This window comes from Thioclava sp. F28-4 (genome assembly GCF_002020045.1).
In the GTDB taxonomy this organism is placed as follows: Bacteria; Pseudomonadota; Alphaproteobacteria; order Rhodobacterales; family Rhodobacteraceae; genus Thioclava; species Thioclava sediminum.
The window spans coordinates 561625-614211 of record NZ_MPZQ01000002.1 but is presented as its reverse complement, the minus strand read 5'-3'; the positions used below and the strand labels follow the sequence as shown (position 1 = coordinate 614211).

Genomic DNA, 52587 nt, shown 5'->3' with positions numbered 1-52587 from the left:
GGCACCGGGCCGATGCTGGGTTGGCTGGTCGAGCGCAAGATCGCGCCGCACATCCCCGTCTTGGACAAGTCGGGCCGCAACGATGGCACCTGGACCCGGGCCGACTTCGAGTGGGACGCCGAAAACAATCAATACATCTGCCCTGAGGACCAGACGCTGAAGCAGTTCCGCCGGAATTATTCCGACCCGAACAGAGGACCGACCGGCAAGGGCGTCGCCAAATACCGCGGCTTGAAGCACATCTGTCAGGCCTGCCCTTCGAAGCAGCACTGCTGCCCGAACATGGACTTCCGGTCCATCACCCGCGAGGAACACGAAGACGCCCGCCAGGTCGCCAGAGACATCGCAAAGACCAGGCAATACGAGGTCTCGATGAAGCTCCGGAAGAAGAACGAGATGCTCTTCGCGCACCTCAAACGCATCCTTGGCCTCGGACGCCTCCGACTACGTGGCCCGTGCGGCGCAAATGACGAATTTCTCCTCGCCGCAACCGCCCAGAACCTCAGGAAGCTGGCAAAGATCCTTCCCGCACCGCAGCAACCGCGAAAAGCCTTATAGGAAAGGCAGTCGCACATCACGAAAGCTTCCAATTTCTGCAATCGCGAACGAGTGTTTTTCCACAGAATCGGCGGAGAGCGGTCGTTCGCTGCGGCATGGGCGAAGGGCCGAGATTTGCGCATAGCGGACCTAACGCGCTGAGTATCTTCTCATGGGCAATCAACGCGCCCGGCCCATTGCGGACTGCCATCATAGGATTCAACGATGCACCGCGCATTCTCCAACCGGACCTTTAAACTTCACGAAGTGGTTGTTGGTTCCTCATACACCACCATCCGGTAGCTCTCCGGAAACTTTCACGACTTGATAGCTAGTTGAAAGTGCCTCGCCAAAGTGCTTTCGACCACAAATAATCTTTCTCCTCTCGTCGGGTCGCAGATCATCCAAGTCCAGCGAGCCTTTAGTTTCTCGAACCAAATAGAGCCTCTCTTCATCGTTTTCCGGGTCGTCCATGACGATTGCCCAATCTGGATTGTAGCGCCCAATAGGCGTTACGATGGTGAACCAGTCTGGAAGCTTGATGTAGAGTTTGACGTTCGCCATTTTCTCAAGGCTTTCGGCAAACGGTTTCTCGATGGTCGGCGAGTCCCACTTAACCCCATCGTATAGGTGTGTTCCGCCCACACCTGCGATCTCTTCGCTGGGTACGAGATAGTCTTCCCAAGTCTCAATTTCGTCAGCGAACTGGGTCTGCTCGTACCAAGTGCCATCTTTCTCGTACTTGATACCGTTGACCATTTGGTCCGCAAGTTTGGCTTTAAGGATATTGACGGCGGTGATCGCAAATTCGTGTGGGTTCTCGATGGCTTCGCCGCGCTTGGAAGTTTTCTGGAAAACTTCTAGCAGGGTGCGCCGCGACAATCGCATCGGCGGGGTAGTGTTCTCCATCAGATTTTCCATCACCTCAATCAGGTTCGGAAGAGGATAGCGACCAGCGAGGTCAACAGCGGTCTTTGCGCCGCTTAAGGCGATTGGTTCAAAGAAGTCTTCGGCCTCATCGATCCGAATGTTGGCTTTTGAAATCGTGATGCGGGGCTTTCTAATGGTCGCTTCGTCAAGCTCCGCAACCGTGTCGGCCACCAGTGTCGCGGTGTCGATCTGCACGGAATATCGGGTCTTGTGTTTGATCTTTTCCCAAAGCTCTTTGAACTCCGGCTTGAATAGGAACTGTTTACGCAGCTTAATCGTCTTGCGCTTGCGCCGGTCGGGCGGTGGCGGCGGAACGCCTTCTTTCCCGTACTCCCGTTCGATTTCGCTTTGTAGGCCAGCGACAAACCGTTCGTAGGTTTCGCTGGCGATGACCGTCAGGACGTTGATCTGTTCGTCTTGGATGCGATCACCATCCTGATTGACGGGGAGGCGCACACCGCGCCCGACCTGCTGACGGCGTTCGGTATCGCTGCCGACCTCGCGCATGGTACAGATTTGGAAGACGTTCGGATTGTCCCAGCCTTCACGAAGCGCGGAGTGCGAGAAGATGAACGCAACAGGTTCTTCAAAGGAAAGCAGGCGCTCCTTTTCGCGCATGATGAGGTTGAAGGCCTCGTTGTCCTGCTCGGTCTTGCCTGTGCTGTCCAAGACTTCCGTCTCGCCCGTCTTCTTGGTCTTGGTGGCGAAATAGGCCTTCTGCACATCACCAGCTTTGACGTCTTTCCATTCGTCGTAGCGCTGCTTGATCTCGTCAAATGCCTTGACGAACATCAGCTTCAATTTGCCATCGTCGGGGGCGTAGTTGTCCACCTTGTCGATGAAGAACAGGGACAAAACCTTGATGCCGTGTTCCTTCAAGCGCCGCTGACGGCGAAAGTGCTCTTCGACGGTGAAGGCGATCTGGGCTTCGAAGATCGCATCGCGGTCAGAGCCTTGTTCGCCGCCAAGGGCCAGCTCCTGATTGTTGGCAAAGCGGATGAAACCCGATCCGGGGTTGATCTCGTCCACGACGAAACCTTCGTATTCGGCCCGGCCCGTCTTCTCGACCAGACTATCGCCGCTTCGAACCGTGATGGGTTTTTCTTGGATCTTCCCGGTCGCCATCAGCTTGTGAACGCTCAGCTTGGCGCTGACGGTTCGCTTGGAGGCGTTCAGCTCTTCGACGCGCACAAAGGGGAGGTTCTCGTTATCCTGCTGAACCACCGATGCGACCTCGATCCGCTTCACCAGACCTTGGCGGTAGGCATCGAACGGAGTCAGCCGATAGACCACGTTGTAGGCGTTGCGGTGAGTCGCGCTATAGCGCAGGGCGCAGATCGGATTGAGCGAGGCCAGAGCGGAAACCGAAAGGTCACTTTCCATGTTCTGCGGTTCATCCAAGATCAACACAGGCCGTGTTTCTTGAAGCTGGTAGATCGGCGGGTCCAGCCCCTCGCGCGACTGGCGAATGACGTTTTCGGCGCGTTTGAAAGCGTCGATGGTCATCACCATGATCTCGATCCCGTCAGAGAGGGCGAAACTGGATACCTGGCTCTTGCGGGCGGAGTCGTAGAGGGAGAAGTGATACGGTGGCTTGCCGAAGAGCTTGTCGAAGTGGGTCTTGGTCACTTCCAGCGTCTTTTTCACGCCTTCGCGCACGGCGACCGAGGGCACGACGATGATGAACTTGCGCAACCCATAGGTCTCATAAAGGCGCAGTGCCGTGCGGATGTAGACATAGGTCTTACCGGTGCCCGTCTCCATCTCAACGGAAAAGTTGGGGAAGGTGATGTCTTCTTCGCCGCGCAAGGTCTCGACCTTGGCGGTCAGCGTTTCCAGCTTGGCGTCTTGGTCCAGCCCCCGGTCGTCCTGCACCTTCTGCAGGTTGGCGAGGAGCTGGTCCGGCGTCAGGTCCAGCCGGTTGGGGACAACCTGAAAGGTCGCGCCGGTTGGCACAGTAAGCTGATTGCGCACGAAGGCCTGACCGTCGAAAAGGCCAATGACGCTTTCGACGGCATCAACCTGATATTCCTGATCGCTGTCGAACTTGAACTTCATGGCCTCAGATCACCTTCAACCGGCATTGCAGGGCGAGGTTGGCGGCGAGCGTGTCGTGCAGCGCCGTGTCGCGGCAGACGAACATGTCGTCCTTGGTCAGGCCCAAGGGGGCGACGGCATCGAGCGTCAGCGCCTCGTCCAGACAGATGGTGAAGCTGCGATCCTCGTCCGACACGCGGCAGAAGGTCGGGCCGGTGCTGATGTCCAGCTCTTCGACCGTGGCGGTCAGGCTGTAGCCCTCGCGCAACGCGACCTCCCAGATCACGTCTTGCGGCTGCCAGCCGGGGGCGAGGCTGTCGGTGAAGGCCTCTAGCTGTGCGGCATAGGCGTTGGGGTCTTTGGAGTCGACGCCGGACCAGCGCATCAAATTTGTTTCTTTCAGACTGAACGCCCGAAGCCCAAGGACTTCATCCTTGTGTTCATCGCTATTGTAGACCCGCCGGATGCGTTCTCTGGCGATATCTGCAATCGTCTTGAAACCCATTTTGAGAGCGTTGTTTGCTGCTTCCTTGCCGGGCTTGATCGGCTCGGGCATTTGGACCGAAATCATCTTGCGAGGCAGTGTAGTTTCGCGGTTGGCCCGCAGAAGCCCATGAAAGGACGTTGCCGTGCCTGCAAAGAAGTCCAACACGGTGTCGCCGGGTTCGGACAAGTAGGAGACCAACCGTTCAAGGTCCGTGAAGCTCTTGGGGTTTTCAAAGACCTTTACGTCATCGAAGATCGCGTCGAATTGCTGACTGGCGGTTTGAGCGTAACTAAACGTAACGCTGTGCATGACCTGATTGTCTTTCTCGAAAAGGTTCATGCGAACGCCCGGTGTCGTACTTTCATCCACACCGAAACAGATCATATCATTGTCGATCTCTATCTGCATTCTCTCGCGCGTCGGCCAAACCCAACCACGACTTGGAACCTTCACCGGTTTTTTCGTTTCTGGATGAAGAACGTCATAGCGAGGACCGCCTGAGCCGGGCCAACTTGGGTTTCCGTCACTGCGATAAGGGCCGCGCTCGTCTACCTTACGATAGCGGGCGAGAGGTTTTCTTGGATCATCTTCCTCGAAGGTCTTGTAAAACTCTAAGATACCCTCGCGAACTTTTCCCCAATCGTCCTTGTGCTGTTTTCGAAGGCGGTCAAACTCGGCGCGAACTTCCTCAACACCTTCTTTAGGTGCGCGAAGCTGAGTTTGAAGCTCTTTCAGAAATGAACGGTTTCTCGCATAGACCACCATGTATTCGTGGCCGACTGAGAACAGCTTGGCGTCGTTCTTTCGGTTCCGGTCATAAACGAGAACCGCGACCCGGTTTTCTTCGCCGTATAGCTCATCCATGAGGCGCGTGAGGTTTGGTAACTCGTCATCGTCGATGCTGATAACAATGAAACCGTCTTCCCTCAGTAGCTGACGGGCAAGGGATAGCCTCGGATACATCATTGAAAGCCAGCCGGAATGCAGACGCCCAGCGGTTTCGGTATTGCTGGTGGTGTCGTCTCCATCTTGTGTCCGCTGGCCGGTCAGTTTCAGGTAGTAATCTAGCGGGTCAGCGAAGTTGTCGGGATAGATGAAATGGTTGCCCGTGTTGTAGGGCGGGTCGATGTAGATGAGCTTCACCCTGCCAAAGTAGGACCGGTAGAGCACCTTGAGCACTTCAAGGTTCTCGCCCTCGATGAAGACATGTTGCGCCTCATCGAAGTTGATGCTGTTGTCAGGGTCGGGGGCCAGCGTGGCAGAAGATGGCGCTTGCAGCATCGCCATCGCGTCCCGCTTGCCTGCCCAAGTGAAGGTGAACCGCTCAGGCCCATCCTCCACCTTGTCGCCCAGCAGGGCTTGTAGGGCCTCGACATCCAGCTTCCCGTCCGAAAACGCCTCGGGCACGGATGTCTTGAGGCGGCTCAACAGCTCGTCGCGCTGGTCCGGGGTTTCATGGTCGATCTGCTCAAGCTCTGGTCTGTCGGTCATCTTTGGCTTTCACGGCTTCGTCGCCGTTTGTCGAATTCGTTGCTAATTTCTCAAGATTGAGAGGGGCTGAGCTCTATATCGCAGGTCGGGACCACTTAGGCTAGTTGCGATAACAAAGGCCTAGCTCAATGTCTGCTTTCCCGCCCCTTGTTGCCGCAGGTTTAGCTCTATGACGCGCCGGCCACGACCGGCAGCTTTCGGGCTGAGCCGGTCATGCGCTGCGTCAGGCACGAAGGTCGGCTCAGGGCCGATCGAGGAGGTCTGATGCAGATGGCATTTCCCGTCGGCTCTTCCTTCCCAACGACGGGCTTCTCCGTCCGTTCTCCCAATGCAGCTGCCCAAAGCGCTCCCTAATCCCACACGCCTTCGCCTAACAGATGCGCAGAGCCATCTACTCACTAGACGGCCCGCGCAATCGCCCTGCGGCCGATCGCGCGTCCCGTGCGTTCGCTGGGGCAAAGCCCCAGACCCGGCGCCGCTGCGCGCCGCATGGGGGAAGCTCCACATCCCCCAAACCCCCAGGGCAGGGATCGTTCGCCACTTTCCCTGCACCCTAAGGCGCCCGTCCGGCGGACCGGGGGAGACTTTCGCCAATCTCCCCGGACCCTCTCGGCGTCCTTCCGACGGATCGAAGAGGCGCTCGCCACCCTCTCCGAACTCTCCCGGCGCCTCCGGCGGGTCGAGAGGGATGTCACCCCTCTCGACGCTCTCCCCGGCATCCGCGCGATCTGCCCGCGGGCGGGCGATCAATGGGTCGCGGGAGGGCAGGCCTCGGCGTATGTCTTGCTTGCGTGCAGCGTCTTTGACGCACGCAATCAAGCCACGCCCCGAGGCCGCGTATCGGGTTCGTTGGTGAGGTTCCGCGCGTCGTTTTCCTTTTCAACGACACGAGGCACTCATGCTCCACGACCGATACCTTCGGCTGCTTCCGGGCGGCCAGCTCAAACCCGGCGATATTTTCCTGATGCGCTTTCCCTACGGCTCGGACCGGAGGCGCGACGGCGAGTTCGACATCCCGCCTGGCACGCGTCCCTGTTTGCTGCTCTCACGCGGGCTGATCGGCGATACACCGATGAACATCGTCGCGCCCGGTGTTAGCCCGGAAGGCCGGTTGCTGCGGGAAGATGACATCGTCATTGCTGATGACGATCAAGCCGCCGCTTGCGGGCTCTATCGCCCCACGATGTTCCGCGCATCGCATCGGCTCTTCATTGCAACCGGGTCCGACTTGTTCGAGCGCAATGCTCGCATCGGGCGCCTCGGCCCGGCGCAGCGCGAACAATTCGAGGCGGTGGAGAAGTTGCTCGCAACCGCACCGCGTGAAGTCCGGTCGCGGCTGAGGCCGCGTGGCGCGATCTACCGCCCGAAACCGCTCATCCAACCTTAAACCGCGCCGCCGATCGGGGCTGCAGCGTCCGTCCGCCTGCTGATTGAGGCGGACGGATCTTGCAGCCCTACTTCGTCTCCTGAACCCTTAATTTCCTCGAAAGATCATACATGACCTACGATAAACACCCCACCGAACTCACCGCTGCCGAGCTCCGCGAAGAACGCAGCGTGCTCGCAAACGTCGTCCATGGAGCGACTGCGTCGCCGTCCCCGAAAGACCTCGAGAATGCGCCGCTTCTCGAAGATTGGATGCTCTTCACTGGCTTCGAGGACATCTCGCTCTTCGGCCGCCTGACCGAAGCCACCGGCCGGACCCGAACGTTGATCACCCGGGCTATCATCGCGCTCGATGACGATCTCGAATGGGCCTACCTCGAAGACGGATACATGCGCCTCGGACCGCGTTTCTCCGTCGAAGAGGCCCCGCCGCATCTCGCGATGCGAGCCGTCGCGACAGATCTGAGAGGGATCCGCACGCAGCTCGAAGGACAAGCATTCTGGGCGCAAAAGGCGCTCGATGCGCTTGGCGAGATGCGCTGCGATGCCTGATTTCGCGATCGCTCAGAGTGATCCTGATGGGATCGGCTGAACCGCCACCGCTGCGGCCCCTCGATGAGGGCCGCAGCGCCCGCAGTTCAGCTTTGAAAGGATGTCCGATGTTTCAGCAACCGAGCCTGATTGATGATGTGAAAGCGATTGCACGCGTGGCGATCGACGCTCTCGATGCGCTGCCGGCTGACGTTCTCCGGGGCGCAGAGTTCGATCGCGATATTTGCGAACGACTTGTGACTAAGGGCGACGTCTTTGGCGAGGACTTCCGGGAGGCGGGCGCGGAGCTCCTGCGTCACCTCGCGCGGATCGAACCCGAAGAACGATTTGCACGCGAACTCGACAGCGCGATGCGTCGACTGCGGGACGCAATCAATGGTTCCTATCGTACGGCCGTTGCTTTCGGTGCGGAGCACGCGAGCAGCATCCAGCGAGCCGCATGATGAAGATATGACGCCGAACGGCGCCGAAGAGATGGCGGTGGTAATCCGCTTGGGCGCGCCAACAAATCCTTTCCGCGAAATGCTCCAAACTAAACCGGAACCGGCGCGCCCACACTCCCTTCAACACGAGCTACGCGCGTTCAAGACTGTTGGTATGTACGATGCTTGGCGCGGGACGGCTTCTAGCGGTCCATTGCGGCCATTCACATGCAGTCTGGCAAATGGCTGGAACTCGCTCAATCTGCCCCTCATGCACGTGCGTGCGCATCAGTTTCTCTTGGGCACGGCGCGGTACAGACACCTTTCAGGCGGACGGCTTGGTCAGCATCAGCCAGATGATCGCGAGCACTGCCGCGAATGCAGGGAAGCCGAAGGCAAACCACCAGCGATAGAGGCGGTGGTAGAGCGCGGGCAGCGGCGCGCCGGCATCACGCGCAGCGATCGCGAGATCGCGCATCCGGATCTGCATCCACATGACCGGAAGCCAGAACAGTCCGACGAAGACATAGAGCGCGAGCGACCAGGCGACCCAGCCCTGCAGGATTGGCCAGCCGGTCTCGCGTGCTAGAAGGTAGCCGGTCATCGGCTGGAAAAGCGCCGCGGTTGCGGTGAAAACGGTGTCGGCAAGCACCACGATCCCAGCGACATGGGCAATCAGCCGCGCATCCTTGCTGCGGTTGGAGATGACCATGAAGAAGGCGATCCCCGCCCCGGTGCCAAGCAGGACCGTCGCGCCGATGACATGCAGGAACCGGAGGACGTCGTAGGTCACCTGTCCTCCATCAGCAGCCAGACCAGCACGGCCAGCGCCATCCCAGGAAAAACCTTGACCATCGGGCCCAGGGGATCGGCCCAGAGATCGGGCGCAACGACAAGGCTGCCGACCAGATAGGCGCCGGAGAGCGCCAGCATCCCAAGTGCGGCCGGTTTCGTCCAGCGCCGCCAGAGGATCGCGAGGCCGAGCGCAAGGTCGGCCAGCGCGCCGCCGTATACCGTGGCGCCCGAGAACCAACCCGAGATCGCGCGCTCCTCAAGGACCGAGATCGCGCGCGACGGCTCAAGAAGCGTGACCAGTCCCGACAGGAACCAGAAGACGGCGAGTGTCCCGATGGCCAGAGGCAACCCGAGATAAGCCCGCGCGAAGAGCCTTTCCTGCCGTGTCGTGGTCAGGTTTGCGAGCGTCTGTTCCAACGATTGGCAGGGCGCGCCTCCCGCCCTCTCCCACGTGGCGGGGTCGCCCCGGATGCCGTCGCCAAGGGCACGCAATGCCGTCGTTCTGAGCGGCGAACGCCATCCCAGATGGCCGAGAAGATCCGCGCCCTTGCCAAGGGCCGAGACCAGGAGCGCAGGAATGGCCGGGTGAAAGACTGCCGGCGCCCACCCCTGCCAGCGCCGAACCTTGGTAAGAAGCTCGGGGAAACTGCGCGCCTCGTGTTCCGTTAGATCCGCGACGGTGCCTGAAGGCACCTCTCCCCTGACTGCGGTCACGACGGCGGAGGCGACATCGCCGACATTCACCGTCTGGACCTGTGCGTCGGGAAGGATCCGGGGCAGGACCAGGGGCAGAGCCGCCGCGGCGCGTAGCAGAGCTGTGCCGCCATAGGCGTCCGGCGACAGCACCAGCGTCGGGCGGAGAATGATCCAGTCCTCTGCACCAGAGGAAAGGATCTCGTCCCCCCGCGCCTTGGTGCGGAAGAAAGCCGTAGAGGCCGATTTTGAGACGCCCGCGGCAGAGATCTGGACGATCCGGACCGGCCGTCCGGCGGCAGCCTCGACAAGACGCGAGATCATGGTCACATGGATGGCCTCGAGGTCATCCCGAGCGCCGTCCTGCAGCGCGCCCGAGGCGTTCACCACGACATCGACGCCAGTGAGTAGCGCGCGCCATTCGTCCGTCGTGATCGTTGGAATGTCCCGGATTACCCAATCGGCAAAGGGGGCTGCTGCCATGGCGGCCTGACGTGATCTTCCGACTCCTACGACCTCGAAACCGGCATTTGCCAAGGCCCGCATGCACGTGGATCCGATGAGACCATAGCCACCAAGAACAACCGCCTTCGGCACACCAATTCACCCTGCATCCATTGTCATTTGAAAAGTATTCCGAATGCTTCCCGGGTGCGACCCCCAATCGGACGTTGCTCAGAACAGGGTAGAAAGCGCCGAGGCAGGTCAGTTCGCATACACATAATTGAGCGAGGGCAGATCACGCCTATAAAAGAAATCACGAACACTCACAACAACGATAGCCCGGAGGGACTCAATTGAAATTTCGACTGACGCTTGGGTTTCTCCTGAATTGGTGCCTCACTGCTTCTGTCTCCTTTGCGGGAACTGTTAGTGAATGCCCACCTCCACGCGTCATCATCGACGCGGCCCCTCTGACCTACCAAGTCAACGATTTCCGGGTGCGAACGTGCTACAATCAATTCAGAAATTTCACCGGGCCTATAGACTCTACCCTGATCTTTGCGAACCCTGAGGCCATCCCTGACCTTGGCGAGGCAGAGATCCCTCTTAGAGGAATGTTTTTTTACGCAGATAGAGGCTTTGAACTGCCCCCGCCGTGGAACCTTGATGGCTTCCTCGGCCCAGTTGTAGGCACGGAGGTAGCAGGAAGTGTCGAGTTTGACATCCGTTTCAAGGGCGCGCCGTCAAAGTCCGTTTACTGGCTGTCGGACGATCCGCCGATGCGTGTGGCCTTCAGTTTCACGACTGCCCCAGATCCTTTGAGGGCAGACTACAACGACGTTTCCTACATCAACATTCAACAGCCTTGGAAAGATGGAGTGATTGCCTTTAAATTCAATTTTCCAGAAAAGAGCTCATATTTTAAAGGCGATGCGTCCCGTCGTGCTCGAGCAATCGGAGCCACTGAGGCTGCGCTAGATATGCGACGGCTGATGAACTGGGCGGATTTGACCGAGACACTGAACGATGAGAAGGATTTCGAACCCGGCTCCACGAAGCCCTAGGGACTGGACCCATTAATTTGGCTGCGATCACCTCGGCTGCATATTTCACGCTCCCGAACTGATGGGGGCATGATGGGCAATCTTTTCTGGCTGACCGACGAACAGGTTGCGCGGTTCCGCCCGTTCTAATCCACAAGTCATGGCAAGCCGAGGGTCGATGACAGCCGCATGGAAAGCGGTACTATTTTCATTAATCGCAATGGGTTGCGATGGCCAGAAGTGCCCAAGGAGTATGGCCCGGTGACCTGCCGCGGGTCTTTCATCCAGCCGCGACCGGAGCCCGGTTTGTGTTGATCTGCCTACGTTTTTTGGACCGCCGGACGTCGGAGTTTCCGGCCCTTTGCCGCCATTCGAGGTCGCTCGAATGCCGCAGCGCGGCTTCCCTGAACCGGTCATTCTATCAGGCATGCCGCATTAAGAAGCTGCCAGGTGTCAGCGTTGTGAAATGACCAAAACTAAGCCGCTGATGCGTGAGGGCCAACTTTTTTGCATGGCCAGACTGAAGTCGGTATGCCAATATTCCGGAATGGCTGAAGAGATTCCAGGGCTGTGGGCGCCCGCTTCCGTTTACGCCCCTTTTGTAGTTCCGATATTTCCGGACGACTGGCTTTCGGACGGCCACCAGAGATCGTGCATAACTTCGGGAGCTATTCAGAAAGTTGGAATGGGTGCTGCTAAAAACGCATAAATCATGGCGCAACTCGGGCCTCGTTTCGATCCTGTCGGTTTTTTTCTTTTATTTAATATGTATATTTCCTACAGGTTCAGCCGACGCAGAAGGCTGGAGCAAGGAAGATTATGTTTGCCCTGATTTAGGGCGCGAGATGACCCGAATAGAAGCTATGAAAGCATTTCGCGCAGGCATGATCGAGCGCGGACTGAATGTGCATCTCGATCTGCCGGAAATAGATGAGCTCTTGGCGCAAGATTTCCGTTGCTGTGGCGCTGCAAGCGCAAGCAATCCGTTCAATGAAACAGAAGTCGACTTTTGGGATCGAATTTTATCGTCGCCTACGATTCTCGTGACGCTAGCCGGGCATTCCAAATCTGGAGTGAGATTTGAAGCACTGGGGTTGATAGGCAGGTGCGGACATCTAATCACAGATGTTGCGTCTTTGAAGATTGTAGAGGATTAAAAGTGACTGAGAGCTTTGGCTCGGGACTTATAACCAGAACAGCACGGTGGCGGCCAACGCGATGGCAAAAAGAAAGGGGGTGTCCGCAAAACGTGTTGGTCAGCTATGCGGGACTTTTCGGTCATTCAGCCATTGGCTAAATGAACACCATCAACAGTTAGTAACAGGCCCAATTTTGGCTACTCTCATTTCGTTCGCAGGCTTGCCGGGGACTGGTAAAAGCACAATTTCACGCGCGCTGTCGGTCGCGACAGGGGCCGTATATCTGCGGATTGACGAGATCGACGCCGCGATCTGGGCGATTGATCCTGATCGGGACATAGGCCCGGAAAGCTACCATATCGCAGCAGCCCTTGCGGCCTCAAATCTTGATCTGGGGCATACGACAATCATCGATTGCGTGAACCCTTGGGAGATCACTCGCGAGATTTTCACGGCTGCAGCAAAGCGGTCCAAGGCGAGTTTTCTTGGCGTTGAAGCCATTTGCTCTGACCCGGTGACGCATCGGGCGAGAGTTGAAGGGCGCGAGATGGATGTGCCCGGCCTCGAAAAGCCTGATTGGCAAAAGGTGCTGTCGCGCGACTACACGCCATGGGCTGCAGCAGATGTGAAGCTCGACATGGCGAGGCTTCCTGTCTCAGACGCTGTGGCAGAAATCGAGCGGCATCTCTAAGGCAGCTTTAGGCTCAATGTTGGCGAACAAAGCACCGACAAAACACAAGCGTTTCAAGCACGTGTTGCAGACGCACCTAAACTTTGCGCTCTAAATGAAGGAAAGAACTTGATACCTTTTGCTTCCAGTTCAGTTTGGAAGGCATCTGAGCCGAGAAGGCTCATGTTGAACCGCTTTTCCCGCCACAAGTTCAACCCCGATTGTCGTGCGGGATCAACGACAACATCACCATCTTGAGGTTCAACGAAAAAGCTATTGAGCCTCTCTGGGTCGCTCTCACTCAAATGCACCCGAGATCGCTCAAGGACTATCGAATCTTGTTCAGCGGTAACATTCATCGCGAACCAAGGCCCGTTGATCGCCACTCCCCGTTTCGTCTTCAAATCGAACGGAAAGAACTGATGAATCCCTGGATCGAGCCGCTCAAGAACTTCGCGCACCGGCTCCCGAACCACCAACAACCCATTTGTGGTAATAAAAATATCTGGCCAGTTCTTTCTCGGCTTATCTGCAATGAGGTTTTTCGGAATCTCTTCCGGAAGCATTTTTCGTCGCCCCTCACGAAACGCTTGGACTATCTCCAGTGTCTTTTTACCTGCTTCGCCCAAGTATGGATAATTTGCTTTCCACTCAGGAGCCTCTGTCGGGATTACGATACCATTCGGTCCTGAGGAATAAATATGGGTCATAGCTATGGCCTAACATTGAGAAGCGGTTCCTGGATCGGAACAGTTTACCCCCTGATGGAGAAAGGTAAATGTGTTGGTGGACTTGTCTGCGCATTTACCATTCGCGCTTGCCATAGTGATTTTGGGCTTGCTCGGGGAGGGAGTGTCGTCATGGCAGCTACCCGTTAGTCCGCATTGGGCTCGGAGCGGGCTCGCGGCGATTCAGAACACCCCTCGATCTTGGTCCGCTCTGAATGTCGGCTTCCATCTTGGCTGGGTGATCCGATCGCCACCGCAGCGAAGGTCCGGAATCCGCCCGATTGAGCGCGTGTCCGCCCGTGAAGCGAGCGCGAAGGTCGGTTGCGTTCGCAACGGACTCGAGCTTCATGCTTACTTTTTCGCATCGCGAAATTCAGTTTTTGCGTGATCGCGTTTCCGCGCTCCGACCGATGAACCCAGCTTCCTTAGTAGGACCACGCTACTAAGGAGCTTTTCATGCCATCCGCCCCCATCACCGCCGCGAACGATACGCTCGATGAAGCGACGATCATGCCGCCAGCCTGCAATGCGATTGCGCGGTTGCTTGCGCGCGCTGTTGTCCGGGATCTTGCGAATGCGATCCCCGCCAACAGCCCCGCCGCGCCTCAGAAGGAGAAAGCACAATGACGAAACGTGTCGCGATCTATGCTCGCTACAGCTCGGGTCTACAGAAGCAGACTTCGATCGACGATCAGGTCGCGATGGCGGAGCGTTTCGCGGCCGAGCGCGGATGGGTGGTGACACATCGTTTCACGGATTACGAGAAATCTGGACGCAATACCCGCCGCGAGGGTCTCCAGGCGCTGTGTGCTGCGGTCAACGCTCGGCAGGTCGATGCGATCGTCATCGAAGCCGTGGACCGTCTGACTCGCAAGATCGCGGACGCTCTCAATCACTACGAGCTGTTCCAGTTCCAGCAGGCCGAGCTTTACTCTGTCGCCGAAGGTCAGCAGGACTTTTTCAAAGTTCTGATCAACGCGCTCGGCGCGCAGCTCTATGCGCAGATGATCGGTGAACACACGCGCCGTGGCATGGTTCAGGGGCTCACCCGGAAACGGCTCCACACGAGCGCATACGGCTACCGCAAGCGTGACGGTGACGATGGGCTCAACCGCGAGATCGACCCCGAGGAAGCCGATGTTGTGCGCCGCATTTTTCGCGAGTTCGCGGACGGGCATTCGACCCAGGCGATCGTCAAGCGGCTGAACGGGGATGGCATTCCGGCCCCGCGCGGTGGCACCTGGGATATCAGCACCATCCGAGGCAACCCGGCGCGGTTCGAAGGCATGCTGCGCAATCGTCTCTACATTGGTATCGCGAGCGTCGCGAAGACCTCACGGCGCTACCATCCGGAAACCGGCAGCAAAGAAGTCTACGAAACCCCGAGCGCGGCCGCGGAGATCGAGATCCCGGCGCTGCGGATCGTCGATCAAGATCTCTGGGATCGCGTGGAGGCCCAGCTTGCAACCCAAGCCGCAAAAGCCAAAGGCAAGGGTAACCCCGTCGGGGCCCGGCGCAGCAAGCATCTGCTGAGCGGTTTGCTGGTCTGCGGCTGCTGCGGCGCGACCTATGTGAAAGTTGGTCGAACCCATTTCGGCTGCCGCGAAGCTCGAAAAGGCGCGTGCAACAACAAGACGACCATCCACCGAGACCGCATCGAGGCGCGCGTCTTCGCGAAGCTTCGGGGCACCTTTCTGACGCCGGAATTGGCCGCGAGCTTCGATGCCGCGCTCAAGGCGGAGTACAAGGCGCTCGCGAGCACCAAAGGCGCCGATACCGCAACTCGGCTCGAGCGTCGTCTCAAGAAAGCGCGTACGAGCCGCCAGCGGATCTTCGATGCGATCGAGCAAGGCGCGCCATACAGCGCTTACAAGGCGCGCGCGGAAGACCTCGAACGCGAGATCGCAGGTCTTGAAGCCGAGCTGGATCAGCATCAAGAGACCCGCTCGGTCCTGCCGCAACTTCCGACTGACAGTGCTGCGCTCTTTGCGCGCGCTGTGCAGGAACTCGAGACACTGCTCGCCGACCCCGAGCTTGTTCACCAAGCCAATGAGCACCTCCGAGAACTGATAAGGCGGGTCGAGTTGAGACCCGACCCAGACGCACCAGGCGCCCTTGCCGCCGAGATCGTTTCTGATCTCGGCGCTTTGCTTTCTGCGGGGGGCGTTACGCCGAGCATCGTCGATATTTTCAGCTCTACGAGGCAACTATCAATTAGGCAGGGGGCGCTGCCCCCATCTCCTCCGGAGATTCCCCCGGGATATTTTGGCCAAGGCGAAGCGGCTGTTTTACTTCTCCTTGATTGAAATATCCCGGGGTGAATTCGGCATAGCCGAAGAGGGGCGGCGCCCCTCAACCTTAAAGGATTTCGAGAACCGTCTCGGGTGGGCGCCCGATGCGGGCGGCCGTGTCCGTGAGCACGAGCGGGCGTTCGATCAACTTCGGATTGGCGCTCAGCGCCGAGATGATTTCATTCTCATCGGCGTCTTTCGTAAGGTCGGTGTCCTTCCAGCGGATCATCGCAGCGGCGGGCTGGCCGAGTTTCATCAGCGCGTCCTGCAGCTCGGCCATGGTCGGCGGCTCTTTCTGGTAGTCGCGCACCTCAGGGGCGATCCCGCGGGTTTCGAGCAGCCTCAAGGTCTCGCGCGATTTCGAGCAGCGCGGATTGTGCCAGATCGTTACAGCCATTTGTCCCTCCCGGTGCCGATTGCCTCGGAAACGCTGGCGAAGCCGTCGCGTTCCAGAAGGGCGTCGAGGCCGCGCGCGATATCTGCCGCGAGCGAGAGGCCCGAGAAGACCATCGCGGTATAGAGCTGCACGGCCGAGGCGCCTGCGCGGATTTTCTCGTAGGCCTGTTCGGCGGAGCCCACGCCGCCCACGCCGATCAGCGGCAGCGCGCCCGCAGTATGCTGCGAGAGCTGCGCCAGAACGCGGGTCGATTTCTCGAACAAAGGCGCGCCCGAAAGGCCGCCCTGATCGGAGGGGTTCGGCGAGGTCAGCCCCTCGCGCGAGAGCGTCGTATTGGTCGCGATGATCCCGTCGATGCCGCTTTCCAGCGCGACCTCGGCGATCTCGGCCAGTTCCTCGGCGCTCAGATCGGGGGCGATTTTCAGAAAGACCGGAATGCGGCGCGCAAGACCGTCGCGGGTCTCGATCACACCCGCCAGCAGTGCCGACAGGGCCGCCTTGCCCTGCAGGTCGCGCAGCTTCTCGGTATTGGGCGAGGAGACGTTGACCGTCGCGAAATCCAGATGCGGACCGGCATGGGCCAGCACGGTCGCGAAATCTTTCGCGCGGTCGGCGGCGTCTTTGTTGGCGCCCAGATTGAGGCCCACCGGAATACCTTCCGGGCGCTTTGCCAGCCGCTCGGTGATCGGTCCCATGCCCTGATTGTTGAAGCCGAAGCGATTGATCGCGGCGCGGTCGGCGGGCAGGCGCCAGAGGCGGGGCGGCAGGTTGCCTTCCTGCGGGCGGGGCGTCGCGGCGCCCACTTCGATGAAGCCGAAACCCGCGCGCATCAGCTGCGGCACGGCTTCGGCATTCTTGTCGAAGCCCGCCGCGAGGCCCACTGGGTTCAGAAGCGACATCCCCGCCAAATCGGTCTTCAGCCGCGGCGAGGTGATCGGGCCGGGCAGGGGCGCGAGCCCCATCCGCAATGCGCGCAGCGACAGGCCATGCGCCTTTTCCGGGTCGATCTTCTGGAAGGCCGCAAGGCCCACGCGCTCGATCAAGGTGGTCACGACATTTCCTTCGGGAAGATATGGCCCGCAGCCCCCAGGGGTAGGGCGTGGTCCCAGACGACTTCGCTGAGATTCAGCGGGCGGTAGAGATGCGGGAAGAGCTGATCGCGGCGCGAGGGCTCCCATTTCAGATCTGCGCCCATCGCCGTGGAATCGAAAGCGACCAGCACCAGATCGGATTCGCCCGCGAAATGTTTCGCAGCCGTTTCGACGACCTGATCGGCGGTGGAGAAATGGATATAGCCGTCCGCGAGGTCGACCGGTGCGCCGAGCGTGTGCCCGGCTTCGCGAAATGCATCCCATTCGGGGCGGCGGAGGATTTTGTAAATCAACATGGCTTTCCCTTGCCCGAAAACGCGCCGTCCGGTCAAGCGTGGGGCTTGTGCCGCGCGCGTGGCGGCATAGCTTTGTGCTATGTGCGGACGTATGGCCAACACTCTTCCCGTCGATGCGATGGCGCGTCTGTTCAAGGCGGTGCCGGGCAATGACGTGCCCGATGGCGAACGGTTCAACATCTGCCCGACCCAGAGCCTGCCGGTCTGTGTCTCCGGCGAGGGGCAGCGGCAGTTGCGGGCGATGCGCTGGGGCTTCATCCCGCATTGGTACAAGACGCCGACGGATGGGCCTTTGCTGATCAATGCGCGGTCCGAGACCGTGGCGGAGAAACCTGCCTTCCGAGAAGCGATCCGGTCGCGGCGCTGCCTGATCCCGGCGGAGGGGTTTTATGAATGGCATCGCGAGGGCGAGGCGAAGCTGCCCTTCTACGTTTCGCGCACGGACGGCGCGCCGATGGTGTTCGGCGGGCTCTGGCAGGACTGGGAGAAGGGGGGCGAGTTGCTGACCACCTGCGCCATCGTGACCTTGCCGGCGGGGCCGACGCTCGCCCCGATCCATCACCGCGAGCCGCTGGTTCTCGAGCAAGCCGATTGGGCGAAATGGCTGGGCGAGGAAGGCCATGGCGCGGCGACCCTGATGCAGCCAAGGCCCGAGGGCATATTACAGGCGTGGCGCGTGGGCCAGGAGGTCAATTCGAACCGCGCCTCCGGGCCGGGTTTGCGCGAACCGCTTGCCGATCCCGCTTGAATGGTGCGGCGTGGCCCGCTAAGGAGAGGCCAGAGCGCGGGTGTAGCTCAATGGTAGAGCCGCAGCCTTCCAAGCTGAAGACGTGGGTTCGATTCCCATCACCCGCTCCATCTACCCCAGATCACTGCGATAGGCGTCTTTGATACAGAAAAACCGCCCGAGGGACGATCGGGCGGTTTCGGACGTTCGGGATCTGTGGGTGGCGCAGTGTTGCGCTCATTTGGTCAGGATCAGCTTGCCTGCCTTGGTGATGCGCAGCGTATAGACCTGACCGTCCAGCACGATATGGGCGAGGTTGCCCTTGCCGGTCAGCACCTCTGCGTCATGGACGGGCAGGGCGTTGGCGAAGCTTTCATTGATGCTCATCTGCGGCCTCCCTCGATCCGGTCGAGCGTCGCTTCGAGCGCGCTCTGGCCCGGGGGGAAACCGCTGCACAGCGCCTCGACGATGTCGCGCAGGCTCAGCGGCGGATCGATATCAACATGCGTGTCGGCCCGGTATCGGGGGCCGGGGGAAGAGGGGCGTTTCATCTCCGGTCTCCATCTCGCGAAAGCGGCTCGTCGGGGATCGACTGGCTGATGGGAATAACCTGAGTGAAATGATCGGAATTGTAAAGGCGATTCTTTTACTAAGGAATTGCACAGGTCACTCTGCGCCCGCGCAGACATAATTCGGGAACCATCCGGGATCAGTTGGAAGGGCGGATCAGAACCACTGGCCGGGTTCGATGAGGCCCAGATCCATGAGTTGCTGGCTCGACCAGTTGAAGCGTTCGGAATTGACCCAGGTGAAACTGTGCACGTCATAGGTCGACCCGGGATTGAACTTCAGCGCTTTCGCGACCCGGAACGAGGCGGTGGCGCAGGTCAGGTTATGGTGCCACGGGCAGGAATAGGTGTTGTATTCCTCGTCGTTGAACGTGTGATCGGGGCGCAGTTTCAGGCCGGATTTGGCGCGAAACAGGGCGATCCGGTCGATCTTGCGGCGCTGGGCGGGGACATGCTCCTCGAAGCGCCAGCGCAGCCCGCCGAAGAAATCCAGCTGCCGCTCTTTCGGGTGGTCGTGGTTCTCGGGATCGAGCCGGGCGAGCGCGTAATAGCCCGCCTTGTCGAACATCGCGTTCTCGGTATCGACGCCGTTCGGATGCGCCTCCAGATCGCCGGTATAGAGGTCGATCACATAGCTCAGCATCGAGGCGCGGCGTTCTTCGGTGTGGAAGGTGAGAACCTCGCCGATCGAGCGGGTCTCGCAGAAGGGGAAGAACAGGTATTCCGCGTTGAAGCAGTAATAGAGCCACGTTCCCGCGGGTACGGCCGCGATGATCGGGTTGATCGCGAGGGGGGCTGCGTCGCGGCGGTTCAGCTCGAAATCGATGCGGTAGATTTTCGTCGGGCTGTCGGCGGCCAGATCGTCCGGCAGGTCCATCGCGGCATGGCCCAGAACCAGCAGCACCGGAAACCCGAGGTCGACATGGTGGCGGATCGTGCTCTCCAGCTCGACCCCGTCCTCCGCGAGGATCACACCAACCGGACCTTTGGACAGCGCCGCGCTCTGGCGGGTGAGGAAATCGGTCAGCGAGGAATATTTCATGCCTGTCGGGACCTTTTACGGGGTCTTCGGGCGCAGGATCGGGGAAGGCCCGCATGAAATCAAGCCTTTACGGCTCGTGCCATGCGCGACCTTGCGGGAAAGGGTGATTTGGCTGTATCAGGCCCGCTGGAAAGACGCGCGAGGATTGGCATGAGCGACGCTCCGAAAAAGCTGCATATCAAAACCTATGGCTGTCAGATGAACGTCTATGACAGCGAGCGCATGGCCGAGGCCATGGGCGCGAAGGGCTATGAGCTGACCGACGATGTGGGCGCGGCGGATATGGTGCTGCTCAACACCTGCCATATCCGCGAGAAGGCGGCCGAGAAGGTCTATTCCGATCTGGGCCGTCTGCGTCCTTTCAAGGAGGCCAAGCCCGACCTGAAGATCGGTGTCGCAGGCTGTGTCGCGCAGGCCGAGGGCGACGAGATTCTGCGGCGCTCGGATCTGGTGGATCTGGTCGTGGGCTCGCAAAGCTATCACAAGCTGCCCGAACTGGTCGCGCGGACCGATAATGGCGCGCGCCCCGTCGAGACCGAGTTTCCGCTGGAAGACAAGTTCGACCATCTGCCCGCGCGCCCCGTGCAGGCGCGTCCGACGGCGTTTCTGACGGTGCAGGAGGGCTGCGACAAGTTCTGCGCCTTCTGCGTGGTGCCCTACACGCGCGGGGCCGAGATCTCGCGCCCGGCTGACAAGATCCTGCGCGAGGCGCAGGCGCTGGTGGAGAAAGGCGTGCGCGAGATCACGCTGCTGGGTCAGAACGTCAACGCCTATCACGGGGAAGGTGAGGGCGGTGATTGGTCGCTCGCACGGCTGGCCCGGTCGCTCGCCAAGATCGACGGGCTGGAGCGTATCCGCTACACCACCTCGCACCCGAACGACATGGAAGACGACCTGATCGCGGCGCATGGCGACGAGCCGAAGCTGATGCCGTATCTGCATCTGCCGGTGCAATCGGGCTCGGACAAGATCCTCAAGGCGATGAACCGCAAGCATACGGCGGAGAGCTATATCCGCCTGATCGAGCGCATTCGCGCCGCGCGCCCCGACATCGTGATCTCGGGCGATTTCATCGTGGGCTTCCCCGGCGAGACCGATCAGGATTTCGAGGACACGATGGCGCTGATCCGCGAGGTCAATTACGGCATGGCCTATTCGTTCAAATACTCGCCGCGCCCGGGCACGCCCGCGGCTGGTGCGAAAGGCGCGGTGCCGGCCGAGGTCGCCGATGCGCGGCTGCAGGAGCTTCAGGCGCTTCTGACCTCGCAACAGCGGGCCTGTCAGGAGAGCATGACCGGGCGCGAAGTGAACGTGCTTTTTGAGAAGCCCGGGCGGCTGGACGGCCAGTGGGTCGGCAAATCCGATTACCTGCAGGCGGTCCATGTCTCGGGCGAGGGGCTGGGCCCCGGCGTTCTGGCGAAGGTGCGGATCACCGGCACGGCGCCGAATTCGCTGGCGGGCGAGTTGATCTGAGCGCTCGTCGCGTTGACGTCTCAAATGAAAAGGGCCGCGTGATCCGCGGCCCTTTTTGATTGGGGAAGCTGGCCGATCAGTTCGGGCCGGGCGGGTCGTTCGCGATCGCTTTCAGAAGCTCTCTACGCAGACCGTCGGGATTGCCCACGAGGCTCTCGTTCTTGCAGATCTGAGTCGCGAGGCCGTTCGCATCGCCGTAATCGTAGCCGAAAGCCACCAGATCATCGACGAAGCTGCCCTGCGGGTGATCCCAGATCGTCTCGCGCCACGGGCCGCGGAAGCAGTCGATATGAATCTGTTGCTTGCGGGTCGGTCCGCAGACGGTCTGGTTGTTAACGTGATCGCGCCCGACCGGGCCGGTGTAGCAGCTCGTACCGGCCTGGGCGGCGCCAGCGAACGCCATACCGGTGAGCAGCGCGGCGGCGGTGATTGCAATGGTCTTCATCTCTCGAGACTCTCCTGATCGGGCAGCGGAATAACATGCGGCGCTCAAGATCTCTCCGCGAGCGCCGTCAGGGTGCAGTTTGCCCTGAATAAACCTAAATTGGCGAGAGATTGTCGATATTTGCCGGGTTTGTGAGAACAATAGCCAAAAAAGATAGCGGGTGTTCCGATTGTTGCGACAGTTCTCGCGCTAGGGTTGTGGAGCGTTTGGCTTTTGCCGCGCGATTCTGAGCCGCGGAGGCCCTTTTTTCACAGCCAGCGATTCGGGGGCCATGATGCGGTGCGGCGAAGAGGTGGCGTCCTCAATCAGCGTATCGCCGCGCATCCCCTTGCGAAACCGGATTCGCCTAATAAATAGGCAATGCCGCCAAGCGGAACCGCGCCTGCGTTTTTTGGTTTCAGTTTGATGAAATTTGCTGCCGCGCCTAGGAGGGCGGGAAACCAGTGCTTGCGTGAATCCCCCGAGGCAGGCACCATATCTTTACCAAACCAGCTAAGGAGACTCTGTATTTGGGCTTCAGCGCGATCACACCCCCGCCTCGCTCTCAGGATGCTCACGAGACGCTTCTTGAGTTCCCCAACAACCGGCTGCTGATCGATCTTTGCGGTGAATTCGACCGCAATCTGGCCCAGATAGAGCACAAGCTGCAGGTTCACATCCTTCGGCGTGGCAACCAACTGGCCGTGGTGGGCGAGCCCGAAGCGCAATCGCAAGCCGCCGCCGTGCTGCATCAGTTGTATCAACGCCTTGAACAGAACAAGCCGATCGACGCCGAAGAGGTCGATGCGGCGCTGCGCATGGCCGATCTGGGCGGCACCGGGACCACGGTCGATGAGCAGCTCGAAATGTTCGAGGCGGGCAAGTTCGAGATCCGCACCCGCAAGAAGCAGGTCGAGCCGCGCACCGAGGCGCAGAAGGCTTATGTGAAGCATCTCTTCGAGCACGAGTTGGCCTTCGGGATCGGGCCTGCGGGCACCGGCAAGACCTATCTCGCAGTGGCTGTGGGTGTGACCATGCTGATCGGTGGTCATGTCGACAAGATCATCCTGTCGCGTCCGGCCGTCGAGGCGGGCGAGCGTCTGGGCTTCCTGCCCGGCGACATGAAGGACAAGGTCGATCCTTACATGCAGCCGCTCTATGACGCGCTGAACGACTTCCTGCCGGCCAAGCAACTTGCGAAGCTGCTGGAGGAGAAGCGGATCGAGATCGCACCGCTCGCCTTCATGCGCGGTCGCACGCTGTCGAACGCCTTCGTGGTGCTGGACGAGGCGCAAAACGCCTCGACCATGCAGATGAAGATGTTCCTGACCCGTCTGGGCCAAGGCTCGCGGATGGTGATCACCGGCGACCGGTCTCAGGTGGACCTGCCGCGCGGGATGCCCTCGGGGCTGCAGGATGCAGAGCGTATCCTCGGCCATGTCGAGGGGATCAGCTTCAACTACTTCACCGCGAAAGACGTGGTGCGCCACCCGATGGTCGCGAAGATCATCGACGCCTACGACCAGGCGGAAGGCACGTAAGGCCGCGAGGCTTTCGACGGAGTTTCAATCTGCCCGCGCCTCGGCGCGGGCATTTTGGTTTGTCGGTGGGGACACGGAAGGGACGCGCCCGAGCCTTGGGTGGGCGCTTTGTAGCGTGGGTGGCTTGGCGGTTTATCTTCGCAAGCCCGAACGACATTCGAGCCCGCTAGGACATCGCCAATGCGCCCTCCCGGGGGGAGGGGTGAGGCGGGACAAAGCGGCCTTCCAGTGGAAGGCCGACCCGACGAACGCGCGAGGTTTTGCCGAGCGCCGGACGGGCGCGGCCCGGGGCTTGTCGCCCCCGAGCGGGTCCCCCATGAAAAACGCCCGGCCATTCGGACCGGGCGTTTTCAAATTCCATCGCGAAGAGTTCAGCTCTCAGACTTGCCTTCGAGCGCCTCGATGCGGGCCTTCAGTGCCTCGTTCTCCTCGCGCGCTTTCTGCGCCATCGCACGAACCGCGTCGAATTCCTCGCGGGTCACGAGGTCGCGGTCGGCCAGCCAGCGGTCCATCCAGCTTTTCATCGCCGTCTCGGCCTCGTCCTTCGCGCCTTGGGCCACGCCCATCGCGTTGGTCATCAGCTTGGACATTTCGTCGAACATCTTGTTGGGCGGCTGCATCGGCATCCCCTTGCGGTCAATTTCTGCTTCTCTGTCTATATGGGCCGCGGCGGCTCCGCTGGCAAGGTTGACTTCCCGGCCCGCGCAGGGCTTTCTCGCGGCGATTTCTGACAGGAGACTGCCTTGCTGCCTCTCGCCATTCCCTTCCCCGATTTCGATCCGGTCGCCATCACGATCCCCGGTCTCGGCCTGCCGATCCGCTGGTATGCGCTGGCCTATATCGCGGGGCTGATCGCGGGCTGGCAGATCATCGTGGCGCTGATGAAGCGCGATACGCTCTGGCCTCAGAACCGCGCGCCGATGAAGCCGGGCAAGGTCGAGGACCTGCTGACGGCGGTGATCATCGGCGTGGTTCTGGGCGGGCGGCTTGGCTTCATCCTGTTCTATGAGCCGGCGTGGTATCTGGCGCATCCGCTCGACATCGTGAAAGTCTGGCAGGGCGGCATGTCCTTCCACGGTGGTTTCTTGGGCACTCTGCTCGCGGGCTGGTGGTTCGCGCGACGGCATGACGTGCCCAAGCTGCAACTGGCCGATGCAATGGCGCTGGTCGCGCCGATCGGGCTGTTCCTCGGGCGGATCGCGAATTTCATCAAGCCGGAGCTTTGGGGGCGTCCCACGGACGTGCCGTGGGGCGTGATCTTCCCCGGTGAGCTGGCGCAGACCTGCCTCGGGATCGCGGGGCAGGTGGATGGCACCTGCGCGCGCCATCCCTCGCAGCTCTATGAGGCGGGGCTGGAGGGGTTGCTCCTTGGCCTGATCCTCTGGAGCATGGTGTGGTTCGGCCGCTCGCTGAAGCGCCCAGGCCTGAGCCTCGGCGTGTTCCTGATGGGCTACGGCGCCGCGCGCGCCTTTGTCGAGCTGTTCCGGCAGGGCGATCCGCAATTCGTGACCCTCGGCAACCCGTATGGCCACGTGATCCGCTTCACCGATGGCTGGGGGCTGACGATGGGGCAGGTGCTGTCGCTGCCGATGATCGCGGTGGGGCTGTATTTCGCGATCCGCGCGCTTCGGGCGCCGAAAGCCTCGTGACTCCGCTGGGCGACATCCTTGCCGCGCAGATCGCGGCGGAGGGGCCGATGCGGCTCGACCGCTACATGAGCGCCTGCCTGCTGCATCCCGAGCATGGCTATTACGCCACCCGTGATCCGTTCGGGCGGGCGGGCGACTTCATCACCGCGCCGGAGATCAGCCAGATGTTCGGCGAGATGCTGGGCCTGTGTCTGGCGCAGGCATGGCTGGATCAGGGCCGGCCCGCGCCCTTCGTGCTGGCCGAGGCCGGGCCGGGGCGTGGCACGCTGATGGCCGATATGCTGCGCGCGATGAAGGCCGTGCCGGGGATGGTGGAGGCCGCGCAGGTCCATCTGATCGAGGCCTCGCCCACGCTGCGCGAGATCCAGCGCGAGACGCTCGCGCCACATCACGTCACTTGGCACGAGACGATCGACGGCCTGCCGGAGATGCCGCTGTTCGTCGTCGCGAACGAGTTTCTCGACGCGCTGCCGATCCGGCAGTTCCAGCGGGACGGCGACGGCTGGGCCGAGCGGCAGGTGGGGCTGTCCGACGACGGCATGCTGACGCCCGGCCTCGCGCCGCCGTCGCGTCTCGAGGCGCTGGAGGCGCGCATGGCCGACACCGTGCCGGGCGACGTGGTCGAGACCTGTGCGGCTGCGGTGAACTTCACCGAGACGCTGGCCGCGCGGATTGCAAACCAAGGCGGCGCGGCGCTGCTGATCGACTATGGCAACTGGCATTCCAAGGGCGACACGTTTCAGGCACTCAGGGCGCATGAGGCCGTCGATCCTTTCGCGGAGCCCGGCGAGGCGGACCTGACCGCCCATGTCGATTTCGAGCCTCTGGCGCAGGCCGCACAAGACGCGGGAGCCGCCGTCTCGGGAATGACCGCGCAGGGCGTTCTGCTGGAGCGGCTCGGCATTACGGCACGGGCGCAGCGCCTCGCGCAGGCGTTATCGGGGGCCGCGCGCGAGACCCATATCGCCGCGCATCGCCGCTTGACCCACCCCGAGGAAATGGGTCACCTGTTCCAAGCTCTGGCCCTCGTCGCACCGAACGCGCCGCTGCCGCCGGGGTTCGATCCGAAGACCGTCTGAGCTATTGAGGAACGCGATGTCGACGATGCTCGAAATTCTGACCTCACCCGCCTTGGGAACCGTGAAGCACGGGTTCTTCACGCGCAAGGGCGGCGCGTCCTCGGGCATTTTTGCGGGGCTCAATTGCGGTCCCGGTTCGTCGGATCAAAGCGAGGCGGTGCGCACCAATCGCGCCCGCGCGGCCGATGCGATGGGTGTGGAGCTGAACGCGCTGCAAGGCGTCAATCAGGTGCATTCGCCCGATGTCGCGGTGATCGAGGAGATCACCGATCCGCCGCCGCGCGCCGACGCGGCCGTGACCAAGGTGCCGGGCATCGCGATCTCGATCCTGACCGCCGATTGCCAGCCGGTGCTGTTCTCCGACCCGAAAGCGGGCGTTATCGGCGCGGCCCATGCGGGATGGCGCGGCGCGATGGAGGGGGTGCTGGAGAATACGCTCGACGCGATGGAGCGTTTGGGCGCGCATCGCGAGAATATCACGGCGGTGATCGGGCCCTGCATCTCGGTCCATTCCTACGAGGTCGGCGAAGACTTCATGGAGCAGTTCCTGATGGAGGACATGGACTACAGCCGGTTCTTCTCGCCCGGGCCCTCGGGAAAGCCGCATTTCGACCTGCCGAGCTTCTCGCTGCACAGGCTGCGCGAGGCAGGCGTCGGCGAGGCGGAATGGATGCGCCGCTGCACCTATCAGGAGCCCGAGCGTTTCTATTCCTATCGCCGCACGACCCATGCGGGCGAGGCCGATTACGGGCGTCTGCTCTCGGCGATCCGGCTCTGATCCGGGCACGCGGGCGGCGCGCTTTACGATATTGGCGGGGCGGCTGAGACAATCCGCCTTGCCGCATTCGTTCGTTTCCTTGCGCGAAAAAATCCAACTCCCGCCCCATGCTGGCCCCATTGCGCGGGCAGAACAGTCCCGAACCGGATCGAAAACGATCTCGAGACGAGGGGACAAAGACATGAACAAAACTCAACCGACCCGCCGCTGGATGAAAGCCGCCGTGGCCTCCGCACGCGACTGCGACACGCGGATGCCTTGGGCGCGCAAGGCGCGCCCTTCGCAGACCGGCCGCCCTGTGGCGTCCGCGCCGCGCAGGGTCAGCGCCGCACAGTGACCTCCCTTCTCGCGCGGCGATCGTAATTGGTCATGCTGATCGCCGCGCGAGACCTGGCCGGGCGCTGCCACGCCCGGCCATTTTCATCACCCGTCTCCAGTGTCTCTGGGGGCGGGTGATTCGTTTCGAATGTGGTGAGACTGTGGCCGTTTGTGCGCGGTGGAGAAACGTGCCGTAAGGGCAGGTGCTGACTGCTCGGCGATCGCGAGACAATCGCGTCAATAATTTGACGGCCTCGCACGTTTTAGCCATGTTGTGAGCGTCTCTCTGCAACCGGTGGGGGCCGATGCAGCCGTGAGAAGACCGAAAGGCCTATCGCATGAATCTACCCCACCGGACGGCAGCTGCCGCGCTACGTCCCACCGACACCGAACCGCCTCTGCCGCGCCCTTTGCGTGCGAGTCCGAATGCGCCGAAACGCGCCCTGCGCGCTTCCGCGATGACCCGCCGCTATGCCGCGTGGTGGCTCGAGGCGAACGGCTTCATCGAAGAAACATCCCGCGTCGCCCCGGCGATCCCGCTGTTCGAGGAGGCGTTCTCCGCCTTGGCGCGCGGTGCCGTGATCGCGACCGAGGAAGGCCCGGTCTCGGTTGAGGATCTGGTGCCCGGAATGCGGGTCCTGACCGCCGATGAGCGGGTCGAGACCGTAACGTGGAAAGGCTCGATGACGATGTTCCCGGCGGCGAAGGACGTGGCCGCGCGGATGATCCGCGTGACCGCCGAAGCCTTCGGACATGGCCGTCCGTCCCAGGATCTGGTGTTGGGCCCGCATGCGCGGATCTGCCTGCGCGATGCCCGGCTGCGCGGACGTCTGGGGATCGAGGCGGCCTATGCGCCGATCGCGGCCTTCGTCGATGGGGTGAGCGTCATCGAGGTCACGCCGATCTCGCCGGTCTCCGCCTATCATCTGGTGCTCGAGCAGCACGGCTCGCTCAAGGTCGGCGGCATGGAGGTCGAGAGCTTCCATCCTGGCGAAGGGTTCGAGCGGATGATCGACCCGCGGATGGCCGAGCTTTTCCTCGCGCTGTTTCCGCAGATGGACAAGCTGCGCGAGTTCGGCCCGCTCGCCGCGCCGCGGCTGACCCGGTTCGAGGTCGAAGAAATGCTAATCTGATCGGGGCCTTCAGGGGTAAAGGTTCCGGTTGGAGTTGACAGTGCTTGTGGGGAGCCGGTCACGGAAACGCCGCGCGTTGAGAACCTCGCGCGGCGTTTTTTCGTTTTCAGAACGGGGCGGGAGGATTACTCCTCCATCGCCTCCAGCTCGTCGATGAAGCCTTCGATCATCGACAGGCCCTTGTCCCAGAAGGCCGGGTCGGACGCGTCGAGGCCGAAGGGCGCGAGCAGTTCCTTGTGGTGCATCGAGCCACCCGCTTCCAGCATCGCGAAATACTTGTCCTGGAAGCCCTCGGGCGCGGCCTCATAGGCGGCGTAGAGCGCGTTCACCAGACCGTCGCCGAAGGCGTAGGCGTAGACGTAGAAGGGCGAGTGGACGAAGTGCGGGATGTAGGACCAGAAGGTCTCGTAGCCGTCCATGAACTCGAATGCCGGGCCGAGGCTTTCGCCCTGCACCGACATCCACAGCGCGTTGATATCCTCGGGCGTCAGCTCCCCTTCGGCGCGGGCTGCATGCAGCTTGCACTCGAAATCGTAGAAGGCGATCTGGCGCACGACCGTGTTGATCATGTCCTCGACCTTGCCGGCCAGAAGCGTCTTGCGCTCCTCCTTGGTCTTCGCAGCAGCCAGCAGCTTGCGGAAGGTCAGCATCTCGCCGAAGACCGAGGCCGTCTCGGCCAGCGTCAGAGGCGTGTTGGCCAGCATCTCGCCCTGTTTCGCGGCCAGCACCTGATGGACGCCGTGGCCTAGCTCATGCGCCAGCGTCATCACGTCGCGCGGTTTGCCGAGGTAGTTCAGCATCACGTAGGGGTGGACGGTGGTCACGGTCGGGTGCGCGAAGGCGCCCGGCGCCTTGCCCGGTTTCACGCCCGCATCGATCCAGCCTTTGTCAAAGAAGGGCTGCGCGATATCGGCCATGCGCGGATCGAAGCCGGAATAGGCATCAAGGACGGTGTCCTTCGCCTCGTCCCACATGATGTCGCGCGGGGCCTCGGTGGGCAGCGGCGCGTTGCGGTCCCAGATCTGCAGCGTGTCGAGGCCGAGCCATTTCGCCTTCAGCTTGTAGTAGCGATGCGACAGGCGCGGGTAGGCCGCGACCACGGCGTCGCGCAGCGCTTGTACCACTTCGGGCTCCACGTCGTTCGACAGGTGGCGACCGGTCTGCGGGGTCGGCATCTTGCGCCAGCGATCCTCGATTTCCTTTTCCTTCGCGAGCGTGTTGTGGATGCGCGAGAAGGTGCGGATGTTCTCGCCAAACACATTCGCCAGCTCCTTCGCCGCCGCTTCGCGCTTTTCGCGATTGTGGTCGGAGAGAAGGGTGGTCGTGGCCTCAAGCGAGAGCTTCTCGCCCTGCACCTCGAATTCCAGCGCGGCGGTGGTCTCGTCGAACAGACGGTTCCAGGCGGCGGCGCCGACGACCGATTGATCGTGGAGGAATTTCTCCAGCTCGTCGGAGAGCTGATAGGGCTTCATCGCGCGCATCCGGTCAAACACCGGCTTGTAGCGGGCGACCTTCGAATCGGCGAAGACGGCCTCGTAGGTCTCGTCCGGGATGCGGTTGAATTCGAGGCTGAAGAAGACGAGCGGCGTGGTGTAGGTGGTGATCTTGTCCTGCGCATCGGACAGCAGCTTCACCCGCGCCGGGTCGGTCGTGTTCTGGTAATAGCGCAGGCCCGTATAGGACATCACGCGGCCCGCTTTCTCGTCGATCTCCTCGTAGCGCTTGATGCACTCTGCCATGCCCGCGGCATCAAGATCGGCCAGCTTGCCTTCGTAATCGGCGGCGAACTCGGCGCAGGCTTTTTCCAGCCATGCCATGTCCTTGGTCAGTTCCGGCGCGTCGGGTGCTGGGTAGAGATCGCTCAGATCCCATTCGGGCAGATCGCCGAACGCCCCTGCATTTGAATTCGCATCGAAAACGGGGCGGCGGGGTGTGAGCGTCATGAGGTTCCTCGTGTCTGATCGGTTGCTTTCCAGATAGGGGCAGGGGCGCCGCCCTGACAAGGGCGCGGGGTCGCTCGGTGCTGCACAATTTTTCGGCAGATGCTATGAAATGAACTTTCCCCGGACGTGGCGCGTTGCATAACATCGGCCATCGCCTTTTACTCGCGAGGTACAGGGCCTAGACATAAATAAAAGACTAGGGGGACTTAACCGGCGCGATGACAGAGTATTTCAACGAGATGTTCGACGGCGGCCAAGTGCGTCAGCCCTATAGCGGGCTCGACGGCTGGATGCGCGAAATGCCGTCCGAGTTGCGCGCGATGAAACAGGCTGAGGCGGAGGCGCTGTTTCGCAGGATCGGCATCACTTTTGCCGTCTATGGCGAGGGCGGCGATCCGGACCGTCTGATTCCCTTCGACATGTTTCCGCGCGTTTTCACCCAGCTCGAATGGCGCAAGCTGGAGCGTGGCATCAAGCAGCGCGCCCGGGCGCTGAATGCCTTTCTGCTCGACGTCTACGGGCGCGGCGAGATCGTGCGGGCGGGGCGAATCCCGGCGCGGCTGGTCTATCAGAACGACGCTTACGAACGGGCGGTGTCGGGCTTTATCCCGCCGCGGGGGATTTTCTCGCATATCGTTGGGGTCGATCTCGTGCGCACCGGACCCGATCAGTTCTACGTGCTAGAAGATAACTGCCGCACCCCGTCGGGCGTCTCCTACATGCTGGAGAATCGCGAGATCATGATGCGGATGTTCCCGCAGCTGTTCCGCGAGAACCGGATCGAGCCGGTCGATGGCTATTCGGATGCGCTGCGTCGCACCTTGGCCTCGGTCGCGCCGACGAAATGCGAGGGCGAGCCGACGGTCGCGATCCTCACGCCGGGCCATTTCAACTCGGCCTATTACGAGCATTCCTTCCTCGCCGACCTGATGGGCGTCGAGCTGGTGGAAGGCCCGGACCTGTTCTGCGAGGGCGGCTTCTGCTGGATGCGCACGACGGAAGGCCCGAAGAAACTCGACGTGATCTACCGCCGGATCGACGACGCATTCCTCGACCCGCTCTGCTTCCGCCCGGATTCGATGCTGGGCATTCCGGGGCTGATGGATGTCTACCGCTCGGGCGGCGTTTCGATTTGCTCGGCGCCCGGGGCTGGCGTGGCCGACGACAAGGCGATCTATACGTTCGTGCCGGAAATGGTGCGCTTCTATCTGGGCGAAGAGCCGCTTCTGGAAAACGTGCCGACTTGGCAATGCGCCAAGAAGGACGACTGCAAATACGTTCTCGAAAACCTTTCCGAACTGGTGGTGAAAGAGGTCCACGGCTCGGGTGGTTACGGGATGCTCGTCGGTCCGAAATCGACCAAGGAGCAGATCGAGAATTTCCGCCACAAGATCGAGGACAACCCGGAGAATTACATCGCCCAGCCGACGCTGGCGCTGTCGACCACGCCGACCTTCGTGGAAGAGGGCGTGGCCCCGCGTCACGTCGATCTGCGGCCCTATTGCCTTGTCGGCGAGAAGGTCGAGCTGGTGCCCGGCGGGCTGACCCGCGTCGCGCTGACCGAAGGGTCGCTCGTCGTGAACTCCTCGCAGGGCGGGGGCGTGAAAGACACCTGGGTTTTGGCGGAGTGATCGGATGCTGAGTAGAACCGCTGAAAACCTGTTCTGGGTCGCGCGCTACATGGAGCGCGCGGAGACGATGGCACGGCTTCTGGAGGTCGGCGCGCGGATCGCGTTGACGCCCTCGACCGGGCATGGCTACCGCTCGGAATGGGAGAGCCTGCTGCAAGCCTCGGGCACCGCCGACGGCTTCTCCGAGAAATACGGCGACCCGGTGCAGCGCAATATAGAGAGCTACCTGTTCTTTGACCGCGACAACCCGTCCTCGGTGGTGTCCTGCATCGAGCGGGCACGGGAGAACGCCCGCATCGTGCGCACGGCGATCACAGGTCAGGTCTGGGACACGCTCAACACCGCGTTTCAGGAAATCCGCCAGATCGAGCGCCAGCCGCGCTCGGAATGGGAAATTACCGAGCTCTGCGAATGGGTGGCCCGACAATCGGCGCTGCTGCGGGGCGCGATGGACGGCACGATGCTGCGCAATGACGGGTTCTTCTTCATGAACCTCGGCTATGCGCTGGAGCGGGCCGACAACACTGCGCGTCTGATCGACGTTAAGTACTTCGTGCTGTTGCCGTCAGTGGAGATGGTGGGCTCCGGCCTCGACAACTACCAATGGCAGGTGCTGCTGCGCGCGCTGCAATCCTACCGGGCCTTCCACTGGGCCTATGGCGGTGAGTTGACGGCGTCGAAGATCATGCATTTCCTGATCCTCAATCCGGCCAGCCCGCGCTCGTTGATCTCGGCCACGCGCAAGGCGATGCACCATCTCGACAATCTCGAAAGCTTCTACGAGGTCGAGCCGGGCACCGGCCTGCCGCAGATGCGCGCCAAGGCGATCATGACCGAGCTGAACCAGACGCAGGTCGCCGAAATTATCGACGAAGGCCTGCACGAGTTCCTCACCCGCTTCATCGGCGAGGTCGGGCAGCTTACCGCGCTCGTTCAGCAAACCTACCTGTCGGGAGATGCGCGATGATCCTCACCGTCAACCATGTCACCACCTATGATTACGACGCGCCGATGGGCGCTGCGGTGCAATCGCTGCGCATGTTTCCCTCGCGCTTCGAAGGCCAGCGCGTGATCGAATGGGACGTCGCGGTCGAAGGCGGCCTCCGGGGCGGGTCGTTCCGCGACGGCGCAGGCGACCGCGTCGAAGGCTGGTCGATCCGTCCGCCGGTCGACGAGGTCGCGATCACCGTGAAAGGCCAGGTCGAGACGTTCGACACCTCGGGCGTTCTGCGCGGTCACCGCGAGCTGGTGCATCCGATGGCGTATCTGCGCGAGACCGTCGCGACCTGGATTGACGACAGTCTGGCGGCGCTGGCGGAAGAGGCCGTTGCAGGGGCCACGGAAGATCTCAACCGGGCGCATCGCCTGAGCGCTGCGATCTCCGAGGCGATCGAGTACAAGCCGGGGGCGACCCATTCCCACACAACCGCCGCCGAGGCGCTGGCGCAGGGCGAGGGCGTCTGTCAGGACCATGCCCACGCGCTGGTTGCGGTCGCCCGCTGTGTCGATCTGCCCGCGCGCTATGTCTCGGGCTACCTGTTCGCGACCGATGACGGCACGCCGCACGAGGCCGCGCATGCCTGGGGCGAGATCTGGGTCGCAGGGATCGGCTGGATCGGGTTCGACCCGGCGAACAAATGCTGCCCCGACGAGCGCTACATCCGCCTCGGCTCCGGGTTGGATGCGCGCGAAGCTGCGCCGATCCGTGGCATCACCCAAGGCTCGGGTGAGGAGCGACTGCACGTCACAGTTGCCTTGGACCAAGTCCAGCAATAGATTGCGCGCTTGTCAGGGATCAGGGAACGAACATGACCTATTGCGTAGGCCTCTTGCTGAACGAGGGGATGGTGCTGCTGTCGGACACGCGGACGAATGGCGGGCTCGACAACATCGCGACCTATCGCAAGATGTTCACCTTCGAGGAGCCCGGCGAACGGGTGATCGCGATCATGACCGCGGGCTCGCTCTCGGTCACGCAAACGACGCTGGCGCGGCTGCGCGAAGCGGCGGAGGCGAGCGACGCGACGGGCGACAGCTCGATCATGGAAGCGCCTACCATGCTGAAAGTGGCCGAGATTATCGGCAACACGATGGCTGGCGTGCGCAAGGACATCACGAGCCGGATGGATGCCGAGCGGGTCTCGACCTCGGCCTCGATGATCGTCGCGGGCCAGCGCGCGGGCGGCGAGATGCGGATGTTCCTGATCTACCCGGAAGGCAATTTCATCGAGGCGACCGAGGACACGCCCTTCCTGCAGATCGGCGAGCATAAATACGGCAAGCCGATCCTCGATCGTGTCGTGCGTCCCGACACCAACCTGATCGACGCTCAGAAGGCGGTGCTTCTGTCGATGGATTCGACGCTGCGCTCGAATCTCTCGGTGGGCATGCCGCTCGATCTGGCGGTGATCAAGAAGGACGACTGCCGGATTTCCAGCCAGCGCCGCATCGAGGCGGGCGACAGCGATTTCGCGGAAATGTCGGAAGCCTGGTCGAACGCGCTGCGCGACAGCTTCACGCAGATTCAGCTTTGACCGGCTCGCGGGCGTCCAGCCCGCCCGCCGCGTCGAACAGCGTAGTGCAGCCGTCGTAGAAGCGTTTCCGCGTCGCGGGGATTTCCATCATCAATTCGTGCTCGGCGTCCGGGATGACGTCCAGCGTGCCCTTCGGCCAGCGCCCCATCCGCTCATGGACCGCGGGCGTGTGCACGATCTTCTCCACCCCGCCCAAGCCGCAATAGCAGGGCAGGTCGGGGGAAGGCAGCGCGGCCAGCGCCTCGCATTCCAGCAGACTTTCGGCGACCCAGTGGATCGTCGGGCCAGCCAGCGTCAGTTCGGGATGTTTCGCGGCCTGCTCGACCAGCCAGGCCCACATCTCGGGATCGCGGGTCAGGCGGTTCGCCTCGAAACTGTCGCGGTAGACATAGGTGGTGCCGTTCATGCCGGGCGGATAGTTGTTCGCAAGGAAGCCGTCGCCCAGAAGGTTCGCCAGCACGATCCGGAACGGGTGCAGCAGGGCCGAGGTGGCGATCCCCCACATCGGCGCGGAGAACGCGACCGCGTTGAAGCGGTGGTGCTCATGCATCACCGCGCGCAGCGCGATCGCGCCGCCCATCGAGTGACCCACGATGTAATAGGGTTGCGGCAGGCCCAGCTCGTCCGCGGCGGCGATCACCGCGTGCAGATCCCACTGGTAATCCTGCAAGCCGCCGACATGGCCCTTTTCGGGCGCGTCCGGCAAAAGCCGGTCGGCCAAGCCTTGCCCGCGCCAGTCGATGGCGAGCATGGCATAGCCCCGGGCCGCGAACTCCGCGGCCGCAGGGCCGTATTTCTCGACATATTCGGTGCGCCCGCATCCCAGAAAGACCGTGCCGCGTGGTTGGGGCGGTGCTGGCCAATGTGCGAAACGTATCCGCACACCATCTTCCGCCGTCAGCCAGTAGGCCGCGCCCCCCTCGGGGCCGCGCGCGATCTCTTCGAAAAGCGGTGCGCGTTCCATCAGGCGAGCGCCGCACCCAGCTGCATGGCGAGGCCCATCGAGCCGTCGACCGAAAGCTTGCCGGACATGAAGGCCGCGGTGGGGTTCACTTCGCCGTTGAGCATGCCTTCGAAAGTTTCGCGGTCGGCGGTCAGAACCACCTCTGCGTCGTCGTCGCCTTCACGCACGCCGTTTTCGTCGGCAATGATCGAGCCTTCGTCCTCGATCACGAATTTTGCAGTCGAAGAAAACCCATCGGGCAGTTTCGCCCGCAGCGCCTCAACGGCCTTGTCGATAACCTCGCTCATCGCGTCCTCCAAATTTGATGGCCGGGCTCTCGCATTCTCCGGCAATTGCATTACAGTCATGATTTATGTGGCAGCGATTTGACAGATACAAATGTGTCGTCACGGCATTTTGCTTTTCGGCGATGCTGGGAACAATGGCGGCATTCCCCGCCAGCGCCGAAACCGCGGGGCTCGAGCCGTATTTCAAAGAGTTGGCCGATCCGAACGATCCGGGCTGGTCGCGGGCCGAGGCGGACATCCGCAGGGCGTGGTCGCGCTCGGGGTCTGCGGCGATGGATTTGCTGTTCAAGCGCGGCGAGGACGCACTGGACGCGGGCGACACCGAGGCCGCGATCGAGCATTTCACGGCGCTGACCGATCATGCTCCCGATTTTGCAGCTGGCTGGAACGGGCGGGCGACGGCCTATTTCATGGCCGGGCTTTACGGGCCCTCGGCGGCGGATATCGCACGTACCCTGAAGCTGGAGCCGCGTCATTGGGGCGCGCTGGCCGGGTTGGGGGCGATCCTCGAAGAGATGGGCGACGACAAGCGCGCGCTTGAGGCCTATCAGAAGTCTTTTGCCTTGAATCCGCATCAACAGGATGTGAAAGACGCCATTGCGCGCCTCGATAAGGCGCATCAGGGCACGGCTCTCTAAGGGCTGGAACGGAGCTGCGATGCAAGGCGGGCGGATCACGGCCGTTCTGGGGCCGACCAATACCGGCAAAACCCATTACGCAATCGAGAGGATGCTGGCGCATCGGACCGGCGTCATCGGGCTGCCGCTGCGCCTGCTCGCGCGCGAGGTCTATGACCGGATCGTCGCGCAGCGGGGACCGAGCGTGGTGGCGCTGGTCACCGGCGAAGAGCGCATCGTGCCCGAACGCACGCAATATTGGGTTTGCACGGTCGAGGCGATGCCGACGGGGATCGGGGCCGATTTCCTTGCCATCGACGAGATCCAGCTGTGTGGCGATCCCGAGCGGGGCCATGTCTTTACCGATCGGCTGCTGCATGCGCGCGGGCTGCACGAGACGCTGTTCCTCGGCTCCGAGACGATGCGCGGGGCGATCGCCGCCTTGGTGCCGAAAGTGCAATTCACCAAGCGCGAGCGGTTCTCGGAACTGACCTATTCCGGCTCGAAGAAAATCTCCCGGATGAAGCCGCGCTCGGCCATCGTCGGGTTCTCGGTCGAGAATACCTATGCGATCGCGGAACTGATCCGCCGCCAGAAGGGCGGCTGCGCGGTGGTGATGGGCGCGCTTAGCCCGCGCACCCGCAACGCGCAGGTCGAGATGTATCAGAATGGCGACGTGGATTATCTTGTCGCCACCGATGCGATCGGCATGGGGCTCAACCTCGATATCGACCATGTCGCGTTTTCGGCCACGTCGAAATTCGACGGGCGGCGGATGCGTCCACTCTTCCCGCATGAGTTGGCGCAGATCGCAGGCCGGGCAGGGCGCCACACCACCGACGGCACCTTCGGCGTGACCGGTGAGGCGCGCCCGCTGCAGCCCGAGGTAATCGAAGCGGTCGAGAACCACCGCTTCGCGCCGCTGCAACGTCTGCAATGGCGCAATGCGCGGCTGGAATTCGGCACCGTGGACCGGCTGATCCAGTCGCTCGACGCACGGCCAGAGGGCGAATGGCTCACCAAGGGGCGCGAGGCCGACGACGCGCGTGCGCTCAAGGTGCTGGCTGACGATCCGGCGATCCGCGACCGCATCACCAGCCCAAAGGATGTGCAACTCCTCTGGGATGTCTGCCGAATCCCCGATTTTCGTTCGATTTCCGAGGCCGAACATGCAACGCTTCTGGCGCGCATCTTCGAGTTCCTGCAATCGGGCAAGGGCGTGCCCTCGGACTGGCTTGCACGTCAGATCGAGCGTATCGACAGGACGGGCGGCGATATCGACACGCTCTCGCGTCGTCTCGCCTTCATCCGCACATGGACCTATGTTGCGCAACGCAAAGGGTGGGTCGATGATGAAAGCCATTGGCGCGAGGCGACCCGCGCTGTAGAAGACCGCCTGTCGGACGCGCTGCATGGCGCGCTGACGCAAAGATTTGTGGACCGGCGCACCTCTGTGTTGATGCGCCGGCTCAAGCAGAAGGAGACCCTCGTGGCCGAGGTGAACGACAAGGGCGAAGTGACGGTTGAAGGCGAATTCGCGGGCCGTTTGGAAGGATTCCGGTTCAAGCAGGACGAGACCGGCTCGCCCGACGAGGCGAAGATGCTTGCCCGCGCGGCCTACGAGGCGCTTGCGCCCGAGTTCAGCCTGCGCGCGGACCGCTTCTACAACGCCCCCGATACGGAGATGGATTTCACCGAGCAGGGCGGCCTGATGTGGGGCGATACCGCTGTCGGCAAGCTGGTGAAGGGGCCCGATCTCCTGAAGCCGACCGTGCAGGCTTTCGTCGATGACGAGGCGGGCGCGGATGTGGCCGAGAAGGTCACGCGCCGTCTGCAGCATTTTATCGACCGCAAGGTCGCAGCCCTGTTCGAGCCGCTTCTGGCGATGAGCCGTGACGAAGAACTGACGGGGCTCGCCCGTGGCTTCGCGTTCCGCATGGTGGAATCGCTGGGCATCATCCCGCGCGAGCAGGTCGCCGCCGAGGTGAAGGATCTCGATCAGGACGCGCGCGGCAGCCTGCGCAAGCACGGCGTGCGCTTCGGCCAGTACACGATCTTCATGCCCGCGCTTCTCAAGCCCGCGCCGACGCGGCTGCGGCTGGTGCTGGCCTCGCTGTGGTCGGGCGCGGATGAATTCCCCGAAAGCCCGCCTCCGGGCCTCGTGACGATCCCGAATATCGACGCGTTCGATGCCGAGACTTACCGCCTGTCGGGCTACCGTCCCTCGGGCGCGCGGGCGATCCGCATCGACATGCTCGAGCGTCTCGCCGATCTGCTGCGCACGCAGGACAGCCGCGGCGGGTTCGAAGCCAATCCGGACATGCTCTCGATTACAGGCATGACGCTGGACCAGTTCGCCGACCTGATGGGCGGCATGGGCTACAAGGCCGAGAAGGGCGAGCGCGCCAAGGTGAAGGCCGCCGATCTCGAGAAGGCCGAAGAGCAAGCCGGTGCCGAGGCGCTCAAGACCGAGCAGGCCGATGAGGCGAAAGCCGAAGCTGGCGGCGGCGAGCAGCCTGCCGAGACCCATCCCGAGGCGGAGGCTGCGGCCGAGGCCGGCGGCGACATGGTGGCAGCCGATGACGTGACCAGCGACGAGGTCGAGGTGTTCTACACCTTCACCTGGGCGCCGCGTCCGCGTGGCAACCGTCCGCCGCGCCGCGAGCAGGGCCAGGGTGGCAAGCCCGGTGGCGAACGTGGCGAGCGCAAGGGCGGCGGCAAGCCGCATGGCAAGCGCGACGGTCACAAGGGCAAGAAGGGTGGCAAGCCGCAAGGCGCGCGCAACTTCGAGGCCCGTCCGCCGAAGAAGGACAAGCCGGTCGATCCGGACAACCCCTTCGCGGTTCTGGCAGCCCTCAAGGACAAGAAGTAACGACCCGCCATGGCTGACGCGCCCGAGCGCATCCGCATCGACAAATGGCTCTGGCAGGCGCGGTTCTGTAAGACCCGCGGCCTCGCGCAGGAGCTGGTGCAGGGTGGCAAGACGCGCGTCAACGGTCAGCGCATCGACAAACCCGGCCGGGCGATCGGGCCGGGCGATGTGCTGACGCTCAGACTTGGCAAGGGGCAGGACGCGCGGATCTGCGTTTTGCGGGTGCTGGACTGCGGCACGCGGCGCGGTCCGGCGGTCGAGGCGCAGGCGCTTTACGCATTGCTCGAACCGGACGGGTAGGCTGTGCGGAATGCCGCAGCGAAAAGCTCGGGCTCTCTCTTGAAAGAGGGGGCATCCCCCGCTAGGACGGGTCAGGAAGCTGTTCAATCGGGGTTTCACCAATGACCTACGTCGTTATCGATAACTGCATCAACTGCAAATATACCGACTGCGTCGAGGTCTGCCCGGTGGATTGCTTCTACGAGGGGGAGAACACGTTGGTGATCCATCCTGACGAATGCATCGACTGCGGCGTCTGCGAGCCGGAATGCCCCGCCGATGCGATCCGTCCGGATACCGAGCCGGGAATGGAATCCTGGGTCGAACTCAACCGGAAATATTCCGAGCTCTGGCCGGTGATCACCCAGAAGAAAGATCCGATGCCGGATGCCGAGAAACACGACGGCGAGAGTGGCAAGCTGGAGAAGTATTTCTCCGAGGCGCCCGGCGAAGGCGACTGACGGGTCGGTGATTCTGACCAATTTGCCCGATTCTGAGCGAATTGGGGCGGTTTACGCTGCGGCAAAGTGTCAAAATGCGCCGCATAACCCACTGAAATCGTGTGATATTACACATGCGCGACAGTAACGCGCTTTGAAATGCACGCGTTTTTTGCTATATTACTGTTACAAAATGAGTTCGACCCCACCTTTTGCGTCGCCTGCTCGCCCGCAAAAGAGATCTCGTGACTGACTGACGAACGCGGAGCTATTCAGCCCCGTGGGCGTCGTATGCTCGCTGGATACCGGGGTTCGTGACCGGCTGCAAGGAAACGAACCGCATGACCAAGACCAAGAAGACCGAATTCCGCCCCAATGATTTCGTCGTCTACCCGGCGCATGGCGTGGGGAAAATCATGTCCATCGAAGAACAGGAAATCGCCGGGCTCAAGCTCGAGCTTTTCGTGATCTCCTTCGAAAAGGACAAGATGACCCTGCGTGTGCCGACGCACAAGGCGACCGAAGTCGGGATGCGCAGCCTCTCCTCGCCTGACATGGTGACCAAAGCGCTTGAGACCCTCAAGGGCAAGGCGAAGGTCAAGCGGGCGATGTGGTCGCGCCGCGCGCAGGAATACGAACAGAAGATCAACTCGGGCGACCTGCTCGCGATCGCTGAAGTGGTGCGCGACCTGCACCGCAGCGACGATCAGCGCGAGCAGTCCTACTCGGAGCGTCAGCTCTATGAAGCTGCACTCGAGCGTCTGACCCGCGAAGTCGCTGCCGTTTCGGGCACCGACGAAGAGCGTGCCGCGAAAACCGTCGACGAGGTTCTGGTCGGCCGCGCCGCCTGATCCCGACACTAGCGGAACTTTTCCAACGCGAGGCTTGCGGGCCTCGCGTTTTTTCATGTGCGCAGGGCAGGGGGAGGCTCAGGCTTCGGGGCCCGTCTTCTCGCTGCCCGGTGCCTCGCGGTCGCTCTCGTCGCGCTCGCCGCGGCGGCGGAACTGCTCCATCATCGCAGCTTCCAGCTCGGCGTTGAGCTCCTTCGTGCGCGCGATGTAATCGGGATTCTGCTCCACCGGGACGCCCGGCTTCCAAACCTGCGCCAGATCGCGTACCGCGGCCCGGTCGAGCTTGAAGAACAGCTTCTCAAGCTCGGAGGCCTCGAAGGCCGAGAGCCCCGCATTCTCCAGCACGTAGCGCCCGGCGCGTAGCGAGCTGTCGAACATCTCGCGCACGATGTCATTCGCGCCCGCCCGATACAGGTCAAACACATGCGTCCGGTCGCGGGCACGCGCGACAATATGCAGATCGGGCCGGATCCGGCGCGCGTAGGCAACCAGTTTCGTGGTGTTCTCGCGCCCGTCCAGCGCCACCACCAGCACCCGCGCCTGATTGATCCCGGCAGCGGCAAGCAGATCGGGCCGCGTCGGGTCGCCGAAATAGCCCTTGAAGCCGAAGGTCCGCATCAGCTGGATCGTCTTGAGGTCGGCGTCCAGAACCGTCGTGCGCATCCCTGACATCGTCACCAGCCGGTTCACCACCTGACCGAAGCGACCAACGCCCGCGATGATGATCGGCTGCTGCTCGTCGATCGCGTCCGGGTCCGGGCCGGGGGGCTTGCGCAGCCGCAACCCGATCTGCTCGTGCAGGATGAACAGCAAAGGCGTGATCAGCATCGACAGCGCGATCACCACCAGAAGCTTCTCGGCCAAGGCGTTGGGCAGGATGCGTTGCCCCACCGCGAAGGAGACCAGCACGAAGCCGAATTCCCCCGCCTGTGCGAGGCTCAGCGTGAACAGCGAGCGATCCGGCCCGCGGATCTTGAACAGCACCGAGAGGCCGTAAAGCACCGCCGATTTCAGCGCGACCAGCAGGAAGACCAGCGCGAAGATATTGGCGGGCTGCGCGGTGATGACGTCGAAATTGATGCCCGCGCCCACGGTGATGAAGAACAGCCCCATCAGCAGCCCTTTGAAGGGCTCGATGTCGGATTCCATCTCGTGCTTGAACTCGCTATCGGCCAGCACGACACCGGCGAGAAAGGTGCCAAGCGCGGGCGAGAGGCCCACGAGGTTCATCAGGCTCGCAATGCCCACCACGATCAGCAGGGCCATCGCGGTATTCACCTCGCGCAGCCGCGCCCCTTGAACGAAGCGGAAGAGCGGGCGCACGAGGTAGTGCCCCATCAAGACGGTGAGGGCGACGGCTGCCAGCGTGATCACCGTGACGCCCCAGGCGGGCAGCGAGTCGATCAGACGCGCGACGACATGATCGCCATGCCCCGCCTTGGCCACTGCGCGCGCGCCGGGCAGCGCCAGAAGCGGCATCAGCGCCAGCATCGGGATCACTGCAATATCCTGCGTCAGCAGTACCGCGAAGGACGACCGCCCGCCCGCCGTCTGCATCAGCCGTTTCTCGTTGAGCGTCTGCAGCACGATCGCGGTCGAGGACAGCGACAGCGTCATCCCGATCGCCAGCGAGACGCGGAAATCCTCGCCCATCGCCATGACGATCGCCGTCACCAGCACCATGGTGACCAGCACCTGCAACCCGCCAAGGCCGATCAGCTTGTCGCGCATTGCCCAAAGCGCGCGCGGCTCCAGTTCCAGCCCGATGAGGAACAGCATCATCACCACGCCGAATTCCGCAAAGTGCTGGAGGTCGGTCATTTCCGCACCAGAGAGGCCCGTGGCGGGGCCGATCAGGATGCCCGCGATCAGATAGCCCAGCACCGAGCCGAGGCCCGCACGCGTAGCCAGCGGCACCGCGATGACCATCGCGAGCAGGTAGAACGTGGCTTGGAACAGAAAGCTTTCCATCGGCGGCTTACATCCTTGAGCGATGCGCGGGGAAGGCGCGCGACGCGGCTATTCCCCAGCGTAGTCCGGCGCGGGCGGTGCGCAAGGGCGCAGGGGAAAGAATGGTTGCGCCGGGCGCGGTTAGCCGCCTTGCAGCAGCTTCAGCGTCAGGTTGCGCGACCCTTTCTTGTAGGTCAGCGCGTTGGAGCCGATCTGCGTCACGCGCCCGCCATCCAGCCTGTCACCCACCCCCACTTTCACGAAACGCCCATTCGAGAGCCGCACCAGTGCGCGCCGGTTCGAGGACGAGCCATAAAGCCCGATCAGGTTGATCTTGCGCAGGTTGATCACATTCTCTTCGGTGGCCTGCCGGGCGACGGAGGCCGAGGTCGGCAGGCGTGGCGGGGCGGCGGTGGGCTCGGGCTCGTCGAGATCGGCGGGCCTCGGGTCGGGCACGGGTGTCGCGACCGGGGCCCGCGCGGCGGCTGCAACCGACGGAGCGGGTTCGGCGGCAATCGCGGCGGCCAGTGCGTTCTCGACCGAGCGGGAGAAATTGCGCGGCTTCGTCGGCGGGGGGGCGGAGCGTGCCACAGCCAATGCGGTAGCGCCCGCGAAGGGATCGGTGTTCTCGGCGACGGCGTCGTCTTGCGCCTGCACCGCTGCGGCGACCGCGTCCTGGATCGAGGTCGGGCGACGCTCGGGGCGGAGCGCGGCGAGTTCGGGGTTCGCGACCGCGGCGGATTCCGAAGCGGGCGCCTGCGTCGAGGCGAGCTCGGTCACGGCGTCGGGCCGGGCCGTCGGGCGCGTGGTCTGGAGTTCGGGGTTGGGCTGCAGCGCCGGGTCCAGCGCGCCTTGATCGTTCGGATCGGCCTGCGCGGCGGGATCGGTCTGCTCCGGCGCGGGGGCCGCACCGGTGAGGTCCTCGGGGCGGCTGGCCGGGCGGAAGCCCGAGAGCGAAGGGATCGCGCCCAGCGTGCCTTCCGGCGTGACCGGTTGCGTCGCGGCATAGGCCTGCGCGACCGCTTCAGGGCGGGAGCCCGGTGTGACGTCGGGCTCACCCGCGAAAAGCGTGAAGCCGCCCGGCATCTCGACCCCGTCTTCCGTCGGCGTGACGGGCGGGGTGTCCGGCGCCTGCGTCTCGCTTTGCAGCGTCTCGGCGCTTGGCGGATCGAGCGGCGTCGCGGTGAAGGCTGGCAGGTCGGAGGGCTGCGTCTCGGTCGTCGCGCTTTGCGCCTCGGTTGCGGGGGGCTCGGTGGCGTCACTCTGCGGGGCGTCGCTGGTCACGGCGTCCGCTTGGGTGTCAGGCGTGCGGTCCGTCGCCGCTGCCTGCGTATTCGGTGCGGTGTCGGCGGCCGTGTCTGCTGCGGTGTCGGGAGTGTCCGGCTGCGTATCTGCGGGCTGGTCTGCCATGCCCGTGTCGGCTGGCTGCGCATCGGTAGGCTGCTCGGTTGCAGCCGTCTCGGTGCCGGTCTCGGCGGGCGTCGCCTCGTTCGTCGCCGCGGTGTCGTCGGTCGCGGACGTGGCGGCCTCCTCGCTTTGTGCCGCCGGAGCGGGCTGCTCATCGGCAGGGGCGAGCGCCGCTACCTGATCGCTCTCGGGGGCAGGCTGTTCGGGTGCCGCGTCGGCTTGCGCCTGCGAGCCCGGCTCCGTGGCTTCGGGAGCGGCGGTCGTGTCGGGCGTGGCCGGTGCGAGCGCGGTCTGCTCAGGCGCGTCATTCGTCTCCGGGGCGGGTGCTTCGGCGATGGCGCCCGTTGGTGCGTCGACGGGAGCGGGGTCGTCGAGCAGGGTGGTCCAGAGCGCGATGATCGCCAGAACCAGCACCAGCGCGCCGGTGAGCATCAGCCCGAGATGGCGCGGCTTGCCGCCGGTCACGGGACGCTTGGTGCCGCCGAAAACGGTTTTGTCCTGCGCGCTCTCGACGATGGGGGCCGGGGTCGCGGTGCTCGGATCCGGCCCGTCCTTCGCCTCCTTGCGCAGCAGCGATGTCGCGGGTTTCGCGCCAAGCGCGCCCGTGCCGCCGATGCCCTTGCGTGCCGAGGCGCCCACGGGTTTGGTCCCTTTCGCTCCGGCTTTCGGAGCCGTTTTCGGCTCAAAACGCGGATCGGGCTCGTCGAAATCGAGGGTCGGTGCCGTGATCTTGGCGCTGCCCGAGGCGATCTCGCTGCGATCGGGCTGAGGGTGGAGCCGGGTGGCTCCGCCGAGCCGGGGGGGCGTCTCGTTCACGGTCACGGTGGTCGTGTGATCGCGGCGCGAGGCGAAAGCGGCGGCGATTACGCTGGCATCGGATTTCGGCAGATCGTCGTCGTCATCCTCGGATGTATCGTGGCTTTCGTCATCCGAGTTAGAGCTCGCCTCCTCGGGCTTTGCGTCGGGTTCTGTGGCGTCGGGCACGGCAGGGGTGGCGGCAAGGCCTGCCGCAGCCAACGACGCGTCCGAGGTGTCGTCAGTAGTGTCGGCGTCATCAATGCCCGTCTCGTTTGGCTCGGTCGCGGCGAATTCGACCGCCTCCGTCGCCTGGGTTTCCTCGGAGGCGACTTCGCCTGCCGCAACCGCTTCGGCAGCCTTGGCGGCGGGGCTTTCCGCGCCGGGCGTGTCGTCGCTCGGGGCTTCGGGCGTACCCGTATCTTGTGCGCCCGTTTCAGTCTCAGACAAATCGAGCAGATCGGAGAATTCACCCGGCTCTTCCGGCAGCGTGGCCTCGGGCTCTTCCGTCGAAGCTGCCTCCGACGGTTGGTCCAAGGCACTCAATTCGGCCAGCTCGGTTTCCGATACCGCGCTATCGTCGGCAAGCTCCGCCATGTCGCTTTGCGTGTCGGCGGGGTCCGCCTTAGCGGCGGTCACCTCCTGCGTCGCGGCTTCCGCCGACGCCTCGGTCGCCTCCTCGGACAGGTCGACGGCCACGATCAACGCGGATTTGTCGGGCTCGACATGCGCGCCTTCGGGGATGTGCTGCGCGACCGAGGAGGTCAGGCCGAAATGCGGCTCGCCGGGGAAATCGCCGGGCTCGGGGGCGGCGACGAAGCTGACCGGGTTGAAACCGTTCTCCTGCGCGAAGCTTTCGGCTTCCTTCAGCGTCTCGCGCGCGATCACGGCGACCTGCACGGTCTGGCCGGGGCCCGCGAAATCATAGACCAGCTCGCTGACCGGGTAGGGCGTCATGCCCTCCAGCGCGGTCTCAATCTGGGTCTTGCGCTGCGCGGGGCTGGGGCCGGGCGCGTAGATCGCGGTGTAGAGGATCTGCGTATCCGGCAGCACGAGCTTCGAGGTGAAGCCGCGCGGCGCCTGCGCCCGTGCCTTGTCGCGCAGGGCCGCGACCTCGGCCATCGGGTCATCGCCTTCGAGCGCGGCCTCGCCCAAAAGCGTCCAGCCCTCTTTCGCGCGGTGCACCAGAGCGATGCCATCATGCGAGAGGATCAATGCAAAATCGGGTTTCATGGGTACTGCGCGCGCCTCGGAGCGGTCCGGTCCAACTCTTCACATCTTCGTAAAGGAGATTCGATCTTCTGAAAAGCGTCGCGACCGGGGCGGAGCGGGCAATTGCCGGTTTTCCACTGTTTCGACGGCGCAGCCGCAGCGAGCGCCGGAAGAAATGTTCGAAATGCAATGAGAAGTGGTTTGAATGGCGCGCCGGTATCGCGGCGCGCCATGTTTGTTATCAGCTGGTTGCGGCGCTCAGCGCCTGATCGAGATCGGCGATCAGGTCGTCGACATTCTCGATGCCGATCGACAGGCGCACCACGTTCGGCGCGGCCCCTGCGGCGATTTGCTGCGCTTCGGTCAGCTGGCGGTGCGTGGTCGAGGCCGAGTGGATGATCAGCGAGCGCGCATCGCCCAGGTTCGCGACATGGCTGAACAGCTTGAGATTGTTCACCAGCTTCACGCAGGCGTCGTAGCCGCCCTTCACCGCGACGGTGAACAGCCCGCCCGCACCTTTCGGCGAGATGGTCTTCATCCGCTCATGCCAAGGCGAGCTTTCCAGCCCGGCATAGGTCACGTAGTCGATGCGCGGGTCCTTCTCGAGCCATTCGGCCACGGCCTTGGCATTGGCGTTGTGCTTGTCCATCCGCAGGCTCAGCGTCTCGATGCCCATCAGCGTGTAATGCGCGCCTTGCGGGTTCATCGTCATGCCGAGATCGCGCAGCCCCACGGCGATCGAGTGGAAGGTGAAGGCCATCGGGCCGAGCGCCTCGTGGAACTTCAGCCCGTGATAGGCGGGTTCGGGTTCGCTCAGCGAGGGGAACTTCCCGCTCGCCGACCAGTCGAACTTGCCGCTATCGACGACGCAGCCGCCGGTGACGGTGCCGTTGCCGGTCATGTATTTCGTCAGCGAGTGGACCACGAGCGTCGCGCCATGTTCGATCGGGCGGCACAGGTAGGGGGTGGCCAGCGTGTTGTCGACGATCAGCGGCAGACCGACCTTGTCGGCCAGTTTCGCCACCGCCGGAAGGTCGGTGATGTAGCCGCCCGGATTCGAGATCGACTCGCAGAAGATCGCGCGGGTGTTCTCGTCCACCGCCGCTTCCAGCGCGTCGAGATCGTCGAAATCGACGAAGGTGCAGGACCAGCCGAAGCGTTTGATCGTGTGGCTGAACTGGGTGATCGAGCCGCCATAGAGCCGCGTCGAGGCCACGATATTCAGCCCCGGCCCCATCAGCGGGAAGAGCGCCATGATCTGCGCCGCGTGCCCCGAGGAACAGGTGACCCCGCCCGCAGCACCTTCCAGCGCCGCGACGCGCTCGGCCAGTTTCATCACCGTCGGGTTGGTCAGGCGCGAATAGATGAAGCCCACTTCTTCGAGGTTGAACAGTCGCGCCGCGTGGTCGGCGTCTTTGAAGGCATAGGATGTGGTCTGGTAAATCGGCACCTGCACCGCGCCGGTCGCGGGATCGGGCTCGGCGGCGGCGTGAATTTGCAGCGTGTCGAAAGCGTAGTCGGACATGGTCTGGGGCTCCTCTTCTCTCGCCGAGACGTTAGCTGCGCGAAAGAGAGCCGACAAACACATTCGTTTTCGGTAATGAGAGCGTGGCTCAGCGCATCCAGAGCTTCGCGCGTTTGATCCGGTTGCGCAGCGCCTTCTCGTGGCGCGGCATCCCTTCCTCGGCGATGATCGCGCGCAGTTTGCGGCCCTTGCCCTGATAGATCAGCTTCTTCGCAGGCTCGTAGGCCTTCAGCACCTTCTTGATCTTGTTCGGGGCTGTCAGCGCCTCGACCGTGTCGATCACGGTGTCGTTTTCGCGCGCATACATCAGCGGCAGGGCGCGGTAATGGCAGGTGATCTCGCCGTCGAGCCCGTCGAGCTCCGGCCCCGGACGCCCGCCGCCGAAGGAATGGATCACCAGCGGCAGCGCCACCTGATCGAGCCACGGGTCGAGCGACTGGCAGGCCAGTTCATCGGGGGCATCGTCGCGGATCTCGCGGGCGTAACGCAGGAAGCGCGCGCCGAATTCGACCGGGTCGGCGCCGAAGAACCAGCCCGCGTTGAAATACATGTAGCGCCGCCAGTATTCGTCTGGCTGGCTCAGATCGAGCGTCTCCTCGAACCCGTCCAGCCTGAACTTGTCGTAGAGTGATTTCCAGATGCCCGCGTAGCCCGGCCCATATAGCGGCGGCTCGGGCCATGTGCCGGTGCGCCGCATCGACGCCGAGGGGCGGTCGAAATCGAAGCCCACCTGCGACAGCGGTCCGGTGAAGACCGTATCGGTGTCGAAAAAGACGAAGGGCTCGCCTTCGGGCAAGGCGGCGAGCGCTTCGATCTTGTTGCCATAGGGATAGGACTGGCCGAAGACCTTCGACTCGAAGGGCACGACTTCCGCGCCCGCGTCTTCTAGCAGCGCGCGCACCGGACCGGAAATCCGCGTCTCGTCGGACCAGCGCGGCCCGGGCTGCGGTTCGGCTATCAGCAGGCGCCCTTTGAACTCCGGATTGGCCGCGCGAAAGCTCAGCGCGAAAAGAATTGCCTCGAATTCCAGCCGTCCCGCCTGTGCAACACAGAAGATGTTATAGGGTTGTGAAGTCCGGGGGGTCGCCGCCATACTGCCGCCTGTCGGAGGGTTTGGTGCAGTATAGCGAGAAAGTTCAGGGGTAAAAGGTGATACGGATAAGCAAGTTAACTGCGTTGGCGCTGTGTGGCCTCGTGTCGAGCGGCCCCGTCGCCGCGCAGAATTTCACCACCGCCGCCGAAGTACGCCCGATTCTCGGTATGACCCGCGATTCCTGGGTCGCGATCCGGGAATATGGCGGGAAGGATCTGGTCTATTTCACCCATCTTTTGGCGTGGCGCTGCGGGCTGAGCGAGATTCGCTATGGCTTCAATGGCGCGCCGCCGAGCAAGTCGTTCAAGATGGAGAAGTGCCACGAAGGCACGGCCCAGCCCAACGCGATCACGGGCGATAATGTCTATGTCAGCCAGCCGCAGGGCGCGGTCTCCGAAGTGCGGGTGAAGCTGATCTATGATGACGGCAGCTCGGAAGAGGCGCGGTTTAACCGCAAGGCGGTGCTGCAGTAAACGGCGCAGCGAATGCGCGTTATTCAACGCAGCGGCCCCCGTGGGAGCCGCGTGTCACCAGTTCCTTAAGAGGGGAAGTGGTGGGTGACCCTGGAATCGAACCAGGCGTGGGTCGCCCCGGCGGAGTTACAGTCCGCTGCCGCACCTTGCAGCACGTCACCCGACGCTGGGCGGGAGATACAAAAGGGGGCGGGAGGCGTCAAGAGAGAGTTTGCCGAAAAATTGCCCTCCGGATCAGAGCTTGCCAAACGAGGCCATTCCGCGCAGGTAGGGGCCAAAGGAGACCCGCGATGAAAAAGCCAGTCTGGGTGATCGAAAAGGAACGTGCCAAGCGCGCTGCGGCCGCCGAGACCGTGTGGCTCTTCGGCCTGCATGCGGTGCGCGACGCGCTGCAAAACCCGATGCGCGAGCGGCTGCGGCTGGTTTGCTCCAAGAACGCCGCCGACAAGCTGGCCGAGGCGATCGCGGTGTCCGGCATGGAGCCCGAGATCGTCGATGTGCGGAAGTTCGACAAATTCGTGCCGATCTCGACCGATTCCGTCCACCAGGGCGCGGCACTCGAGGTGAAGCCGCTCGATTGGGGCGCGCTGAAGGATGTCTGCTACGATGCGCGCCGCGTGGTGCTGCTCGACCGGGTGACCGATCCCCATAACGTGGGCGCGATCCTGCGCTCGGCGGAGGTCTTCGGCGCGGCCGCCGTGATCGCGCCGCATCGCCATTCCGCGCCTGAGACCGGTGCGCTGGCGAAAACCGCCTCCGGTGCGCTGGAGCGTCAGCCCTATCTGCGGGTGAAGAACCTCTCGGATGCGATGGAGGAGCTGCGCCAGATGGGCTTCCGGCTGATCGGGCTTGCGGGTGAAGCCAAGATGTCGCTCGAAGACGGGCTGTCCGAGGCGGGAATGGAACCGGTTGCACTGGTTCTGGGTGCCGAAGGGCCGGGGCTGCGCGAGAAAACCCGTGAAACCTGCGACCGTCTGGTGCGAATCCCCTTCGCGGGCGAATTCGGGTCGCTCAACGTCTCGAACGCCGCCGCAGTGTCTCTTTACGCATCCGCAAGCCGCTGACGGTCACAAAATCGCGATTATGAGGGTATGGACCTTAAAAGTGGTGAGATGCGTTCCTATCTCACTGTCAGAGGCGCAGCTTCGGAACCGCCGCGCCTCTAGTTCACTGTCCCTCGTTCCGCCACTATTGCGCCCAGCCTTTAAGGCTTGGGCGCATTTTTCTTAGAGGGCTGCGACAAAGTAGAGGTTTCAGATGCAAGACGAGATTCGCGACATTCTGGGCAATGCGAAGGTGATCGCCGTGGTCGGCATGTCCCACAAGCCGGAGCGCCCCTCCTATGGGGTCGCGCAGTTCCTGCAGTCCAAAGGCTACCGCGTGATTCCGGTCAACCCCGGCCTCGCCGGGCAGGAGTTGCTGGGCGAGACGGTCTATGCCGATCTCGGCGCAATCCCCGACGAGATCGCGGTGGATATGGTCGACGTGTTCCGTCGCTCCGAGGCAGTGCCTGAGGTCGTGGATGAGGCCTTGGCACATCTGCCGCATCTCAAGACCATCTGGATGCAGCTTGGCGTGTCTCATGACGCAGCGGCCGAGACGGCGCGCGGGCAGGGGGTCAAGGTCGTGATGAACCGCTGCCCGAAGATCGACTATCCGCGCGTGATGGCCGGGTAAGGCGGGGGCTCTGCCCCCTCGGCCTGACGGCCTCACCCCCGGGATATTTTTCCAAGAGCGAAGGGGGGCTGTGCGCCCACCGTCTTCGCTCTTTCCAAATATCCCGGGGTGAATTTCCGTCAGGAAGGAGGGGCAGCGCCCCTCAGCCTTTAACGACTTTGACCGCCTCGAGGATCGTATCGACGATGTAATCGAGATCGGGCTGCTTGAGCCGTGCGGGCAGGCGGGTATCGCAGGCGCGCATCAGCATGGCGCGGGTTTTCGGCAGCTCCGGTACGTCACCGAGGAACTGCCAGTTCCAGAAGGCGCGCGCGTTGTCTTGGCTGAGGCCAAAGACCTGCACGCTGACACCGCGGGCTTTCGCCTCCGATTGCAGCTTGCGGGCCTCGTCGTCGGACCAATCGCCCGCAAGGTTGAACTGCAGCGAATCCGGGGCGCGGGTTTCGGGGCCGAGCGGCGGCGGCACGTCGAGCCAGTCGCTCGTGTTAAGTCGCTCGGCGACATAGTCGTGGTTTGCGCGGCCATCGTTCACACGGCGCTCCACTTCCGCGATCTGCGGGCGGATGACGGCGGCGGAGAGGTTCTGCATCCGGCAGTTATAAAGCGGCAGCTTGTTTTGCCAGTGATGGAAGCTGTTCTGCAGGCCGGGATGCTTCTTCCAGTTATGCTCGTAGGCGCCCGACATGATCACCGCGCGGGCGGCGAGTTCCGGATCGTCGGTCAGGAGGATGCCGCCCTCGCCCGCGTTGATCAGCTTGTAGGACTGGAAGGAGAGGCAGCCGATCTTGCCGATCGTGCCGATCTTCCTGCCATTCCAGAGCGTGCCGAGCGAATGCGCGGCGTCTTCGATCACCGGCACGTCCTTCTCGGCGGCCAGCCCCATGATCGTGTCCATGTCGGAGGTGTGGCCGCGCATGTGGCTGATCATCACCGCGTCGATGCTGTCGTCGAATTTCGCATGGAAATCGTCGAGGTCGATACGGAAGTTGGAGCCGACTTCGACCAGCACCGGCACGCAATCGGCATGGACGATGGCCGAGGGCACCGCCGCGAAGGTGAAGGCCGGGACCAGCACGCGTGCCCCGCGCGGCAGGTCGAGCGCCTTCATCGACAGGAACAGCGCCTGCGAGCAGGAGGACACGGCGACCGCGTATTTCACGCCCATGAATTCGGCGAATTCGGCTTCCAGCTTGGCGACCGGTGCGTCTGCGGAGGTGTAGCGGAAGAGGTCCCCGCTGGTCAGAAGGCGTTCGATCTCGGCTCGGGCGGCCTCGGGGATGGCCTCGGCGTCATAGCAATTCGGGGCGGTCTGTCCGTCACGCGGCATGGCAAGATATCCTGAAACTGACTTTCAGATTTCCTTTACACGAATGCCGCTTTTTGCGCCAATGAAGAATTCATGACCAAATTTGAGGCGGCGGTGGCTTGCCTAGATCCCCAGCTTGTCGCGCATCGAAAACCACGTCATCGCGGCGACCAGAAGCGGGCTGCGCAGGAGCGAGCCGCCGGGGAAGCCCGGCACGTCGAGGCTGGCCATCAGGTCGAAGCGCTCGGCCTGACCCGCGACGGCCTCGGCCATGATCTTGCCCGCCATCGTGCCCATCGCGACACCGTGGCCGGAAAACCCGCTGGCCGAGAACGCGTTTTTCAAAGGCCGCGCGAAATAGGGCATCCGGGTGCGGGTGATCGCGAGCGTGCCGCCCCAAGCGTAGTCGATCTTCACATCCGCAAGGGAGGGGTAGACCTCAAGCATCGGCTTGCGCACGGTCTGCACGATGTCGGGGAACTTGTAGCCATAGCTTTCGCCGCCGCCGAAGAGCAGGCGGTTATCGTCAGAGAGCCGCCAGTAATTCACCACGAATTTCGTATCCGCCA

At 62.8% G+C, this 52587-nt stretch carries 51 protein-coding genes, 2 tRNA genes and 1 pseudogene (1 of these 54 only partly in view); 31 read left to right on the top strand and 23 right to left on the bottom strand.

Features of this window, described 5'->3' with window-relative positions:
* Positions 1–558, top strand: a 558-nt coding sequence (locus BMI87_RS07675; RefSeq protein ID WP_210402465.1) for a transposase, incomplete at its 5' end; no start/stop codon positions are given.
* A gap of 261 nt (positions 559–819) precedes the next feature.
* On the opposite strand, the gene BMI87_RS07670 is transcribed toward BMI87_RS07675, so the two are convergent.
* On the bottom strand, positions 820–3525 hold the full coding sequence (locus tag BMI87_RS07670; protein WP_078520552.1) for a DEAD/DEAH box helicase family protein: 2706 nt from the start codon (positions 3523–3525) through the stop codon (positions 820–822).
* A 4-nt stretch (positions 3526–3529) separates the two neighbouring features.
* On the bottom strand, positions 3530–5482 hold the full coding sequence (locus tag BMI87_RS07665; protein WP_078520551.1) for a site-specific DNA-methyltransferase: 1953 nt from the start codon (positions 5480–5482) through the stop codon (positions 3530–3532).
* A gap of 898 nt (positions 5483–6380) precedes the next feature.
* Between BMI87_RS07665 and BMI87_RS07660 the strand changes: the two genes are divergently transcribed.
* The 3 genes from BMI87_RS07660 (at position 6381) to BMI87_RS07650 (ending at position 7863) form a co-directional block, all read left to right on the top strand.
* Positions 6381–6869 carry a hypothetical protein gene (locus BMI87_RS07660; RefSeq protein ID WP_078520550.1) on the top strand — a complete coding sequence of 163 codons (489 nt, stop codon included), beginning with the start codon at positions 6381–6383 and terminating at the stop codon, positions 6867–6869.
* Between the two features lie 110 nt (positions 6870–6979).
* Complete coding sequence (locus BMI87_RS07655) at positions 6980–7420, top strand: hypothetical protein (protein ID WP_078520549.1); 441 nt, start codon at positions 6980–6982, stop codon at positions 7418–7420.
* A gap of 107 nt (positions 7421–7527) precedes the next feature.
* Positions 7528–7863 (top strand): hypothetical protein, encoded by a 336-nt coding sequence (locus tag BMI87_RS07650; protein WP_078520548.1) that lies wholly within the window; start codon positions 7528–7530, stop codon positions 7861–7863.
* A gap of 304 nt (positions 7864–8167) precedes the next feature.
* On the opposite strand, the gene BMI87_RS07645 is transcribed toward BMI87_RS07650, so the two are convergent.
* Together BMI87_RS07645 and BMI87_RS07640 are read right to left on the bottom strand one after the other, a co-directional pair.
* On the bottom strand, positions 8168–8635 hold the full coding sequence (locus BMI87_RS07645; RefSeq protein ID WP_078520547.1) for a DUF2269 domain-containing protein: 468 nt from the start codon (positions 8633–8635) through the stop codon (positions 8168–8170).
* Complete coding sequence (locus tag BMI87_RS07640) at positions 8632–9927, bottom strand: SDR family oxidoreductase (RefSeq protein WP_078520546.1); 1296 nt, start codon at positions 9925–9927, stop codon at positions 8632–8634. Before BMI87_RS07640 ends, BMI87_RS07645 begins: the two co-directional genes overlap by 4 nt.
* Before the next feature lie 200 nt (positions 9928–10127).
* On the opposite strand from BMI87_RS07640, the gene BMI87_RS07635 reads away from it, so the two are divergent.
* The 4 genes and pseudogenes from BMI87_RS07635 to BMI87_RS07625 all read left to right on the top strand — a co-directional run bounded on the left by BMI87_RS07635 (position 10128) and on the right by BMI87_RS07625 (position 12647).
* A complete protein-coding gene (locus BMI87_RS07635; RefSeq protein WP_078520545.1) occupies positions 10128–10838 on the top strand; it encodes a hypothetical protein in 711 nt (236 codons plus the stop codon).
* A 72-nt stretch (positions 10839–10910) separates the two neighbouring features.
* Positions 10911–11078: pseudogene (locus BMI87_RS07630) on the top strand (transposase); the annotation flags it as partial.
* Positions 11079–11497: 419 nt separating this feature from the next.
* Positions 11498–11974: a hypothetical protein gene (locus tag BMI87_RS22020; protein ID WP_146681534.1), complete on the top strand. Its 477-nt coding sequence runs from the start codon at positions 11498–11500 to the stop codon at positions 11972–11974.
* 46 nt (positions 11975–12020) lie between these two features.
* Positions 12021–12647 (top strand): AAA family ATPase, encoded by a 627-nt coding sequence (locus BMI87_RS07625; RefSeq protein ID WP_210402464.1) that lies wholly within the window; start codon positions 12021–12023, stop codon positions 12645–12647.
* A 53-nt stretch (positions 12648–12700) separates the two neighbouring features.
* Here BMI87_RS07625 and BMI87_RS22015 read toward each other — a convergent pair whose 3' ends face one another.
* Positions 12701–13336, bottom strand: coding sequence for an imm11 family protein (locus BMI87_RS22015; RefSeq protein WP_146681533.1), 636 nt, complete (start codon positions 13334–13336; stop codon positions 12701–12703).
* A gap of 474 nt (positions 13337–13810) precedes the next feature.
* Between BMI87_RS22015 and BMI87_RS22515 the strand changes: the two genes are divergently transcribed.
* Together BMI87_RS22515 and BMI87_RS07620 are read left to right on the top strand one after the other, a co-directional pair.
* Positions 13811–13981, top strand: coding sequence for a hypothetical protein (locus BMI87_RS22515; protein WP_166741363.1), 171 nt, complete (start codon positions 13811–13813; stop codon positions 13979–13981).
* Entirely contained in the window at positions 13978–15660 is a 1683-nt protein-coding gene (locus BMI87_RS07620) for a recombinase family protein (protein WP_078520543.1), read from the top strand. The genes BMI87_RS22515 and BMI87_RS07620 overlap by 4 nt, the downstream gene beginning before the upstream one ends.
* A 52-nt stretch (positions 15661–15712) precedes the next feature.
* Here the strand turns inward: BMI87_RS07620 and arsC are convergent, their stop codons facing one another.
* From arsC to BMI87_RS07605, 3 genes are read right to left on the bottom strand one after another with little or no spacing between them, the layout of a single operon-like run.
* Positions 15713–16042 carry an arsenate reductase (glutaredoxin) gene (gene arsC / locus BMI87_RS07615; RefSeq protein WP_078520542.1) on the bottom strand — a complete coding sequence of 110 codons (330 nt, stop codon included), beginning with the start codon at positions 16040–16042 and terminating at the stop codon, positions 15713–15715.
* Entirely contained in the window at positions 16033–17085 is a 1053-nt protein-coding gene (locus tag BMI87_RS07610) for a quinone-dependent dihydroorotate dehydrogenase (protein ID WP_078520604.1), read from the bottom strand. Before BMI87_RS07610 ends, arsC begins: the two co-directional genes overlap by 10 nt.
* A 5-nt stretch (positions 17086–17090) precedes the next feature.
* The gene (locus tag BMI87_RS07605; protein ID WP_078520541.1) at positions 17091–17429 is read right to left on the bottom strand and encodes a DUF952 domain-containing protein; all 339 of its coding nucleotides are present in this window, start codon (positions 17427–17429) and stop codon (positions 17091–17093) included.
* Between the two features lie 79 nt (positions 17430–17508).
* Here BMI87_RS07605 and BMI87_RS07600 point away from each other — a divergent pair, with 79 nt between their 5' ends.
* Positions 17509–18177, top strand: coding sequence for an SOS response-associated peptidase (locus tag BMI87_RS07600; RefSeq protein WP_078520540.1), 669 nt, complete (start codon positions 17509–17511; stop codon positions 18175–18177).
* Positions 18178–18213: 36 nt separating this feature from the next.
* Positions 18214–18287 (top strand) — tRNA-Gly (locus BMI87_RS07595).
* Positions 18288–18393: 106 nt separating this feature from the next.
* On the opposite strand, the gene hemP is transcribed toward BMI87_RS07595, so the two are convergent.
* The 3 genes from hemP to BMI87_RS07585 all read right to left on the bottom strand — a co-directional run bounded on the left by hemP (position 18394) and on the right by BMI87_RS07585 (position 19767).
* Positions 18394–18543 carry a hemin uptake protein HemP gene (hemP, locus tag BMI87_RS07590; RefSeq protein WP_075774069.1) on the bottom strand — a complete coding sequence of 50 codons (150 nt, stop codon included), beginning with the start codon at positions 18541–18543 and terminating at the stop codon, positions 18394–18396.
* The gene (locus BMI87_RS22510) at positions 18540–18707 is read right to left on the bottom strand and encodes a hypothetical protein (RefSeq protein WP_158522126.1); all 168 of its coding nucleotides are present in this window, start codon (positions 18705–18707) and stop codon (positions 18540–18542) included. Before BMI87_RS22510 ends, hemP begins: the two co-directional genes overlap by 4 nt.
* 175 nt (positions 18708–18882) lie before the next feature.
* Positions 18883–19767 (bottom strand): glycosyltransferase family 2 protein, encoded by an 885-nt coding sequence (locus BMI87_RS07585; protein WP_078520539.1) that lies wholly within the window; start codon positions 19765–19767, stop codon positions 18883–18885.
* A 150-nt stretch (positions 19768–19917) separates the two neighbouring features.
* Here BMI87_RS07585 and miaB point away from each other — a divergent pair, with 150 nt between their 5' ends.
* The gene (gene miaB, locus BMI87_RS07580; RefSeq protein WP_078520538.1) at positions 19918–21240 is read left to right on the top strand and encodes a tRNA (N6-isopentenyl adenosine(37)-C2)-methylthiotransferase MiaB; all 1323 of its coding nucleotides are present in this window, start codon (positions 19918–19920) and stop codon (positions 21238–21240) included.
* Positions 21241–21316: 76 nt separating this feature from the next.
* Here miaB and BMI87_RS07575 read toward each other — a convergent pair whose 3' ends face one another.
* Positions 21317–21685, bottom strand: a complete 369-nt coding sequence (locus tag BMI87_RS07575; RefSeq protein ID WP_078520537.1) for a hypothetical protein — start codon at positions 21683–21685, stop codon at positions 21317–21319.
* 509 nt (positions 21686–22194) lie between these two features.
* Between BMI87_RS07575 and BMI87_RS07570 the strand changes: the two genes are divergently transcribed.
* Positions 22195–23205, top strand: a complete 1011-nt coding sequence (locus BMI87_RS07570) for a PhoH family protein (RefSeq protein ID WP_078520536.1) — start codon at positions 22195–22197, stop codon at positions 23203–23205.
* Positions 23206–23576: 371 nt separating this feature from the next.
* Here BMI87_RS07570 and BMI87_RS07565 read toward each other — a convergent pair whose 3' ends face one another.
* On the bottom strand, positions 23577–23825 hold the full coding sequence (locus BMI87_RS07565) for an accessory factor UbiK family protein (RefSeq protein ID WP_078520603.1): 249 nt from the start codon (positions 23823–23825) through the stop codon (positions 23577–23579).
* A gap of 123 nt (positions 23826–23948) precedes the next feature.
* Here BMI87_RS07565 and lgt point away from each other — a divergent pair, with 123 nt between their 5' ends.
* From lgt to BMI87_RS07540, 5 genes are all read left to right on the top strand, one after another.
* Positions 23949–24854, top strand: coding sequence for a prolipoprotein diacylglyceryl transferase (gene lgt / locus BMI87_RS07560; RefSeq protein WP_078520535.1), 906 nt, complete (start codon positions 23949–23951; stop codon positions 24852–24854).
* Positions 24851–25933: a class I SAM-dependent methyltransferase gene (locus BMI87_RS07555; protein ID WP_078520534.1), complete on the top strand. Its 1083-nt coding sequence runs from the start codon at positions 24851–24853 to the stop codon at positions 25931–25933. The genes lgt and BMI87_RS07555 overlap by 4 nt, the downstream gene beginning before the upstream one ends.
* Positions 25934–25958: 25 nt before the next feature.
* A complete protein-coding gene (pgeF, locus tag BMI87_RS07550; protein ID WP_078520602.1) occupies positions 25959–26711 on the top strand; it encodes a peptidoglycan editing factor PgeF in 753 nt (250 codons plus the stop codon).
* Between the two features lie 181 nt (positions 26712–26892).
* Positions 26893–27048, top strand: coding sequence for a hypothetical protein (locus BMI87_RS22505; protein WP_168174749.1), 156 nt, complete (start codon positions 26893–26895; stop codon positions 27046–27048).
* Positions 27049–27367: 319 nt separating this feature from the next.
* Complete coding sequence (locus BMI87_RS07540) at positions 27368–28162, top strand: Hint domain-containing protein (protein ID WP_078520532.1); 795 nt, start codon at positions 27368–27370, stop codon at positions 28160–28162.
* Positions 28163–28287: 125 nt separating this feature from the next.
* Here BMI87_RS07540 and BMI87_RS07535 read toward each other — a convergent pair whose 3' ends face one another.
* Positions 28288–30105, bottom strand: a complete 1818-nt coding sequence (locus BMI87_RS07535) for a M3 family oligoendopeptidase (protein ID WP_078520531.1) — start codon at positions 30103–30105, stop codon at positions 28288–28290.
* 218 nt (positions 30106–30323) lie between these two features.
* On the opposite strand from BMI87_RS07535, the gene BMI87_RS07530 reads away from it, so the two are divergent.
* The 4 genes from BMI87_RS07530 to BMI87_RS07515 are packed head-to-tail and all read left to right on the top strand — an operon-like array spanning position 30324 to position 34270.
* Positions 30324–31736, top strand: a complete 1413-nt coding sequence (locus BMI87_RS07530) for a circularly permuted type 2 ATP-grasp protein (protein ID WP_078520530.1) — start codon at positions 30324–30326, stop codon at positions 31734–31736.
* Positions 31737–31740: 4 nt separating this feature from the next.
* Positions 31741–32703, top strand: a complete 963-nt coding sequence (locus BMI87_RS07525; protein WP_078520529.1) for an alpha-E domain-containing protein — start codon at positions 31741–31743, stop codon at positions 32701–32703.
* The gene (locus BMI87_RS07520) at positions 32700–33512 is read left to right on the top strand and encodes a transglutaminase family protein (RefSeq protein WP_078520528.1); all 813 of its coding nucleotides are present in this window, start codon (positions 32700–32702) and stop codon (positions 33510–33512) included. Before BMI87_RS07525 ends, BMI87_RS07520 begins: the two co-directional genes overlap by 4 nt.
* A 32-nt stretch (positions 33513–33544) precedes the next feature.
* Positions 33545–34270 carry a peptidase gene (locus tag BMI87_RS07515; RefSeq protein ID WP_078520527.1) on the top strand — a complete coding sequence of 242 codons (726 nt, stop codon included), beginning with the start codon at positions 33545–33547 and terminating at the stop codon, positions 34268–34270.
* Here BMI87_RS07515 and BMI87_RS07510 read toward each other — a convergent pair.
* Positions 34251–35234 (bottom strand): alpha/beta hydrolase, encoded by a 984-nt coding sequence (locus tag BMI87_RS07510; protein WP_078520526.1) that lies wholly within the window; start codon positions 35232–35234, stop codon positions 34251–34253. The two genes, BMI87_RS07515 and BMI87_RS07510, sit on opposite strands and share 20 nt — an antisense overlap.
* Positions 35234–35521, bottom strand: coding sequence for an SCP2 sterol-binding domain-containing protein (locus BMI87_RS07505; RefSeq protein ID WP_078520525.1), 288 nt, complete (start codon positions 35519–35521; stop codon positions 35234–35236). Before BMI87_RS07505 ends, BMI87_RS07510 begins: the two co-directional genes overlap by 1 nt.
* 134 nt (positions 35522–35655) lie before the next feature.
* Between BMI87_RS07505 and BMI87_RS07500 the strand changes: the two genes are divergently transcribed.
* From BMI87_RS07500 to BMI87_RS07480, 5 genes are all read left to right on the top strand, one after another.
* On the top strand, positions 35656–36159 hold the full coding sequence (locus tag BMI87_RS07500) for a tetratricopeptide repeat protein (RefSeq protein WP_246831868.1): 504 nt from the start codon (positions 35656–35658) through the stop codon (positions 36157–36159).
* Between the two features lie 19 nt (positions 36160–36178).
* Positions 36179–39010: a helicase-related protein gene (locus BMI87_RS07495; RefSeq protein ID WP_078520523.1), complete on the top strand. Its 2832-nt coding sequence runs from the start codon at positions 36179–36181 to the stop codon at positions 39008–39010.
* Between the two features lie 9 nt (positions 39011–39019).
* Positions 39020–39310: an RNA-binding S4 domain-containing protein gene (locus BMI87_RS07490; protein WP_078520522.1), complete on the top strand. Its 291-nt coding sequence runs from the start codon at positions 39020–39022 to the stop codon at positions 39308–39310.
* Positions 39311–39411: 101 nt separating this feature from the next.
* Complete coding sequence (fdxA, locus tag BMI87_RS07485) at positions 39412–39750, top strand: ferredoxin FdxA (RefSeq protein ID WP_078520521.1); 339 nt, start codon at positions 39412–39414, stop codon at positions 39748–39750.
* A 320-nt stretch (positions 39751–40070) separates the two neighbouring features.
* Complete coding sequence (locus tag BMI87_RS07480) at positions 40071–40580, top strand: CarD family transcriptional regulator (RefSeq protein WP_075774088.1); 510 nt, start codon at positions 40071–40073, stop codon at positions 40578–40580.
* Positions 40581–40658: 78 nt separating this feature from the next.
* Here the strand turns inward: BMI87_RS07480 and BMI87_RS07475 are convergent, their stop codons facing one another.
* From BMI87_RS07475 to BMI87_RS07460, 4 genes are all read right to left on the bottom strand, one after another.
* Complete coding sequence (locus BMI87_RS07475; protein WP_078520520.1) at positions 40659–42551, bottom strand: monovalent cation:proton antiporter-2 (CPA2) family protein; 1893 nt, start codon at positions 42549–42551, stop codon at positions 40659–40661.
* Between the two features lie 120 nt (positions 42552–42671).
* The gene (locus tag BMI87_RS22500; protein WP_078520519.1) at positions 42672–45965 is read right to left on the bottom strand and encodes a hypothetical protein; all 3294 of its coding nucleotides are present in this window, start codon (positions 45963–45965) and stop codon (positions 42672–42674) included.
* A gap of 220 nt (positions 45966–46185) precedes the next feature.
* Positions 46186–47469 carry an O-acetylhomoserine aminocarboxypropyltransferase/cysteine synthase family protein gene (locus tag BMI87_RS07465; protein ID WP_078520518.1) on the bottom strand — a complete coding sequence of 428 codons (1284 nt, stop codon included), beginning with the start codon at positions 47467–47469 and terminating at the stop codon, positions 46186–46188.
* A gap of 88 nt (positions 47470–47557) precedes the next feature.
* Entirely contained in the window at positions 47558–48562 is a 1005-nt protein-coding gene (locus BMI87_RS07460; protein WP_078520517.1) for a hypothetical protein, read from the bottom strand.
* 56 nt (positions 48563–48618) lie between these two features.
* Between BMI87_RS07460 and BMI87_RS07455 the strand changes: the two genes are divergently transcribed.
* The gene (locus tag BMI87_RS07455; RefSeq protein ID WP_246832663.1) at positions 48619–49035 is read left to right on the top strand and encodes a hypothetical protein; all 417 of its coding nucleotides are present in this window, start codon (positions 48619–48621) and stop codon (positions 49033–49035) included.
* A 78-nt stretch (positions 49036–49113) separates the two neighbouring features.
* On the opposite strand, the gene BMI87_RS07450 is transcribed toward BMI87_RS07455, so the two are convergent.
* Positions 49114–49197 (bottom strand) — tRNA-Tyr (locus BMI87_RS07450).
* 128 nt (positions 49198–49325) lie between these two features.
* Between BMI87_RS07450 and rlmB the strand changes: the two genes are divergently transcribed.
* The gene (gene rlmB / locus BMI87_RS07445) at positions 49326–50099 is read left to right on the top strand and encodes a 23S rRNA (guanosine(2251)-2'-O)-methyltransferase RlmB (RefSeq protein ID WP_078520515.1); all 774 of its coding nucleotides are present in this window, start codon (positions 49326–49328) and stop codon (positions 50097–50099) included.
* Between the two features lie 193 nt (positions 50100–50292).
* Positions 50293–50712, top strand: a complete 420-nt coding sequence (locus BMI87_RS07440; protein ID WP_078520514.1) for a CoA-binding protein — start codon at positions 50293–50295, stop codon at positions 50710–50712.
* 142 nt (positions 50713–50854) lie between these two features.
* Here the strand turns inward: BMI87_RS07440 and BMI87_RS07435 are convergent, their stop codons facing one another.
* Positions 50855–52039, bottom strand: a complete 1185-nt coding sequence (locus tag BMI87_RS07435) for a DegT/DnrJ/EryC1/StrS aminotransferase family protein (RefSeq protein ID WP_078520513.1) — start codon at positions 52037–52039, stop codon at positions 50855–50857.
* Positions 52040–52141: 102 nt separating this feature from the next.
* Positions 52142–52587: the 3' portion of an FAD-binding oxidoreductase gene (locus BMI87_RS07430; protein WP_078520512.1), read on the bottom strand. The gene runs 856 nt beyond the window's last position; 446 of the gene's 1302 nt are visible here — the last part of the coding sequence; its start codon lies off the right edge, out of view; its stop codon occupies positions 52142–52144.

Excerpts from the sequence above, each read along its gene's own strand:
- BMI87_RS07670 (WP_078520552.1), bottom strand. The coding sequence starts at position 3,525 with ATGAAGTTCAAGTTCGACAGCGATCAGGAATATCAGGTTGATGCCGTC.
- BMI87_RS07665 (WP_078520551.1), bottom strand. The coding sequence starts at position 5,482 with ATGACCGACAGACCAGAGCTTGAGCAGATCGACCATGAAACCCCGGAC.
- BMI87_RS07660 (WP_078520550.1), top strand. The coding sequence starts at position 6,381 with ATGCTCCACGACCGATACCTTCGGCTGCTTCCGGGCGGCCAGCTCAAA.
- BMI87_RS07655 (WP_078520549.1), top strand. The coding sequence starts at position 6,980 with ATGACCTACGATAAACACCCCACCGAACTCACCGCTGCCGAGCTCCGC.
- BMI87_RS07650 (WP_078520548.1), top strand. The coding sequence starts at position 7,528 with ATGTTTCAGCAACCGAGCCTGATTGATGATGTGAAAGCGATTGCACGC.
- BMI87_RS22015 (WP_146681533.1), bottom strand. The coding sequence starts at position 13,336 with ATGACCCATATTTATTCCTCAGGACCGAATGGTATCGTAATCCCGACA.
- BMI87_RS22515 (WP_166741363.1), top strand. The coding sequence starts at position 13,811 with ATGCCATCCGCCCCCATCACCGCCGCGAACGATACGCTCGATGAAGCG.
- BMI87_RS07620 (WP_078520543.1), top strand. The coding sequence starts at position 13,978 with ATGACGAAACGTGTCGCGATCTATGCTCGCTACAGCTCGGGTCTACAG.
- arsC (WP_078520542.1), bottom strand. The coding sequence starts at position 16,042 with ATGGCTGTAACGATCTGGCACAATCCGCGCTGCTCGAAATCGCGCGAG.
- BMI87_RS07605 (WP_078520541.1), bottom strand. The coding sequence starts at position 17,429 with ATGTTGATTTACAAAATCCTCCGCCGCCCCGAATGGGATGCATTTCGC.
- BMI87_RS07600 (WP_078520540.1), top strand. The coding sequence starts at position 17,509 with ATGTGCGGACGTATGGCCAACACTCTTCCCGTCGATGCGATGGCGCGT.
- hemP (WP_075774069.1), bottom strand. The coding sequence starts at position 18,543 with ATGAGCATCAATGAAAGCTTCGCCAACGCCCTGCCCGTCCATGACGCA.
- BMI87_RS22510 (WP_158522126.1), bottom strand. The coding sequence starts at position 18,707 with ATGAAACGCCCCTCTTCCCCCGGCCCCCGATACCGGGCCGACACGCAT.
- BMI87_RS07585 (WP_078520539.1), bottom strand. The coding sequence starts at position 19,767 with ATGAAATATTCCTCGCTGACCGATTTCCTCACCCGCCAGAGCGCGGCG.
- miaB (WP_078520538.1), top strand. The coding sequence starts at position 19,918 with ATGAGCGACGCTCCGAAAAAGCTGCATATCAAAACCTATGGCTGTCAG.
- BMI87_RS07575 (WP_078520537.1), bottom strand. The coding sequence starts at position 21,685 with ATGAAGACCATTGCAATCACCGCCGCCGCGCTGCTCACCGGTATGGCG.
- BMI87_RS07565 (WP_078520603.1), bottom strand. The coding sequence starts at position 23,825 with ATGCAGCCGCCCAACAAGATGTTCGACGAAATGTCCAAGCTGATGACC.
- pgeF (WP_078520602.1), top strand. The coding sequence starts at position 25,959 with ATGCTCGAAATTCTGACCTCACCCGCCTTGGGAACCGTGAAGCACGGG.
- BMI87_RS22505 (WP_168174749.1), top strand. The coding sequence starts at position 26,893 with ATGAACAAAACTCAACCGACCCGCCGCTGGATGAAAGCCGCCGTGGCC.
- BMI87_RS07540 (WP_078520532.1), top strand. The coding sequence starts at position 27,368 with ATGAATCTACCCCACCGGACGGCAGCTGCCGCGCTACGTCCCACCGAC.
- BMI87_RS07535 (WP_078520531.1), bottom strand. The coding sequence starts at position 30,105 with ATGACGCTCACACCCCGCCGCCCCGTTTTCGATGCGAATTCAAATGCA.
- BMI87_RS07530 (WP_078520530.1), top strand. The coding sequence starts at position 30,324 with ATGACAGAGTATTTCAACGAGATGTTCGACGGCGGCCAAGTGCGTCAG.
- BMI87_RS07525 (WP_078520529.1), top strand. The coding sequence starts at position 31,741 with ATGCTGAGTAGAACCGCTGAAAACCTGTTCTGGGTCGCGCGCTACATG.
- BMI87_RS07520 (WP_078520528.1), top strand. The coding sequence starts at position 32,700 with ATGATCCTCACCGTCAACCATGTCACCACCTATGATTACGACGCGCCG.
- BMI87_RS07515 (WP_078520527.1), top strand. The coding sequence starts at position 33,545 with ATGACCTATTGCGTAGGCCTCTTGCTGAACGAGGGGATGGTGCTGCTG.
- BMI87_RS07510 (WP_078520526.1), bottom strand. The coding sequence starts at position 35,234 with ATGGAACGCGCACCGCTTTTCGAAGAGATCGCGCGCGGCCCCGAGGGG.
- BMI87_RS07505 (WP_078520525.1), bottom strand. The coding sequence starts at position 35,521 with ATGAGCGAGGTTATCGACAAGGCCGTTGAGGCGCTGCGGGCGAAACTG.
- BMI87_RS07500 (WP_246831868.1), top strand. The coding sequence starts at position 35,656 with ATGGCGGCATTCCCCGCCAGCGCCGAAACCGCGGGGCTCGAGCCGTAT.
- BMI87_RS07495 (WP_078520523.1), top strand. The coding sequence starts at position 36,179 with ATGCAAGGCGGGCGGATCACGGCCGTTCTGGGGCCGACCAATACCGGC.
- BMI87_RS07490 (WP_078520522.1), top strand. The coding sequence starts at position 39,020 with ATGGCTGACGCGCCCGAGCGCATCCGCATCGACAAATGGCTCTGGCAG.
- fdxA (WP_078520521.1), top strand. The coding sequence starts at position 39,412 with ATGACCTACGTCGTTATCGATAACTGCATCAACTGCAAATATACCGAC.
- BMI87_RS07480 (WP_075774088.1), top strand. The coding sequence starts at position 40,071 with ATGACCAAGACCAAGAAGACCGAATTCCGCCCCAATGATTTCGTCGTC.
- BMI87_RS07475 (WP_078520520.1), bottom strand. The coding sequence starts at position 42,551 with ATGGAAAGCTTTCTGTTCCAAGCCACGTTCTACCTGCTCGCGATGGTC.
- BMI87_RS22500 (WP_078520519.1), bottom strand. The coding sequence starts at position 45,965 with ATGAAACCCGATTTTGCATTGATCCTCTCGCATGATGGCATCGCTCTG.
- BMI87_RS07465 (WP_078520518.1), bottom strand. The coding sequence starts at position 47,469 with ATGTCCGACTACGCTTTCGACACGCTGCAAATTCACGCCGCCGCCGAG.
- BMI87_RS07460 (WP_078520517.1), bottom strand. The coding sequence starts at position 48,562 with ATGGCGGCGACCCCCCGGACTTCACAACCCTATAACATCTTCTGTGTT.
- rlmB (WP_078520515.1), top strand. The coding sequence starts at position 49,326 with ATGAAAAAGCCAGTCTGGGTGATCGAAAAGGAACGTGCCAAGCGCGCT.
- BMI87_RS07440 (WP_078520514.1), top strand. The coding sequence starts at position 50,293 with ATGCAAGACGAGATTCGCGACATTCTGGGCAATGCGAAGGTGATCGCC.
- BMI87_RS07435 (WP_078520513.1), bottom strand. The coding sequence starts at position 52,039 with ATGCCGCGTGACGGACAGACCGCCCCGAATTGCTATGACGCCGAGGCC.